At 48.6% G+C, this 57671-nt stretch carries 58 protein-coding genes and 2 pseudogenes (2 of these 60 cut by a window edge); 34 read left to right on the top strand and 26 right to left on the bottom strand.

Translation table 11 applies throughout. The features are described 5' to 3' along the window. From O1Q74_RS13370 to iolB, 5 genes are all read left to right on the top strand, one after another. Positions 1–130: the 3' portion of an ABC transporter permease gene (locus O1Q74_RS13370; RefSeq protein ID WP_180742471.1), read on the top strand. It extends 902 nt beyond the left edge of the window; the window shows 130 of its 1032 coding nt (coding positions 903–1032); its start codon lies off the left edge, out of view; the stop codon is at positions 128–130. Between the two features lie 40 nt (positions 131–170). Then, the gene (locus O1Q74_RS13365) at positions 171–1304 is read left to right on the top strand and encodes a Gfo/Idh/MocA family protein (RefSeq protein WP_271873756.1); all 1134 of its coding nucleotides are present in this window, start codon (positions 171–173) and stop codon (positions 1302–1304) included. A 41-nt stretch (positions 1305–1345) separates the two neighbouring features. Further along, the gene (locus O1Q74_RS13360; RefSeq protein WP_271873755.1) at positions 1346–3250 is read left to right on the top strand and encodes a bifunctional 5-dehydro-2-deoxygluconokinase/5-dehydro-2-deoxyphosphogluconate aldolase; all 1905 of its coding nucleotides are present in this window, start codon (positions 1346–1348) and stop codon (positions 3248–3250) included. 159 nt (positions 3251–3409) lie between these two features. Then, on the top strand, positions 3410–4300 hold the full coding sequence (gene iolE, locus O1Q74_RS13355) for a myo-inosose-2 dehydratase (protein WP_271873753.1): 891 nt from the start codon (positions 3410–3412) through the stop codon (positions 4298–4300). Positions 4301–4398: 98 nt separating this feature from the next. Next, positions 4399–5235, top strand: a complete 837-nt coding sequence (iolB, locus tag O1Q74_RS13350) for a 5-deoxy-glucuronate isomerase (protein WP_271873751.1) — start codon at positions 4399–4401, stop codon at positions 5233–5235. 102 nt (positions 5236–5337) lie between these two features. Here iolB and O1Q74_RS13345 read toward each other — a convergent pair whose 3' ends face one another. The 8 genes from O1Q74_RS13345 to O1Q74_RS13310 form a co-directional block, all read right to left on the bottom strand. Beyond that, positions 5338–5658, bottom strand: a complete 321-nt coding sequence (locus O1Q74_RS13345; RefSeq protein WP_271873749.1) for a type II toxin-antitoxin system RelE/ParE family toxin — start codon at positions 5656–5658, stop codon at positions 5338–5340. Further along, a complete protein-coding gene (locus O1Q74_RS13340) occupies positions 5658–5936 on the bottom strand; it encodes a type II toxin-antitoxin system ParD family antitoxin (RefSeq protein WP_180742476.1) in 279 nt (92 codons plus the stop codon). The genes O1Q74_RS13345 and O1Q74_RS13340 overlap by 1 nt, the downstream gene beginning before the upstream one ends. A gap of 76 nt (positions 5937–6012) precedes the next feature. Next, a complete protein-coding gene (locus tag O1Q74_RS13335) occupies positions 6013–6702 on the bottom strand; it encodes an ABC transporter ATP-binding protein (protein WP_271873748.1) in 690 nt (229 codons plus the stop codon). Next, entirely contained in the window at positions 6695–8422 is a 1728-nt protein-coding gene (locus O1Q74_RS13330) for an ABC transporter permease (RefSeq protein WP_271873746.1), read from the bottom strand. The genes O1Q74_RS13335 and O1Q74_RS13330 overlap by 8 nt, the downstream gene beginning before the upstream one ends. Beyond that, the gene (locus O1Q74_RS13325; protein ID WP_271873745.1) at positions 8406–9452 is read right to left on the bottom strand and encodes a Fe(3+) ABC transporter substrate-binding protein; all 1047 of its coding nucleotides are present in this window, start codon (positions 9450–9452) and stop codon (positions 8406–8408) included. Before O1Q74_RS13325 ends, O1Q74_RS13330 begins: the two co-directional genes overlap by 17 nt. A 217-nt stretch (positions 9453–9669) precedes the next feature. Beyond that, positions 9670–10509, bottom strand: coding sequence for a PRD domain-containing protein (locus tag O1Q74_RS13320; protein WP_271878926.1), 840 nt, complete (start codon positions 10507–10509; stop codon positions 9670–9672). A gap of 80 nt (positions 10510–10589) precedes the next feature. Next, on the bottom strand, positions 10590–12053 hold the full coding sequence (locus tag O1Q74_RS13315) for a glycoside hydrolase family 1 protein (protein WP_271873744.1): 1464 nt from the start codon (positions 12051–12053) through the stop codon (positions 10590–10592). Then, positions 12053–13924 (bottom strand): beta-glucoside-specific PTS transporter subunit IIABC, encoded by a 1872-nt coding sequence (locus O1Q74_RS13310; protein WP_271873742.1) that lies wholly within the window; start codon positions 13922–13924, stop codon positions 12053–12055. The genes O1Q74_RS13315 and O1Q74_RS13310 overlap by 1 nt, the downstream gene beginning before the upstream one ends. 449 nt (positions 13925–14373) lie before the next feature. Between O1Q74_RS13310 and O1Q74_RS13305 the strand changes: the two genes are divergently transcribed. Then, positions 14374–15438, top strand: coding sequence for a sensor domain-containing diguanylate cyclase (locus tag O1Q74_RS13305; protein WP_271873741.1), 1065 nt, complete (start codon positions 14374–14376; stop codon positions 15436–15438). A gap of 29 nt (positions 15439–15467) precedes the next feature. On the opposite strand, the gene O1Q74_RS13300 is transcribed toward O1Q74_RS13305, so the two are convergent. The 3 genes from O1Q74_RS13300 to O1Q74_RS13290 all read right to left on the bottom strand — a co-directional run bounded on the left by O1Q74_RS13300 (position 15468) and on the right by O1Q74_RS13290 (position 17684). Next, positions 15468–16274 (bottom strand): hypothetical protein, encoded by an 807-nt coding sequence (locus O1Q74_RS13300; protein ID WP_271873739.1) that lies wholly within the window; start codon positions 16272–16274, stop codon positions 15468–15470. A gap of 728 nt (positions 16275–17002) precedes the next feature. Beyond that, positions 17003–17341, bottom strand: coding sequence for a DUF1869 domain-containing protein (locus O1Q74_RS13295; protein WP_271873737.1), 339 nt, complete (start codon positions 17339–17341; stop codon positions 17003–17005). Positions 17342–17351: 10 nt separating this feature from the next. Beyond that, a complete protein-coding gene (locus O1Q74_RS13290; protein ID WP_271873735.1) occupies positions 17352–17684 on the bottom strand; it encodes a DUF1971 domain-containing protein in 333 nt (110 codons plus the stop codon). A gap of 379 nt (positions 17685–18063) precedes the next feature. On the opposite strand from O1Q74_RS13290, the pseudogene O1Q74_RS20295 reads away from it, so the two are divergent. Beyond that, positions 18064–18225: pseudogene (locus O1Q74_RS20295) on the top strand (flavin reductase family protein); the annotation flags it as partial. Positions 18226–18373: 148 nt separating this feature from the next. On the opposite strand, the pseudogene O1Q74_RS13285 reads toward O1Q74_RS20295, so the two are convergent. Continuing rightward, positions 18374–18635: pseudogene (locus O1Q74_RS13285) on the bottom strand (IS3 family transposase); the annotation flags it as partial. Between the two features lie 490 nt (positions 18636–19125). Between O1Q74_RS13285 and dsrB the strand changes: the two are divergent. After that, entirely contained in the window at positions 19126–19329 is a 204-nt protein-coding gene (dsrB, locus tag O1Q74_RS13280) for a protein DsrB (protein ID WP_225085100.1), read from the top strand. 67 nt (positions 19330–19396) lie between these two features. Here the strand turns inward: dsrB and O1Q74_RS13275 are convergent, their stop codons facing one another. Further along, on the bottom strand, positions 19397–21118 hold the full coding sequence (locus O1Q74_RS13275; protein WP_271873733.1) for a methyl-accepting chemotaxis protein: 1722 nt from the start codon (positions 21116–21118) through the stop codon (positions 19397–19399). A gap of 311 nt (positions 21119–21429) precedes the next feature. Between O1Q74_RS13275 and O1Q74_RS13270 the strand changes: the two genes are divergently transcribed. From O1Q74_RS13270 to O1Q74_RS13200, 15 genes are all read left to right on the top strand, one after another. Further along, the gene (locus O1Q74_RS13270; protein ID WP_442953089.1) at positions 21430–22362 is read left to right on the top strand and encodes a DMT family transporter; all 933 of its coding nucleotides are present in this window, start codon (positions 21430–21432) and stop codon (positions 22360–22362) included. Between the two features lie 809 nt (positions 22363–23171). Next, positions 23172–23522, top strand: coding sequence for a flagellar transcriptional regulator FlhD (flhD, locus tag O1Q74_RS13265; protein WP_015840816.1), 351 nt, complete (start codon positions 23172–23174; stop codon positions 23520–23522). A gap of 3 nt (positions 23523–23525) precedes the next feature. Further along, positions 23526–24104, top strand: coding sequence for a flagellar transcriptional regulator FlhC (gene flhC, locus O1Q74_RS13260; RefSeq protein WP_271873729.1), 579 nt, complete (start codon positions 23526–23528; stop codon positions 24102–24104). A 132-nt stretch (positions 24105–24236) separates the two neighbouring features. Then, a complete protein-coding gene (motA, locus tag O1Q74_RS13255; RefSeq protein ID WP_271873727.1) occupies positions 24237–25124 on the top strand; it encodes a flagellar motor stator protein MotA in 888 nt (295 codons plus the stop codon). After that, positions 25121–26173 (top strand): flagellar motor protein MotB, encoded by a 1053-nt coding sequence (gene motB, locus O1Q74_RS13250; RefSeq protein WP_271873726.1) that lies wholly within the window; start codon positions 25121–25123, stop codon positions 26171–26173. The genes motA and motB overlap by 4 nt, the downstream gene beginning before the upstream one ends. A 39-nt stretch (positions 26174–26212) precedes the next feature. Next, positions 26213–28216 carry a chemotaxis protein CheA gene (gene cheA / locus O1Q74_RS13245; RefSeq protein ID WP_442953143.1) on the top strand — a complete coding sequence of 668 codons (2004 nt, stop codon included), beginning with the start codon at positions 26213–26215 and terminating at the stop codon, positions 28214–28216. A 31-nt stretch (positions 28217–28247) separates the two neighbouring features. After that, a complete protein-coding gene (gene cheW, locus O1Q74_RS13240; RefSeq protein ID WP_271873725.1) occupies positions 28248–28745 on the top strand; it encodes a chemotaxis protein CheW in 498 nt (165 codons plus the stop codon). Between the two features lie 135 nt (positions 28746–28880). After that, entirely contained in the window at positions 28881–30566 is a 1686-nt protein-coding gene (locus O1Q74_RS13235; RefSeq protein ID WP_271873723.1) for a methyl-accepting chemotaxis protein, read from the top strand. A gap of 607 nt (positions 30567–31173) precedes the next feature. Beyond that, entirely contained in the window at positions 31174–32046 is an 873-nt protein-coding gene (cheR, locus tag O1Q74_RS13230; RefSeq protein WP_014915918.1) for a protein-glutamate O-methyltransferase CheR, read from the top strand. Further along, a complete protein-coding gene (locus tag O1Q74_RS13225; RefSeq protein WP_180742564.1) occupies positions 32046–33098 on the top strand; it encodes a protein-glutamate methylesterase/protein-glutamine glutaminase in 1053 nt (350 codons plus the stop codon). Before cheR ends, O1Q74_RS13225 begins: the two co-directional genes overlap by 1 nt. A gap of 38 nt (positions 33099–33136) precedes the next feature. Further along, positions 33137–33526 carry a chemotaxis response regulator CheY gene (gene cheY, locus O1Q74_RS13220; RefSeq protein ID WP_271873721.1) on the top strand — a complete coding sequence of 130 codons (390 nt, stop codon included), beginning with the start codon at positions 33137–33139 and terminating at the stop codon, positions 33524–33526. A gap of 9 nt (positions 33527–33535) precedes the next feature. Then, a complete protein-coding gene (gene cheZ / locus O1Q74_RS13215) occupies positions 33536–34180 on the top strand; it encodes a protein phosphatase CheZ (RefSeq protein ID WP_225085094.1) in 645 nt (214 codons plus the stop codon). Positions 34181–34421: 241 nt separating this feature from the next. Beyond that, positions 34422–35573: a flagellar biosynthesis protein FlhB gene (gene flhB, locus O1Q74_RS13210; protein ID WP_271873720.1), complete on the top strand. Its 1152-nt coding sequence runs from the start codon at positions 34422–34424 to the stop codon at positions 35571–35573. Next, the gene (flhA, locus tag O1Q74_RS13205; RefSeq protein WP_271873719.1) at positions 35566–37650 is read left to right on the top strand and encodes a flagellar biosynthesis protein FlhA; all 2085 of its coding nucleotides are present in this window, start codon (positions 35566–35568) and stop codon (positions 37648–37650) included. The genes flhB and flhA overlap by 8 nt, the downstream gene beginning before the upstream one ends. 17 nt (positions 37651–37667) lie before the next feature. Continuing rightward, the gene (locus tag O1Q74_RS13200; protein WP_271873718.1) at positions 37668–38066 is read left to right on the top strand and encodes a flagellar protein FlhE; all 399 of its coding nucleotides are present in this window, start codon (positions 37668–37670) and stop codon (positions 38064–38066) included. A gap of 43 nt (positions 38067–38109) precedes the next feature. Here O1Q74_RS13200 and O1Q74_RS13195 read toward each other — a convergent pair whose 3' ends face one another. From O1Q74_RS13195 to flgA, 3 genes are all read right to left on the bottom strand, one after another. Then, on the bottom strand, positions 38110–38544 hold the full coding sequence (locus O1Q74_RS13195) for a flagella synthesis protein FlgN (protein ID WP_271873716.1): 435 nt from the start codon (positions 38542–38544) through the stop codon (positions 38110–38112). A gap of 5 nt (positions 38545–38549) precedes the next feature. Then, on the bottom strand, positions 38550–38846 hold the full coding sequence (flgM, locus tag O1Q74_RS13190; protein ID WP_271873715.1) for a flagellar biosynthesis anti-sigma factor FlgM: 297 nt from the start codon (positions 38844–38846) through the stop codon (positions 38550–38552). Between the two features lie 141 nt (positions 38847–38987). After that, entirely contained in the window at positions 38988–39656 is a 669-nt protein-coding gene (gene flgA / locus O1Q74_RS13185; RefSeq protein ID WP_271873713.1) for a flagellar basal body P-ring formation chaperone FlgA, read from the bottom strand. Between the two features lie 164 nt (positions 39657–39820). Between flgA and flgB the strand changes: the two genes are divergently transcribed. From flgB to flgL, 11 genes are all read left to right on the top strand, one after another. Continuing rightward, the gene (gene flgB / locus O1Q74_RS13180; protein ID WP_015840802.1) at positions 39821–40237 is read left to right on the top strand and encodes a flagellar basal body rod protein FlgB; all 417 of its coding nucleotides are present in this window, start codon (positions 39821–39823) and stop codon (positions 40235–40237) included. Positions 40238–40265: 28 nt separating this feature from the next. Then, a complete protein-coding gene (gene flgC / locus O1Q74_RS13175) occupies positions 40266–40670 on the top strand; it encodes a flagellar basal body rod protein FlgC (protein WP_271873710.1) in 405 nt (134 codons plus the stop codon). Between the two features lie 15 nt (positions 40671–40685). Next, positions 40686–41369, top strand: a complete 684-nt coding sequence (flgD, locus tag O1Q74_RS13170; protein ID WP_271873708.1) for a flagellar hook assembly protein FlgD — start codon at positions 40686–40688, stop codon at positions 41367–41369. 75 nt (positions 41370–41444) lie between these two features. Beyond that, on the top strand, positions 41445–42647 hold the full coding sequence (flgE, locus tag O1Q74_RS13165) for a flagellar hook protein FlgE (protein ID WP_271873706.1): 1203 nt from the start codon (positions 41445–41447) through the stop codon (positions 42645–42647). 21 nt (positions 42648–42668) lie between these two features. Beyond that, positions 42669–43424 carry a flagellar basal body rod protein FlgF gene (locus O1Q74_RS13160; RefSeq protein ID WP_271873704.1) on the top strand — a complete coding sequence of 252 codons (756 nt, stop codon included), beginning with the start codon at positions 42669–42671 and terminating at the stop codon, positions 43422–43424. A 27-nt stretch (positions 43425–43451) separates the two neighbouring features. Next, positions 43452–44234, top strand: a complete 783-nt coding sequence (flgG, locus tag O1Q74_RS13155; protein ID WP_271873703.1) for a flagellar basal-body rod protein FlgG — start codon at positions 43452–43454, stop codon at positions 44232–44234. 178 nt (positions 44235–44412) lie between these two features. Then, positions 44413–45126: a flagellar basal body L-ring protein FlgH gene (locus tag O1Q74_RS13150; protein ID WP_271878922.1), complete on the top strand. Its 714-nt coding sequence runs from the start codon at positions 44413–44415 to the stop codon at positions 45124–45126. Between the two features lie 16 nt (positions 45127–45142). Next, entirely contained in the window at positions 45143–46252 is a 1110-nt protein-coding gene (locus tag O1Q74_RS13145) for a flagellar basal body P-ring protein FlgI (RefSeq protein WP_271873702.1), read from the top strand. After that, a complete protein-coding gene (gene flgJ / locus O1Q74_RS13140; protein ID WP_271873701.1) occupies positions 46252–47214 on the top strand; it encodes a flagellar assembly peptidoglycan hydrolase FlgJ in 963 nt (320 codons plus the stop codon). The genes O1Q74_RS13145 and flgJ overlap by 1 nt, the downstream gene beginning before the upstream one ends. A gap of 126 nt (positions 47215–47340) precedes the next feature. Continuing rightward, on the top strand, positions 47341–49035 hold the full coding sequence (flgK, locus tag O1Q74_RS13135; protein WP_271873700.1) for a flagellar hook-associated protein FlgK: 1695 nt from the start codon (positions 47341–47343) through the stop codon (positions 49033–49035). Positions 49036–49066: 31 nt separating this feature from the next. Continuing rightward, a complete protein-coding gene (flgL, locus tag O1Q74_RS13130) occupies positions 49067–50020 on the top strand; it encodes a flagellar hook-associated protein FlgL (RefSeq protein WP_271873699.1) in 954 nt (317 codons plus the stop codon). A gap of 347 nt (positions 50021–50367) precedes the next feature. Here flgL and fliR read toward each other — a convergent pair whose 3' ends face one another. The 10 genes from fliR to fliI form a co-directional block, all read right to left on the bottom strand. Then, a complete protein-coding gene (gene fliR, locus O1Q74_RS13125) occupies positions 50368–51153 on the bottom strand; it encodes a flagellar biosynthetic protein FliR (RefSeq protein WP_271873697.1) in 786 nt (261 codons plus the stop codon). A 2-nt stretch (positions 51154–51155) separates the two neighbouring features. Then, positions 51156–51425 (bottom strand): flagellar biosynthesis protein FliQ, encoded by a 270-nt coding sequence (gene fliQ, locus O1Q74_RS13120; protein ID WP_011093293.1) that lies wholly within the window; start codon positions 51423–51425, stop codon positions 51156–51158. Between the two features lie 20 nt (positions 51426–51445). Then, complete coding sequence (gene fliP / locus O1Q74_RS13115; protein WP_271878921.1) at positions 51446–52156, bottom strand: flagellar type III secretion system pore protein FliP; 711 nt, start codon at positions 52154–52156, stop codon at positions 51446–51448. Between the two features lie 62 nt (positions 52157–52218). Beyond that, on the bottom strand, positions 52219–52641 hold the full coding sequence (gene fliO, locus O1Q74_RS13110; RefSeq protein ID WP_271873692.1) for a flagellar biosynthetic protein FliO: 423 nt from the start codon (positions 52639–52641) through the stop codon (positions 52219–52221). Next, positions 52641–53054 carry a flagellar motor switch protein FliN gene (gene fliN, locus O1Q74_RS13105; RefSeq protein ID WP_015840788.1) on the bottom strand — a complete coding sequence of 138 codons (414 nt, stop codon included), beginning with the start codon at positions 53052–53054 and terminating at the stop codon, positions 52641–52643. Before fliN ends, fliO begins: the two co-directional genes overlap by 1 nt. Further along, a complete protein-coding gene (gene fliM / locus O1Q74_RS13100) occupies positions 53047–54060 on the bottom strand; it encodes a flagellar motor switch protein FliM (RefSeq protein ID WP_271873689.1) in 1014 nt (337 codons plus the stop codon). The genes fliN and fliM overlap by 8 nt, the downstream gene beginning before the upstream one ends. A 5-nt stretch (positions 54061–54065) precedes the next feature. After that, positions 54066–54545: a flagellar basal body-associated protein FliL gene (fliL, locus tag O1Q74_RS13095; RefSeq protein ID WP_271873688.1), complete on the bottom strand. Its 480-nt coding sequence runs from the start codon at positions 54543–54545 to the stop codon at positions 54066–54068. Between the two features lie 155 nt (positions 54546–54700). Next, positions 54701–55996, bottom strand: a complete 1296-nt coding sequence (locus tag O1Q74_RS13090) for a flagellar hook-length control protein FliK (protein ID WP_271873686.1) — start codon at positions 55994–55996, stop codon at positions 54701–54703. After that, complete coding sequence (fliJ, locus tag O1Q74_RS13085; RefSeq protein WP_225085076.1) at positions 55993–56439, bottom strand: flagellar export protein FliJ; 447 nt, start codon at positions 56437–56439, stop codon at positions 55993–55995. The genes O1Q74_RS13090 and fliJ overlap by 4 nt, the downstream gene beginning before the upstream one ends. Before the next feature lie 8 nt (positions 56440–56447). Next, a protein-coding gene (gene fliI, locus O1Q74_RS13080) for a flagellar protein export ATPase FliI (RefSeq protein ID WP_271878919.1) crosses the window boundary here: on the bottom strand, positions 56448–57671 show its 3' portion. Its footprint extends 147 nt past the window's final position; the window shows 1224 of its 1371 coding nt (coding positions 148–1371); the start codon falls outside the window, past its right edge; it ends in the stop codon at positions 56448–56450.

Below are 57671 nucleotides of genomic sequence, written 5' to 3'. Positions count from 1 at the left end.
GGGCATTCTGATTAACGGACTGGTGTTGATGAACGTATCGGCCTACTACCAGCAGATTATCACCGGGTTAATTATCGTGCTGGCCGTGGCGTTCGATACCTACGCCAAGAGCCGTCGCGGCGCTATCTGAGCCGCACCCGTACCGATTCTTTTTTTGCACCGAGGTGGATATGAAGGATGTACGCATTGGGTTAATCGGCACCGGCTATATCGGCCGTGCGCATGCCATCGCCTACGCGCAGGCACCGACGGTTTTCCCGCTGAAAGGCAATCTGGTGAAGGCGATGCTGGCGGAAGTATCGCCGGAACTGGCGGCCAAACGGGCGCAGGAGTTCGGTTTTCAGCGCTCAACGGGGGACTGGTGTGCGCTGGTGGCGGACCCAGACATTGACGTGGTGGATATTTGCGCGCCGAACTTTCTGCATAAGACGATGGCGATGGCGGCTATCCAGCACGGCAAGCACGTTTACTCGGAAAAGCCGCTGGCGTTGAACGCACGTGATGCCAGAGAAATGGTTGACGCCGCGCAGCAGGCTGGCGTGAAAACGCTGGTTGGCTTCAACTACATGAAGAACCCGACCTCACAGTTGGCCAAAGAGATTATCGCCAGCGGCGAGATTGGTGAGGTGGTGCATTTTTACGGTACGCACAACGAGGATTATCTGTCCGATCCGAACAAACCCGCGGATTGGCACTGTTTCAAAGAAACCGCCGGATTGGGGGCGTTGGGGGATCTGGCGGCGCATATCGTCAACATGGCGCAGTATCTGGTGGGGGACATCGCCAGCGTCTGCGGCGATCTGCAAACCGTGATTGCACAACGCCCGACGGCACCGGGTAGCAGCGAATTAGTACAGGTGGAGAATGAAGATCAGGCGCATGCGATGGTGCGTTTCGCCAGCGGCGCTCGCGGCGTGATTGAAACCTCGCGCATCGCCTGCGGTCGCAAAATGGGGCTGACCTACGTGGTGACCGGTACAAAAGGCACGCTGAGTTACACGCAGGAGCGCATGGCGGAGCTGAAACTCTATCGGCATGACGAACCGGAGAACCGGCAGGGATTCAAAACGCTGCTGACTGGGCCGCAACATCCTGACTATGCGGCCTTCTGCGCCAGCGCCGGACACGGAATTGGATTTAACGATCAGAAAACGGTGGAGGTACGCGATCTGATCGACGGTATTGCGGCTGACGTCCCCATGTGGCCGGACTTTGAAGAAGGCTGGAAAGTCTCGCGAGTTCTGGATGCGATCGTGCTGTCACACGAAACGGCACGCTGGGTGAATGTGGACGACGTGGGCTAATTACGATTTTTTTACGCGACTTTTTTACAGGATTGGCTGCTATGAGTAAGGAAAAGACGTTTGATGTGATTTGCATGGGGCGCGTTGCTGTCGATCTGTACGGGCAGCAAATCGGCGCGCGTCTGGAAGATATGGGTAGCTTTGCCAAGTATCTGGGCGGGTCGTCCGGCAACGTGGCTTACGGCACGGCGCGACAGGGGCTGCGTTCTTCTATGCTGGCGCGGGTGGGCGACGAGCATATGGGGCGCTTCCTGCGTGAAGAGCTGAATCAGGTCGGCTGCGACACCAGCCATTTGATTACCGATAAGGAACGTCTGACGGCGCTGGTGCTGTTGGGCATCAAAGATCGCGATACCTTTCCACTGATTTTCTACCGCGATAACTGTGCCGATATGGCGATTTCGCCGGAGGATTTCACCGAAGACTACATCGCCTCGTCACGCTGTCTGGCGATTACCGGCACACATCTCTCGCACCCTAACACGCGTGAGGCGGTGCTGACGGCGTTGCAATACGCGCGGCGTAACGGGGTGAAGACGGCATTGGACATTGATTATCGTCCGGTGCTGTGGGGGCTGACGTCGCTGGGCGACGGTGAAACCCGCTTTGTTGAAGCGCAGGCGGTTACCGAGCAGTTGCAGCAGGTGCTGTCGCTGTTCGACGTGATTGTCGGCACCGAGGAAGAGTTCCACATTGCGGGCGGCAGCACGGATACCTTGCAGGCGTTGCGCACGGTGCGGCAGCACACGCAGGCGGAGCTGGTGTGCAAACGCGGGGCGCTGGGCTGCTCGGTGTTTAGCCACGCTATCCCCGACCATCTGGATAAAGGCATCACGATCAAAGGCGTACGCGTGGATGTGCTGAATGTACTGGGCGCGGGTGATGCGTTTATGTCTGGCCTGCTGCGGGGCTACCTCAACGGCGAAGGTTGGGAGAAGGCCTGTGCGTACGCCAACGCCTGCGGCGCGCTGGTGGTGTCGCGCCACGGCTGTGCGCCAGCTATGCCGAGCAAGATCGAATTGGATAACTATCTAGCGCGAGCGGCGAACGTGCCTCGTCCCGATTTGGACGAAGAGCTTAACCATCTGCACCGCGTCACGACGCGTCGTAAGCAGTGGCATGAACTGTGCGTGATCGCGTTCGATCACCGTAGCCAACTGGAAGACATGGCGCTGAATTGTGGCACAGAAATCAGCCGCATCCCCGCGTTGAAGAAACTGATTCTGCGTGCCAGCTATGATGCGGCGCAGCAGGCAGGACTGGAGGGCAAAGCGGGGCTGCTGTGCGACGGTACGTTCGGGCAGGATGCGCTGAACGACATTACAGGAAAAGGCTGGTGGATTGGCCGACCGATTGAGCTGCCGGGATCGCGCCCGTTAATGATGGAGCGCGGCAACATTGGTTCACAACTGGTGAGTTGGCCGCTAGAACATGTCGTGAAATGTCTGGTGTTCTTCCATCCGGAAGACGCTCACGCGCTGCGGCGCGAGCAGGAAATGAAGGTGATGGAGGTCTATCAGGCCTGTCGTCAATCCGGCCATGAACTGCTGCTTGAAGTCATTCTGCCGGCGGGGATGCCGCATAGCGATGCGCTTTATCTGCGTGCGATTCAACGCTTCTACAACCTCGGCGTGCGGCCAGACTGGTGGAAATTGCCGCCGCTGTCCTCCGAAGGCTGGGCGCAGCTTACGCCGCTGCTGGCAGAACGCGATCCCTACTGTCGGGGCGTGGTCATTCTGGGGCTGGATGCGCCGCTGGAAACGCTGCAACAGGGCTTCAGCGCCGCCGTCGGTTTCCCGATAGTGAAAGGCTTTGCCGTTGGTCGCACCCTGTTTGCTCAGCCAGCACAAAAGTGGCTGCGTAACGAGATCGACGACGCCGAATTGATTGAGCAAGTTAAGCATAACTACCTGCAACTGATCGCCGTCTGGCGGCAGCGCGGTTAACCCGTTTTTGTGCTCTAAATAATTCGAGTTTCAGGAAGGCGGCAAGAGAAGGAGTCCCGATGAGCTTACTCAGGTAAGTGATTCGGGTGACTGAACGTAGCCAACGCACATGCAACTTAAAGTATGACGAGCATATCTATTTCAATAAAGGGACATAACATGACCGTTCAACTTGGTATTAATCCACTCACCTGGACCAATGACGATCTGCCTTCTCTGGGCGCGGAAACGCCGCTGGAAACCTGCCTGAGTGAAGGGCGGCAGGCCGGCTTCGTCGGTTTTGAATTAGGCAACAAATTCCCGCGTCAGGCCAGCGTGCTGGGGCCTATTCTGCAAGCGCACGATCTGCGCTTAGTCTCCGGCTGGTATTCCGGCGAACTGCTCACCCGTTCAGTGGAAGAAGAGATTGAAGCCGTGCAGGGGCATCTGGCGTTGCTGCGTGACCTCGGCGCGACGGTGCTGGTGTTTGCCGAAGTGACGGGGGCGATTCACGGCGACCAACAGAAACCGGTCCATCTGCGTCCGCGTTTCCCGGAAGAGCGCTGGCCGGAATACGGCAAAAAGCTGACCGAGTTTGCGCGCTACACGCAAAGTCAGGGTGTGCAGATTGCCTATCATCACCATATGGGGACGGTGATTGAAAGTGCGCAGGATGTGGATAATCTGATGGAACATACCGGGCCGGAAGTCGGGCTGTTGCTGGATACCGGACACTTTACGTTCGCGGGTGCCGATCCGGTGGCGGTGGCGAAACGCTGGATTAGCCGCATCAATCACGTTCATTGCAAAGATATTCGTCCCGATGTGCTGAAAGACGTGAAAAACCGCAAGACCAGTTTTCTGGACGCGGTGCTGAGCGGCGTCTTTACCGTGCCGGGCGATGGCTGTGTCGACTATCCGGCAGTGTTCAGCATCCTGAAAGCCCATAATTACAGCGGCTGGCTGGTGGTCGAAGCGGAACAAGATCCGGCTGTCGCGCATCCGCTGACGTATGCGACGCTGGGCTACAATAACTTGCAGCGTTTCGCCCAGCAGGCGGAATTGATCTGATTCGTGGTGATATCCCCCCCCCCCCCCCCCGCGTATTCACGCTGCTGGCCAACCAATAGGCAGGCAGCGTGAAGTTGGGGTAGATATGGAGGCAAAAGATGTCCCGACTGTTATCACGCCATCGCGCCCCTGACGAACATGGCCGTACGCAGCACATCACGCCGGAAACGGCGGGCTGGCGATACGTGGGGTTCGAGGTATATCAACTGGCACCGGAACAGGTGCTATCACTACCTGCCAGCGATAACGAACGCTGTCTGGTGCTGGTGAGCGGCAAAGCGACGGTTGTCACGCCGAGTGAGCGCTTCGAGCAAATTGGCGACAGAATGAGCCCGTTTGAGCGCAGAAAGCCTTATGCGGTTTATGTCACGGCGGGAGAGGCGGTGACGGTCACGGCGCACACGGCGCTGGAGCTGGCCGTTTGTGCCGCACCGGGGTTTGGCACGCATCCAACCCGGCTGATCGCTCCGCAGGATATCGACGCCGAACAGCGTGGTGCCGGCAATAATCAGCGCTATGTGCATAATATTTTGCCGGAGAACAACGCGGCAGACAGCCTGCTGGTGGTCGAAGTGTACACTGATGAAGGCTGTACCAGCTCCTATCCCAGCCACAAGCACGATGTCGATAATCCGCCGCAGGAAACCTATCTGGAAGAAACTTACTATCATCGTTTGAATCCAGGGCAGGGGTTCTGCCTGCAACGTGTCTATACCGATGACCGTTCATTAGATGAATGCATGGCGGTCTACGATAAAGACGTGGTGCAGGTGCCGCGTGGCTACCACCCGGTCGCCACCATCGCAGGCTATGACAGCTATTATCTGAATGTGATGGCAGGCCCGACGCGCCAGTGGCGTTTCACCTGGGAAGCGGATCACCAATGGATCAACAGCCCCGACTATGCGGATAAACACCGACAGGGCAAGGTGTAGCGATACTGGCAAACGAACGTAAGAATGGGCAGTGGCTTATAGATAATCTGTAGGTTACTGCCATAATGTACTTGGGAAAGTTAGCTAGCTAACAAAATATTTTTAATCAGTTTTATCTGACAGCAGGTCGCTTTCATAATCCTGACCGCCATGCCAAATGCCCAGAACCGTTACCGCTTTTTTCTCTTTTTCCACCATAAAAGCAATGAGTGTTCTTTTACGATGATTGGTAACACGAAGCCCTGGTAAGATATCGCTGCGTTGGTTTCCTCTTTCAGGGAATAACTCAAGCGATTCGCAATAACTGACAATGCTTTCGGTATAGCTGAGTGCGGTTTTGGGCGAGGCAACTTTCGCTATGTAGCGGTACAGTGCTGCCAGTTGTTCTTCCGCTTCCGGTGCGAATACGACCCTGTAATCCATTACTCTTCTCCGGTCATCTTCCTGAACTCGGCTTTTAATCTGTTTCTAATGTCGCTACTGCTGAGGCTTTCTGTTTCACCGCGTTGCAGCGCGTTCCAGGCGGGAACGACTTGTTCTTGCAGCCAACTCTCTACTGCATTATCGCGTGCAATCAGCGCTCGAAGTCCTTCCCGAATAACCTCACTTTCTGACGCGTATTCACCGCTGGCAACTCGGGCTTTCACCTGAGCAGCCATTTCATTCGGTAGCGTTATACTCATCTGTTGTGTTGTTCTCATTGCCTACCCCTTGAACTTACCGATAGGATTTAATCATACTCATTATTTCCCATGTTGTCAGGGGCGAGCCACTGAATCAACCGTCTCGGTTCATCGAAATAGTATCGAGCTTACCTTCTTTCAAATAGCCAATATGGCTGGCCATCAATTCGGCTTCCTGTTCACTGTGTGTGACCAGAAGCGCGGTTTGTCCGGCGTCGCGCAGGATGTCGCGCACTTCTTGCCCCAGTCGTTTGCGGCTGTCGGGGTCGAGGCTGGATAGCGGTTCGTCGAGCAGTAGCACGGCAGGCTGCGGGGCCAATGCCCGCGCAAGCGCGATACGCTGCTGTTGCCCGCCGGACATCTCATGCGGGTAGCGCTGCGCCAGCGCGGCCAGATCGACCAGTTCCAGCATGGCGTGGACGCGTGATTGCTGTAGATCTTGCGGCTGTTTTCTCAGGCCAAAGGCAATATTCTGCGCGGCGGTCAGGTGGGGAAACAGCGCATAGTCCTGAAACACCATGCCGACGTTGCGCTGTTCCGGCGGCAGATGCACGTCGGGGCCGGCTACGCAGCGTCCGCCGACGTGAATCGTTCCCTGAGTCAGGTGCTCAAAACCGGCAATTGCGCGTAACGCCGTGGTTTTACCGCATCCTGATGCACCCAGCAGGCAGGCCAGTTCACCGGCGGCAACCTGCATGGAAAAACCGTTCAGCACGTGATGAATATCATGCTTGTGCCCGTAGGCGACGTGGACATTATTCAGAACGAGTGTAGCCTCAGACACCTTGACTCTTCCTCATGATTTTCATTGTTTCTCCACTGGCGTTTTTTAACTGGCTGCGTGCCAGCAGCACGACGGGAAGCGTGCCGGCCATGACAATCAGCAGTGCGGCAATCGCGCCTTCTTCATAGGTGCCTCTGGCGGCTTCGGCATAGAGCACGGTCGCCAGCGTCTCGAAATTGACTGGTCGCAGCAGCAGTGTGGCGGGGAGTTCTTTCATCGCGTCGGCAAACACCAGCAGCGCACTGGTCACCAGCGCCGGGCGCAGTAGGGGAAGGTGTACGCGGAAAAACGTGACAAATTCACTTTCGCCCAGCAGTCTCGACGCCTGCTCCATCACGGGAGGAATGCGTGTCAGCCCGGCATCAAGCGCGCCAATGCCAATCGCCATAAAGCGAATCGCGCAGCAGATAACCAGCAGGATACCCGCGGAAAGCAGCGGCAATCCCTTATAGCCCATCAATCCAGCGAGGAAATTATCCGTTGCCATGCCGGGTGTCATCAGGCCAATCGCCAGCACCGTACCGGGCACAGCATAGCCCAGCGACGCGATTCTCAGTAGGGTGCGGCGACGTTCCGGTGATCGGTCGGTAATGGCCGAATGACGGGCATACCACGCAATAATCAGGCTGACGAACGTCACGACCAGCGTGACGCCAACGGCCAGCAGGAGCGAGTTCTGTAACGACTGTATCAGTCCGGCGGAGATCGTCACGCTATCGCCCAGCCGTTTGGCGCTTTCCCAGGTCAGAAAGAGGGCAGGGGCGATGAAGCCAAGTAGGATCGGTAATACCGTCGCGCAGGTTGCCAGCCAGGCGCGCCCCCCTTTCAACGGCGCGGGCACGATGCCGCGCATCTGTCGGCTGGTGCCATAGCGCTGATTTTTCCGACCGTAATATTCCAGCGTCAGCAGCAGGATGACCACCGTCAGCATGGTGCAGGCAATTTGTGCCGCTGCTGGTAAATCCGAACGGGTGACCCAGGTAGTGTAAACCGTCACGGTTAGTGTATTCACCCCAAGGAACTCGGAGGCACCAATATCATTCAGCGTTTCTAGCAAGGCCAGACTGGTGCCAACGGCCAGCGCAGGGCGCGCCATCGGCAGGGCAACGTGCAAAAAGGTTCCCGTTGCGCTTAAGCCCAGCGTACGAGCGGCTTCCAGCAAGTGTGCCGGCTGGCTGATAAACATCGCGCGCATGGTCAGATAAACGTACGGGTAGAGCACCAAACCGAGCAGCAAAATCGCGCCCGTCATGGAGCGCAGATCCGGCAGGCGGAACTGACGCGGGCTGTCGTAGCCCAGCACACTGCGGATCGCTTCCTGAATCGGCCCAATGGGATGCAGCAGATCGAGCCAGGCAAACGCGACAATGTAGGTGGGCATCGCCAGCGGCAGCAACAGCGCCCAGCTAACGAACTGCCTGCCGGGGAAATCAAATGCGGTCACTAGCCAGGCGCAGCCTGCGCCAATTACCATGACGAGCGCGCCGACGCCGAGCAGGAGAATCAACGTATTGAGCGCGGCATCGGGCAGCACGTAGCGCATCAGATGATCCCAATGGCTGACACCTGCGCCAGCGGCTAGCCAAAGCAGGGAAACCAGCGGGGCCAGTACGCCGAGCGCAATGACAACGGCAGCGATGCGAAGTGGGGAAAAAAAGAGGCGCGGCCGCCTGAGGGCGCCGCGCATCGTTGACGAACTTGTCTTATTGATCGAATCCAACTTTATCTACCAACTGACTGGCCTGTTTGCGGAATTTAACGATGTCAGTCAGCGGAATGCTATCCACATTAACTTCACCAATGGTGCTGCCGATGGTGGAATCCAGCGTGACACCTTTGCGAACCGGGTACTCATAGTTCGCCTGTGCGTAGAGCTGTTGGGCTGGCGCGGAAACCAGATATTCCATCAGTTTCACTGCTTGCTCTTTATGCGGAGCATGGCGTGCAACGGCTGCGCCAGTGATATTGACGTGTGTGCCGCCATTTTCAAAGGTCGGCTGCACAACTTTAATGGCATCGCCCCATTTACGGGCATCGGTGCCTTCTTTGGCGTTCTTCATGTGGCCAACGTAGTAGGAGTTTGCCAGACCCACATCACAGATACCGCCGAGGATATCGCGTGCGACGTCGCGGTCGCCGCCGGTGGCTTTACGCGCCAGGTTGTCTTTCACGCCGCGCAGCCAGGTTTCGGTTTTGGCTTCGCCATGATGTGCAATCATCGCAGCGACCAGCGCAGTGTTGTAGGGATGTTGACCCGCACGGATACACACTTTGCCTTTCCATTTCGGATCGGCCAGATTTTCGTAAGTAATACTGGTCAGCGGCAGTGATTTTTCCGCGTAGAGCACGCGTGAACGCATCGACAGGCCAAACCACTGGTTGTCTTTATCGCGCAGCGCAGCCGGGATGACCTCGGTTAGCGTGCTGGACTGAATCGGCTGGGTGACACCCGCTTCGACCAGATCGATCAGGTTACCCGCATCAACGGTCATCAACAGGTCAGCCGGTGAGTTTTGGCCTTCCGCCTTCACGCGTTCCAGCATGCCATCCTTGATGAACACGGTATTAACTTTAACCGACGTCTCTTTGGTGAACGCATCCAGCAGCGGCTGAATCAGGCCGGGTTCACGCGTGGTGTAGAGAGTCAGAGAATCATCTGCGGCGGCAGGCAGAGCATAAGCCACCATCAGCGATGAAGCCAGCGTCAGCAGGCGCGCTTTTTTGCACAGAACAGACAGCGTTTTTGACATGTTATTATCTTCTCCAGAATGAATGTGGGACATGAATTAATAAAATAAGGAGATATTTTCTGCAGGTGACAAAAACTATATATGATAATCACTCTTATTTTCAATCTCATTAATTTGTGCGATCTGCGATCGTGATGAGGGTCAACATACGGACCCATCGAGACGGTATGCGTGTGGGTAAAACAGGGGCAGGTGATTATCTTGTGTGGGGTAAGCGCTATGGCGTCTGGCTGTCGGCCAGCCTGCTGATATGCATGGTCAGCCAGGTAAGTTCTTCTTTCGGCAAGGCCATCTGGTATTTTTCCTGAATGTAATCTCTGATGGCCCAGGAAATTGCCATCGCTTCAGGGTAGTGTTTCAGCAGTTCCTGATAGAAATCGTCCGTGCGCCTTGGGGCGATTTTGCGGGCAATCACCCGTTCGGAGAAATACCGCAGATGGGTGATAAAACGGAGATAATCGACGGCGTTGACATCAATATTCTTGTTTAATTTGTAGCGGACAATTTCCGCCAGACGGTTCACCAACTGAACCTGCTGGTGGGCATCGGCGATTTCGGCGCTACCGGCGGCATTAATGAGGTGGAACGCGATATTGACGGCCTCGTCATCAGGCAGCGTGACGTTAAAACGTGCCGACACGCGATCTTTCGCCTGCACGCCGATGGCGTACTCTTTTTGGTAATAGCGTTTGACTTCCCAACTGAGCTTGTTGATGAAAGAGTTGCCCGTTTTGCTACGTTCAACCGCGAAATAGAGATGTTCCGCCAGCGTAAAGAACAGCACCGAATTCAGCTTTTCGGCGTACTGGCTTTGCGCCAGCGTGACGATCTCATGAGTGATGTCAAAAAAAGCCGCAGGAATCGTGTCGGTCAATGAAAGAAAATGCCGTGATTTCAGGTTTTCCAGTGGAATGAAAACCTGCTCAACATGCGTCACATCAATCAACGAACCGGGTTTGGCACCAAACCCGATCCCTTTACCCAACAGGATCATCTCCTGCTGTTCATGATCGACTAACAGCATGCTGTTATTTAACGCTTTTTTCACTTTAATCACGTTTTTCTTCCCATCATGCTTCTTCCAATTACCGCAGTTTCCTGCCGTTGTCCACACAGCTTGCAGCAAGTGCCTGCCTGTCAGGAGAGGTCGGTGCCATTCGTCGCAATGACTTTCTGATACCAGTAGAACGAATCCTTTTTCAGGCGCGCCAGAGAGCCGTGGCCTTCGTCATCCTGATCGACATAGATAAAGCCATAGCGTTTGGACATCTGTGAGGTGCCCGCGCTGATGATGTCAATCGCTCCCCAACTGGTGAACCCCATCAGTTCAACGCCTTCACCAATCGCTTCACGCATTTGCTCGAAATGTGAACGGAAGTAGTCAACGCGGTAAGGATCGTGGATTTTCCCGTTCTCGACAACGTCTTTCGCACCCAGCCCATTTTCGACAATAAACAGCGGCTTCTGGTAGCGGTCGTAAAGCTCCAGCAGGGAGATTTTCAGCCCAACTGGGTCGATCTGCCATCCCCAATCCGAGGCCGGCAGATACGGGTTTTTCACACCCAGAACGGTATTCCCCGGTATTCTCTCGGCGTCTGGCTGTGTGGATTCGGTGAGCGACATGTAATAACTGAACGACACAAAATCCACGGTGTGCTGCTTGAGAATAGCCAAATCGTTGGGTTGCATGGTGATGTGGATACCGCGTCGCTCAAGGTCGCGCTTGATGAGCGGCGGATATTCACCGAACACCTGTACATCGGCATAAAAGTAGTTTTCGAGGTTCTTTTTCAGCGCGGCTTCAACGTCTTCCGGGCGGCAGGAGTGCGGGTAGGTCGTCAGTTTGGTCAGCATGCAGCCGACCTGGCTGCCTGGGATTTTTTCGTGGCAGTCGCGGGTGACAATGGCCGAAGCAACAAACTGGTGGTGCAGCCCCTGATAAATATCCTGCTTGGCCTGTCCCGGGGCGCTTTTCTCTTCACGGATCCCTGCCGTGGTAAACGGATGGCGATGGATACTGTCGATCTCGTTAAAGGTCAGCCAGTAGCACACCAGATCCTTATAGCGATCGAAGCAAACATTGCTAAAGCGTACGAAGGCATCCAGCACGTTGCGGTGCACCCAGCCATTGTATTTTTCACTCAGCGCCAGCGGCATTTCGTAGTGTGAAAGCGTCACCAGCGGTTCGATACCGTGCTTGCGCATTTCGCGGAACAGATCGTCGTAAAACTGTAAGCCTGCTTCATTCGGCTCACGGTCTTCTCCGGTTGGAAAGATGCGTGACCAGGCAATGGAGACGCGTAGCACCTTGAAGCCCATTTCGGCAAACAGTGCCAGATCGCTTTTGTAGCGGTGATAGAAATCGATGCCGCGCCGTTTGGGGTAGAAAGCATCGTTTTTGCCGTTCAGCGCATCGGCGATGTTGTCGTCCGTCAGCGCCATATGGGCATGGTAATTCTTCAAATCGAGATTCGGTTTCCAGGTAATGGCGTCCGCGACCGACGGCCCCTTGCCGTCTTCATTCCATGCGCCTTCGGCCTGATTCGCGGCAATCGCGCCGCCCCATAAAAAGTGTTCCGGGAATGTGATGTTTTTATCCATTACACAGACTCCTTTAAGGTCATGATGATGGTGTGGGGATGGATGAGGGCGTCAGTGGCTTCCGGTATCACGCGAAAGCGCTCGCTGTTGGTGATAACCATCATGACGACGGGATCGTAACCCGCGGCGATGAGGCTATCGAGGTCAAATTCAACGAGGACGTCGCCAGCATTAACCTGTTGGCCAGCCATGACTTTTGGCTGAAAGCCTTGACCATTGAGTTTGATGGTATCGATGCCGATATGGAAAATCAGTTCGGCACCGCTGTCGGTGAGCATGCTGACCGCATGACCCGTTTCAAACACGTTTTCAATCGTGCCGTTCGCTGGAGCGTAGAGCACGCCTTTCTCGGGGATGATGGCAATGCCGTCACCCATGATACGTTTGGAGAAGATTTCATCGTTTACACTTTCCAGCGGGATGACTTTTCCTTCAATCGGGCTGGCGAACGGGTATTCAACGATAGCGTGATGGGCTTCTTCTGCCTCTACCGCCGCGACGGGTTTTTCTTCCCGCCAGAGGAACAGGGCGGAGAGAAAAGCGATAGCAAAAGAGAGCGCCGCACCGGCGATGGCATAGACGATGTTCCAGCTATTTTCCGGCGAAACAAACATGGAGATACTGGCCAGGCCGGGGCCAACCAGTGCGAAGGCTTCGATCGCCATCCAGCCGATAAACGCGCCGCCGACCAGACTACCTGCCAGCACGCTGTAGAGCGCTTTTTTATTCAGCAGCGTAATCCCGTACAGCGCGGGTTCGGTGATGCCGAACAGGGCGGAAATACCAGCTGAAAGCGCCGTCGATTTTAACGTTTTGTCTTTGCTCTTGAGCGCGATCGCTATACAGGCACCTGATTCGGCAATGTTATGCGCGAGTGACGCAGGCAGATAGAGCATTTCCTTACCAAACTGGCTCATGGAGGACACGGCATAGGGCAGCATTGGCTTATGCATTCCTGACGCCACCATGAAGGGCAGCGCAGCGGCGAGTAAGCCTGTCGCCACAAAGCCCAGTTTGCTGTACAGCCAGAGGATTACGCTAGCCAGCCCCGCACCGAGTTCATAACCCAATGGGCCCAGAACCAGCAGCGTGACGGGAACGGTGACCAGCAGCGAAAGCATCGGTGACAGGAAAATACGCAGGGCGCTCGGTGAGTAGCGATTGAAGATCTTTTCGGTTTGCGCATAGAAAATGACGCACAGAATCGCCGGAAAAACCTGCGAGGCGTAAGCGACGTTTTTCAGGTCGAGAGAGAGAAATTCAGCGCCTTCCGCCAGTTGTTTAGACATGGCAGGCAGCACCATGACCGAGACGGCGGAAACCGCGACCAGCACATTGACTTTCAGCTTCATCGCGGTGGTGATCCCTACCAGAATCGGTAGGAAATAGAGCGGTGCGGAACCGATGTTATCCAGCACTTTGTAGGTTGAACTGTCTTTGGTGAGCCAGCCGAGCAGGTCCAGCAGTAATAGCAGTGACTTGAGCACACCGCCGCCAGCAATGGCAGGAACCAGCGGCTGAAATACGCTGATGATAAAATCGATGACAAAAGCCGTGCGGTTGGTTTTTGCTGGCACGGCGCGGCCCGTTTCTTTGCGGCCTGCGGCGAGGTTCTGCACTGCGTCGTACACCTGCATCACTTCGCTGCCGATGATCACCTGACACTGCACGTTGACCCGAACGCCCAACACGCCCGGCACGTTTTCCAGCTCGCGCTGGTTCACCTGACTATTGTCATAAAGGCTAAACCGTAGCCGCGTAGAACAGTGCTCAATGTGCTCAATGTTGTCAATTCCACCGACTAATGTGATGATTTTTTCCGCGGTGGTGGCATAGGCTGTCGCGTTATTATCTGCTGCGGTATGGCTCATACGACGGTTCCCCTGATCCAGAAACGAAAAAAGACCTGAAGCTCCTCCCATGATGTTGAGTGGGATAGCTTCAGGTCTTGCCTAGAAAACTAGTTACACGCCTGTGCTGCTGTTGTAAGTCCTGGTACGCGGGAAAGTCAAACAGATCGTACTGCCTTGACGGGTAAGTGTGATGGTAATAGCAGAATGGAAGGCTTTGCCTGACGATGCTGATGCATTTCAGGCATGTTGAATAAAATATGGCGTTTTTTAACCGATGATAAACAACAGAGCGAGGTAAACTCGCAGAGTGCAAACGGACAGACGAAAGGCGTGTATGCTTTCTGTCGTATGGCGAGATCCTCTGTTTGCGCCGATTATAGGGTGATGTACGCTATATAGCAGTTCATTTATTTATTCGTTAATTTATTGTTTTTATTTGAAAATATTCACCGTTGGGATCGATTGTTATGACTGATAATCTGCTTTCTCACCTCTCGAACGCATTACGTTCAGAGGATTCCTTCGAGGGGCTCGTTCGCCAGTTATTGGTCATGCTGGAGCTGGTCACCGATCTGGAATCAACTTACCTGACGCAGGTTGACACCGAAGCGGGCTTTCAAAATATCCTGTTTGCTCACAACACGAAAACGCTCAATATTCCTGAAGGTGTCTCGGTTCCGTGGCATGACACGCTGTGCAAACGTGCGTTGGACGAAGGGCAAAGTTACACGCCGAATGTGGCTGAATGCTGGGGGGATTCGCAGGCGGCGAAAGCGCTGGGCATTATGACTTATGCCAGTACGCCCGTACGGATGGAGGACGGGCAGTTGTATGGCACCCTTTGTGCCGCAAGCTCCGACCATAAACCGCTGACGACCAAGGGTGAACAAATCCTGAGTTTATTCGCGCAACTCATTGCTCAGCAGGTGCAGAAAGAGTGGCTGGTGCGGCAGTTAACGGCCGCAAACGCCGCGTTACATGAGTATTCTTATACCGATTCACTGACCGGATTGCTTAACCGCCGAGGCGTATTTTACTCTCTGGAAGCGCTGTTTTCTCAGGCCAAGAACGACCATCAGCAGGCGCTCATTGTGTTCATTGACCTTGATGGCTTTAAGAAAATTAACGATCAGTTCGGCCACGAAGCCGGTGATATCTTCTTGCAAGACGTTGGTCGCCGTTTGCTCATGTGGGGCAACCCAGGTGATGTTGTCGGGCGTCTCGGTGGTGATGAATTTGTTTTTGCCCGCATGGTAGACGTTGCACCGGGAGAGGATGAGCGTGTGATTGCTTCCTTCAGGAATGACATGACACCCTTGTTGCAGGGGCACTATTCTCTCGGTGAGGTCAGTTCGCTCGGCACGGTCAGTATTGACTATTTGGGGGCAAGCATCGGGATCGTCACGGCAGATCCTTCCGTCGAGGAGCCTGATGGCGTGATGCGCCGGGCTGATGCTGCAATGTACGCCAATAAAATCACGCGAAAAAAAGATCAAACCCGCGCTTTTGAGGTCATCACAGCACAATCGTAAATGCCTATGCAGAAGTTATCATCTGCTTATCAGGCATCTTTGGTTGCATCCAGAGTGAGCTTGCCATCTTCTAAGTGAAGTTTGGTGGGGGAAAGGAGTTCAAACAGGCGCTTGAACGGATCGGCGTCTTTGCCTGATTCCCCAGTCATAAAGTTGAAGTCCATTTCTATCAGGTACTTCAGACGTGGTACATAGCCTTCCGGTGCCTGCGCTTGTTCAATTAATGGCAGGCTCTCATGGTGATCTAACACCATTTTGAAAAATTCGGTTTGTTTAAACTCACCGCGACTCCACTCCAGTTTGCTTTGTGCCACGGCCATCGTACGCCAGACTTGCTCTTGGTCATAAGCCTCGCTCCAGGCCGCACGCCGCTCATTCACCGTAAAGGTTCCACTATCGTCATAGGTAATCAGTGCCAGCTGTTCACGAGACAGGCCTTTGAAAGGATTACTTCCTTGACCGTTGTTATAGGCTGTCGCTTGTGTTGCTCTGGCTAATCGCTCGGGGTCATCACTATCGGGGACTTCCGCATCATGAGTTTTTCTGTTGTTAGCGTAATTCACACCGAGAATTTCATCATGTGTACTTTTGGCTTTGGCAGCCAATGCATTGCGATCGCTTGTTGCATCTCTGGCTTCGGCCCTGACGGCGGCGTCGCTGAGCTGTTTTGCCAGCGTTGTAATGCCGCTATTCTTTTTATTTGAATAACCATCAGACGTTGTAGACGCAGACTGTGTGTTTTCGGATACGTTTTCCTGCTTTTTTATCGAGCGACTGTCATTGGTGGGCTGCGCACCTGCCACCGTACTTTTTGAAAGGCCATTGAAGTTAATCATTCGTTCTTCTCACTCGTTGTGATTCAGGGATAAGTAACGACTCATGCTGCTTATCCCTATTCATAAAAAATGCCTGAGTGGTTGCTCAGCGATTTTTCAGTACGGGTGTTATCTCATGGTAATTTCTACATCTGAGTCGTGAGTATTGACGTTGGCATAACTGATGCAAAAAGGGCTGTCATGAACAGTGAGGACAACAGAATATTGCTTGATTTCATTTGAAAAAACTCCATGTATTTTCATCTGCGACCACAGTCTTTTTATTCTTTCTAACTCACTATGCGGAATACGACGCTGTGTGCTGTAGCCATAAACGCAGGCAGACCGCGTGATTTAATTAATAAATCGGCATGATATAAAAAATATTTAGTTATTTATGGTCGCTTTAATAAATTATCATGGATTTTGAAAATCTATTCTCTTTCCCTTCTTAGTTTTCTTGTGCTAATAATAATCATGATAATTATTAATTTGCATGTTCTATTGCTCCAGAATGGGATGATTGTGTTAGACGAACCGCTATAGACAAGCTTCATGTACTGAATGAGAACATCCGTTAATGCCAGTGTGGCTATTTGGAATAATCGAAGGGGAGGGGCGCTTGTTAAGTCAAAAGACATTCAGCGCCTTTTTTAATAAATCAGGGTAATAAAATTCACGCTTAAATTATTCTGGTTGCGGAAAAATCGATACGCGAGCAGCATAAATAGTGATGAAACTATATTGCTTTACCAGCCGCAGACGTTAGTCTCTTCATCCGCATCGTAACCACGTACGATATTAACCAGCTCTTTTACCGCTTCAGCCGAAACTGTCTTGTCTTTTACTTCTTCGACCGTAGAGAGATCCTTGTCGACGGACACGCCGTTATTATTGTTCGTAACCGTCAGCAGAAAACCTTTTTTATTTTCGCTGGTTGACGACAGTTCGTTGAATAATTCCATAACTGCGCTTGCGGCGAAATCAGGCACATAAAAAGCCATCGGCTTGAGATAAATTTTCTCTGCCTTTTCCTTATTGTCGCGGTTCAATAGTGTTAATGAATACCCTTTGTTTTCACTTGTCATTATGTTTACCTCAACCTTCTATCAGAATTTTTGGATCGACATAAAAATCTACGTTAAATAGCGTGTCATCAGATAACGCTTCGATTCTGTGCCATTTTTCTGGCGGGAATACGCCAAATTGCCCGGCCTCAATAGTTAGCGTCTCTACGGGCTCAGGGCTGGTCTCATCGGTGTAGCCATAATAACGAATCGTCCCTTGCATCACGCACAAGCGCGGGTAGACGCCTTGCCGCGTCCCTGCATCCAAATGGCGCTTCCAGATAGACGCTGGGGCAGTTTCTTTTGTCCAGAAAGGCGTGGTACGGGTATGAACATAATTCGCTGGTATAACAATTCGTTCCATGTTTAAACCTCATGCTTTACCCGGCTACATTGCAGGGCAGGAAGGAAAAACCATATAATGCATATCATATACCTCTTTTAATTTTTGTGAATTATTTTCTGCTAATTAATTTTTACAATGCCGCAACGCTTTGCGGAAAGGCCGTATTTTCAGGAATCAACGTTTCTCTCGTTGGTTATTTATCTCACCTGATTGGCGGAGATAAAAACTAACATCAAGGAATAGTTACATTAAGTTATTTCTTGATGCTCCCCTTATTAGGCACGTTGGGCCTAAAAAATACCCTTATTGGTACTCAATTAGGGTTATTGTTAAAAATAAATCAAAAGAGTAAAAATGAAAAAATATAACGCCACTCAGTGATGAGGTTTTAACTCAAATGAAAAAGAACGTAAAACTCAGTTCATTCTATTATGGTTTCCCTGTTTTCCTTGTTACGACAACAGATAATAGCAACGGAGAAGTCAATGTCGCTTCTATATCGTCGTCAATTTCCCTCGGCGATAAAATTATTATCGGTGTCACTAAAGGAAGTAAGACCTGCAGATAATTTATTATCTGGATGGCGTTTTTGAATAAAACGAACTTTTAACGGCAAACTGACTCAGATCGTTTCCTACCCTGATAGTGCATGGTGAAGCGTGGCAAAACAGAAGTTTAATCCTAACCCACGTAATGTGGACACAGCCCTAAGCGAGGTTGTGGTTTTCATATTGTTCCGGGCTGAGACCGCCGCATGCACTGTGGCGACACCAGCGATTGTCATCGCACTCGATATAATTTAAACACCGCCGTTCGCATTATTTCCCGCCTGGCAAAGGACTCACCGTGGATACATTCCACTTTCAGTGAGTGGAAAAAACTCTCCGCGCAGGCATTGTCGTAACAGCATCTTTTTGCGCTCATACTCCCTCGCAGATTATGGCTTTTCAGCATGGACTGATAGTCTGTTTGTCGGAAAAACGCTTCTTCATGGGTATGCCTTCACGTTGCTGATGAAGAACACTGAGCATAAGTGTGGCAGGGCCTGTACTCAGGGAGGGACGTCCATCACATCACTACACACTAATACATCAGAGTCGGACGCCTTCTGATCGGAGAGGGGTTGAAGTAGATTAAAAGATTTCTGTGAGGTTGTTGCTATCAATTGCATCCATTCTGATGTTATGACTTGATTGTAGTCCAACTCACCGTTATCTCTCTGTTCATTAACGTTCAATAGTTCGTTCAACTTTTAATCTCTTTTGCGAATATGTCGGATGTACTAGGATAGAAACAATCAATTTTTTGCCTGAATAATCGATAGTTAATGACAGAGAGGGTCAATATGGCGTTGTTAAAAACAAATAAAATTAATCATTTCATACAGGTACTATTACTACCGTAGTTGTAAATGATAATGCTGTTTTTTTGATGTTAGAAGCTATTTTGAGATAAATTTATGAAAGTTAATGATCTGGTTACAGTTAAAACCGATGGGAAAACGCGCCGGGAAGGGACGATTCTGGCTGTGGAAACGTTCCAGGAAGGGATAATGTACTTAGTTGCATTAAAAGATTACCCAGCCGGTATCTGGTTTTTCAATGAGGCTGACAGTAAAGATGGTACGTTTGTTGAGCCAAAGACGTTGCCGCAAAAAGAGTAAAGGGAACATATCGATAGACGAGCATTGTCCGTATGAACAATGCTCGTAGCGGATTGGCTATCCAGTATTAGAACGTTTCCCAGTTACCGTTTTTCGTATTGGTTTGACGGGGGAGGGCTAGTGAGGAACGGTCCTTCGAGGCCAGAGTGTTCGACCTGTCAGGAATGGAAGCTGCACTTGATAAATGGCCGGATAGCTTAAATGTCGCAACAGCACGGGTCAGCAGTGCGGCTTGCTCTTCCAGCGATGCGGCTGCTGCACTGGCTTCTTGAACAAGCGCAGCATTCTGCTGTGTCACGCTGTCCATTTCCGATATTGCCTGACCAACCTGAGTAATTCCTCGGCTTTGTTCGTCAGATGCTGAGGCAATTTCACCCATGATGTCAGTGACGTTAGTGACGGCATCGACGATCTCTTTCATGGTTTGACCCGCGTTATCAACCAGCACAGAACCACTGTTGACCAGGTTGACGGATTCGGAAATCAGCGTTTCTATCTCCTTTGCGGCTTGCGCACTACGCTGCGCGAGGCTACGGACCTCACTGGCGACGACGGCAAAACCTCGCCCCTGTTCTCCTGCTCTGGCCGCCTCAACCGCCGCATTTAGCGCGAGAATATTTGTCTGGAATGCGATACTGTTAATGACATTGGTAATTTCGGAGATTTTCTTTGAACTCCCCGAAATACTGTTCATTGTGTTGACGACGTTTGCAACAATATCGCCACCCTGTTTGGCTTTTCCTGAAGCATTCGCCGCGAGCTGGCTTGCGTGATGCGCGTTTTCTGAGTTTTGCTTCACGGTTGCAGTCAATTGCTCCATGCTTGCCGCAGTCTGTTCAAGCGCTGCGGCTTGCTGCTCGGTTCGTGAGGAGAGGTCTGTGTTACCGGAGGAAATTTCCGTTGAACCTTGGTAAATAGAATCTGCACTTTCCCGAACGGTTGTGACCGTTGTGACCAGAGAAGACTGCATTTGCTGAACGTTGCTGGCTAGCGTACCGATTTCATTCCTGCCATAACGCTCCGATATTTGAGTCAGATCGCCTTGCGCAATACGTTGAATCCTCGTCACCAACTGATTCATTGGTTTGATGAGAATGCCTCTGAGAAGGAAGAACGTCAGAAGTGTTAAAATGGTCGCCAGAGCAAAGCTGCCCCCCATCAACGAATACCCGAGTAGCGCATTTTTATGCGCAGTTTCGTTTAATTCTTTCGCTCTTTGCGTGCGGTAAGCGACAGCCTCTAACAAATATTTGTTATAGGCCAAATCCAAAACCCGGGTTTCTTCAGATTCGAGAGTGATGACCTCTTCAAACAGCCCTTGTTTTGCTGCAGTGAGCATCAACATAAGGCCTTGATTGACATAAGCATCATAGGATTTGCGTAGATCGCCATCCAACGCCATATCCTGCGGTGTTTTAACTGGACGCTCTTCATAGACAAGGAATGCTTTTTTTGACTGTTCCAGCCGCTGTTCAGCTTGCTTCAGGTTGTCATTGAAGACCTGAGAATCACCAATACGCGCAGCCGCAGCGGCTTGAATGAGCAACAGACGCGCGGTACGAAGGTGGTTGGAACTGTTTGAGATCCCCATTCGGGTATCAATTTCTTGTGTAACGTCGCCTAATGATTGATTGCTGCTTTGTAGAAAGTAGCTGGATGTGCCAATAGATGCTGCAAATAACAGCATGATTCCACCCAGAATAATAACGAATAAAGGAACTAGCCGTAAATTGCTCAGCATACCTGCCGCGACGTGCTGCTCAGACCTTGAAGTTATTTTCATATCCATTCGCTCATTCTCAGGAATTTATGATTTACCATGCCGCTCGTGGCGGTATTGGCGTTTAGGTTTGAGTGTCTACATTAGTGACAATCCATTAGCTAAACAACCAATTGTAAAAGATAATCGGCATATATTGAGAAACCTTAATCAAATTCGGTGCGATCCCGATCACGTTTTTAACGCTTTAAAAATAAAAGATAAATACGTGATGCGAAATTATACAGATTGATAATAAAAAATAAAGAGTATGGTTTCCTAACTTTATTTGTCTGGGGTTCAACGTTATTATGTTGAATCTATCTTCGGAGGGATTTTTCTTGGAAAAGCGTACGCATTTTTTTTCTGATAAAAAAGTGGTTTTTTTTATCGCCACATTATGCTGTTTGCTCTGGGGAAGTGCTTATCCCGCAATTAAAAATGGTTATGAGCTATTTCACATTGCAGATAATGATATTCCTGGAAAACTCGTTTTTGCAGGCTACCGGTTCGCGTTTGCTGGGTTGCTGCTGCTGGGGCTTGCTGTGTTAAGTGGGCGGTCTATCGGGCGTTTTCAGCGTGGGCAGTTAGTCCAGCTAAGCATCCTGGGAATATTCCAAACATCACTGCAGTACGTTTTTTTCTATATCGGTCTGGCGTATACCACGGGTGTTAAAGGTTCGATCATGAATGCAACCAGTACTTTTTTCAGCGTGCTGCTTGCTCATTATTTATACCAAAATGATAAGTTAAATATCAACAAGCTAATTGGCTGTATATTAGGCTTTGCTGGTGTGATGGTCGTTAATATCAACAGTAACGGAATGAGCATCGGTTTTACATTGTTGGGCGATGGATTCGTTGTTATTGCAGCATTTATTTTGTCAGCATCTACTATATATGGTAAGTGGATATCGCAAACGATGGATCCAACGGTAATGACCGGTTATCAACTGGCTATTGGCGGGATCATTTTAACGATATCGGGATACTGTACAGGTGGGACACTCATCATACCAGATTGGAAAGCGATACTGATGCTAGGCTATCTTATTTTGCTCTCGTCAGTCGCTTTTTCATTATGGAGCCAACTGCTGAAATATAATCGAGTCGGTATGGTTGCACCATTTAATTTTCTCATCCCGGTATCTGGCACATTGCTTTCAGCGCTGTTCCTTAATGAAAGCATTCTGGAATGGAAATATTTCTTTGCACTCGTCCTGGTCTGTTCAGGTATTTGGTTGGTTAACCGGGTTGTGAAAAGTGATCGGTAAATGTCTCAGCCAACCAACCCATATAGCGCCTTGAAGATATGATCTGTAGCGTGAAGTTTGAGAGTAGAACGACTTCATGCTACAGCATTTCCAATTAGCCCCAATCGCTCACTAATTTCTTTAATATCAATGTAATATATTCTTTCTTACATTTTCCTGTCATATCTATATGTTTTGTTGTCATTGCAGAAGTGCTTTGGCAGAAGAGAGATAAATTTTGCTTCAGAACATGCGGTTAAGAGTTTTTTGGGTAAAAAGTGTAAGTTTTTCGTGAAAGGTATAAAATTACATAACGGCATACGGTTTAGATGAAATTGATTTCTTTATATCTATCATTTACATAGCAAACAAATTGTTTCTTTTTTATCCTTTCCAAAGCTCTTTTTTGTAACGTTTAGTGCGCTTTTTTGGGGTAAGAGTAGGCACAAAAGTGATCTGACCAGAGGGTGTCTGGCTCATAATTCTTTTGTTTTTGTGATTTGCATCACATAATGGTCAAAATTATTATTCAGTTACGTTGTATGTGCTACGGATTAGGCGGTACAGTTGTGCTGTTTTAGGATTAATCCTATGCTTTGGTTAGGGTGGGTCTTCAGGATGGGACTAAAAAGCAACGGATGAACGGATTCGCAGCGTGATGCGTAAAGTTGGCAAGTAACGATTGCCCGAATAAGAAATGATGAAGCAGTAACTCGCAGTATCTGGCACCGATAGTTTTTTATGCCATCAATGGAGAGTGATTTTCGAACTGGGCGATATGGTCTATCACCTAACTTATGTTTTAAACATAGCCTGTCGGGATGGGAAATATGGGTACCTCTGAATTACTCAAACACATTTATGACATTAATCTGTCTTATTTGTTACTGGCGCAACGCTTAATTAATGATGAAAAAGCTTCTGCAATGTTTCGTCTTGGAATCAATGACGAGATGGCAGATACCTTGATGCAACTGACTTTACCGCAGATGGTGAAGCTGGCAGAAACTAACCAACTGATATGCCATTTCCGTTTTAACGATCACAATACAATCAAAGTGTTGACTCAGGAATCACGTGTGGATGACTTACAGCAAATTCATACGGGGATTCTCTTATCGAGTCACTTATTACAACAGTTAACTTCGAAAGAAGAAAACCTGCCTAAGAAAAGGGCATAAGTAATGGCGGAGAAAAGTATTGTTCAGGAAGCGAGAGATATCCAATTAGCAATGGAACTCATTTCGCTTGGCGCTCGTTTACAGATGTTAGAAAGTGAAACTCAGTTAAGTCGCGGGCGTTTGATTAAACTGTACAAAGAGCTGAGAGGAAGCCCGCCGCCAAAGGGAATGCTGCCTTTTTCAACGGATTGGTTTATGACCTGGGAACAAAATATTCATTCATCAATGTTCTACAACGCATACAGCTTTTTAATCAAGAATGGGCAGTGCAGTGGTGTTGAAGCGGTGATTAAATCTTACCGGCTTTATCTCGAACAGTGTGCACCACAGAGCGATTCTCCACTGTTGGCATTGACGCGTGCCTGGACATTAGTCCGGTTTGTTGACAGCGGTATGCTGCAACTGTCGTCATGCAATTGCTGCAAAGGGATGTTCATTACTCATGCTCATCAACCTAAAAACAGTTTTGTTTGTAGTTTATGCCAACCCCCTTCCAGAGCGGTAAAAAAGCGTAAACTTTCGCAAAATCTTGCCGATATAATACCTCAACTGCTGGATGAACAGGTAAAACACGCAGTCTGAGCCTGTAGCGATTTGTAAATCTATCATTGTTAGTCGTGACGGCAGTGATAGATTTCTTCCTAAAAAATTTTCTGGCTACGGCTCCGCAGTTTTATCTCGCCTTCCGTCCACTTTTTTACTTAAGGATTCCTTGTGCTGGTTATATTGGGTTATATCGTTGTCATTGGCTCGATACTTGGCGGTTATCTCATGGTTGGTGGGCACCTGGGGGCGCTTTACCAACCTGCGGAACTGATTATTATCGGCGGTGCGGCAGTAGGTGCTTTCATCGTGGGTAACACAGGAAAAGCGATAAAAGCCACGCTACGAGCCTTCCCCCTTTTGGTCAAAAGTTCCAAGTACAATAAAGCATTATATATGGATCTCATGGCCTTACTCTTTCGTGTGATGGCCAAATCTCGTCAGCAAGGTATGCTTTCCCTGGAGTTTGATATTGATAACCCTCGTGAGAGTGAAATCTTTTCGAGCTATCCGAATATTCTTGCTGACAATACCATTGTTGAGTTTATCACCGATTATTTGCGTTTGATGGTCAGCGGCAACATGAATGCGTTTGAGATTGAAACGCTGATGGACGAAGAGATTGAAACGATTGAACATGAAAGCGAAGTGCCTGCGACGAGCTTGACGCTAATGGGGGACGGTCTTCCGGCATTTGGTATCGTAGCTGCTGTTATGGGAGTCGTTCACTCACTGGCTTTCGTTGATCGTCCTGCCGCTGAACTGGGGATGATGATTGCCAATGCGATGGTAGGAACCTTTTTGGGTATCCTACTTGCTTACGGCTTTGTCTCACCTTTGGCAGCGTTACTGCGTCATAAAAATGCAGAAAAAATCAAAGTATTGCAGTGTATTAAAGTCACTTTGCTATCGAGCCTTAATGGTTATGCCCCACAAATTGCCGTTGAATTTGGTCGTAAAACGCTGTACTCCACGGAGCGCCCTTCCTTTACCGAATTGGAAGAGCATATTCGTCGTGTAAAATCGCCGACTCAGCAAGCGTCGGACAGTAACGCATGAAACATCAACATCCCATTATTCGCAAAAAGCGTAAGTCTGGTCATGGAGGCCACCATGGTGGCTCCTGGAAGATTGCCTACGCTGACTTCATGACAGCAATGATGGCATTGTTTCTTGTAATGTGGCTTATAGCAATTTCTACACCAATGCAGCTCGCCCAAATTGCAGAGTATTTCCGCACTCCACTCAAGGTCGCGCTAACTTCGGGCTCTAAATCAAGTGACAGTTCCAGCCCGATTCCTGGCGGAGGAAACGATCCAACCCAGCAAGATGGTGAAGTGAAAAAGGCCATCAAGACAGATAACGTGGAAAAGAAACTGGATGAGGTTCGACTCAATAGATTGCGTGAACGTCTGGATCAGTTAATTGAGGCCGATCCTCGGCTGCGTGCACTTCGACCACATCTGTTAATTGAAATGATCGATGAAGGCTTACGTATCCAAATCATCGATAGTCAAAACCGCCCAATGTTTAAAACCGGGAGCGCACAGGTTGAACCTTATATGCGAGATATCCTGCGTGCAATAGCGCCAATCCTGAACGATTTTCCTAATAAATTGAGTATTTCAGGCCATACTGATGATGTTCAGTATACGACAGGGGAACGTGGTTATAGTAACTGGGAATTGTCTGCAGATCGTGCCAATGCATCACGCCGAGAGCTTATTTTTGGTGGTTTGTCTGATGGAAAAGTTTTGCGCGTAGTGGGTATGGCTGCAACAATGAACCTCAAACAGGCGACAAGTGGAAATGATGCGATTAACCGACGCATCAGTTTGCTGGTATTGAGCAGACAGGCTCAAAAGGATATTGAAGAAGAAAACGCAGAAAGCTCTGCTGTAAATATAGACAAGGTGGAAAATTTACAAAATATGGAGTTGGATAAGCCTAAACCTACCATTCCGGCTGCCGAAAATAGTGATAAGAATACGAGTGGAAGTGGTGGGGCATCGCCACTTCCAGCTAATGGAGTTCCTGCTCCAGAGCGCCAACAGCCAACCACCACGTTGCCTGCTGCGCCCGATAGTCAGGCGACGCCTTCTCAATAAGCCGCGATTCACAGCAGAGGTGACCACGTGAGCATGGACATGAGTGCTTTCTATCAAACGTTCTTTGATGAAGCAGATGAATTACTGGCAGACATGGAACAACATTTATTATTGTTGGATCCGTCAGAGCCTGATACTGAGCAGTTGAATGCGATTTTCCGAGCCGCTCACTCAATCAAAGGAGGTGCAGGCACGTTCGGTTTTAAAGTATTGCAGGAAACTACACACATTTTAGAAAACCTACTCGATGGGGCAAGACGCGGAGAAATGCGTCTTAGCACCGATATCATCAACCTGTTTCTGGAAACAAAAGACATTATGCAGGATCAGTTGGACGCTTATAAAACCGCGCAGGAACCCAATGCTGAAAGCTTTGAGTATATCTGTCAGGCTCTGCGCCAGCTCGCTTTGGAGTCTAAAGCTGATGATGATGTTGCCTTGGCTGAGGCTCCGGTTGCAACACCGCACACTGCCAGCCCTACATCAAACGCTGCAGGTAAAGGTGAAATGCGTATTGCACTAACCGGCCTGAAATCTCAGGAAATACCTCAGATGCTGGAAGAGCTTGGCAATCTGGGAACCGTTAAAGACCCTCACCAGACAGACACTAGCGTAGAAGTGACATTGGTCACGTCTGAAAGTGAAGACGATATTAGTGCTGTTCTGTGTTTTGTTCTTGAACCTGAGCAAATCAGCTTTAAATCTGCCGTTGTCAGCCAACCTGCTGTCGCTGAAGTAGTGGAGACGTTGGCTGTTGTCGAAGCACCAGCACCGGTAGCATCAGTCGTAGCGTCTGCGCCAGGTGCTGCAAAACCACAAGCTGCACCGGAAAATGGAAAAAATAAAGCAAAAACCGGTGATACCAGTATCCGTGTAGCGGTTGAGAAGGTTGACCAGCTTATCAACCTCGTTGGTGAGTTAGTTATTACACAATCTATGCTCGCACAACGCTCAAGCGAACTCGATCCTGTCGCGCATGGTGACTTGCTCAATAGTATGGGGCAGTTAGAACGTAACGCTCGCGATCTGCAAGAATCTGTCATGTCCATTCGTATGATGCCAATGGAATATGTATTTAGCCGTTTCCCTCGTTTGGTTCGTGACCTGGCAGCTAAATTGGATAAGCAGGTTGAGCTAACGTTGATGGGGAGTTCGACTGAATTGGATAAGAGTTTGATCGAACGTATTATCGATCCTCTGACACACTTGGTGCGTAATAGTCTCGATCACGGCATCGAATCTCCAGATAAACGCGTTGCGGCAGGTAAATCTGCAGTGGGTAACCTGACGCTTTCTGCAGAACATCAGGGTGGTAACATCTGTATTGAAGTTATCGATGATGGTGCAGGGCTCAACCGCGAAAGAATTCTGGCTAAAGCTCTGTCTCAAGGGTTGGCCGTGAGCGACACGATGTCTGATGAAGAAGTGGGCATGTTGATTTTTGCTCCTGGCTTCTCTACTGCAGAGAAGGTCACAGATGTTTCTGGCCGCGGTGTTGGCATGGACGTGGTTAAGCGGAATATCCAGGAAATGGGGGGGCATGTTGAAATCCACTTCCAGGCTGGAAAAGGTACGACTATCAGAATCTTGTTACCATTAACGTTAGCCATCCTCGATGGTATGTCCGTTAAAGTTAACAACGAAGTCTTTATTCTCCCGCTTAATGCTGTAATGGAATCCCTGCAGCCTCAATCGGAAGACCTGTACCCATTAGCCGGTGGCGAGCGTGTACTGCAAGTTCGTGGTGAATATTTACCTCTCGTTGAGCTATTTCATATTTTTGATGTGGATGGTGCTAAAACGGATGCTACTCAGGGTATAGTCGTGATCCTGCAGAGTGCTGGCCGACGTTATGCCTTGTTGGTCGATCAGTTGATTGGGCAACATCAGGTCGTCGTTAAAAATCTGGAAAGTAATTATCGCAAGGTACCAGGCGTTTCAGCCGCTACCATTCTTGGTGATGGCAGCGTTGCGCTGATTGTGGATGTTTCGGCGTTACAAGCGCTTAATCGTGAAAAGCGTGTGGTTGAAACTGCTGCTTAATAAAATAGATCGTTAATAAAGGGTGGAAAACATGACTGGACTTGCAAGCGTCACGAAATTAACTGGCGAAACAGTAGGACAGGAATTCCTGATTTTTACGCTGGGTGACGAAGAGTACGGCGTTGATATTTTAAAAGTACAAGAAATTCGTGGTTATGACCAGGTAACGCGCATTGCCAACACACCTTCCTTCATCAAAGGTGTTACCAACCTGCGCGGTGTCATTGTACCGATCGTTGACTTGCGTATTAAATTCGCCAAGCAAGATGTTGAATACGATGACAACACCGTTGTGATTGTTCTGAATCTTGGTCAGCGTGTTGTTGGTATTGTCGTTGATGGCGTGTCTGATGTGTTGTCATTGACCGCAGACCAAATTCGCTCCGCACCAGAGTTTGCCGTAACCCTTTCAACGGAATACCTGACTGGTTTGGGTTCTCTGGGCGAGAGAATGCTGATTTTGGTTGATATCGAAAAACTGTTGAGCAGCGAAGAAATGGCGCTGGTTGATAGCGTATTGAAAGCCTAATCTATCGGCCTTCAGGGGCTACGAAAGTGGCCCCGAAAACCTTCCTTAGCCATATCCTTGTCTATTCAGAAATTCGTAAAGATATCCAAAATAATGCCGATATCATCGGTGGTTGGTCTACTCAAAAGGCGTTATATGTTTAACCGTATAAAAGTTGTCACAGGTTTGATGCTTGTACTGGTGTTGTTTGGAGCTCTTCAGCTTATTTCTGGTGGTTTATTCTTCGGTGCATTAAAAAATGATAAGGATATCTTCAGCTCAACGCAGGTGATTAATCAGAAGCGTTCCGAGCTCGATTCTGCATGGTCATATTTATTACAGACCCGTAATACACTTAACCGCGCGGGTACGCGTTTTGCGCTCGATGCAAGCGGTACGGGAGCGGGTGTGGGTGGGAAAGAGCTTTTGGCTTCGGCTCAAAAGCAATTGTCCGTAGCAAACGATTTTTTCTCCCGTTATGAAAAAGTGCCACAAGATGCTCGTCAGGATGAAAGTATCGCTCGGGGAGTAAAAGAGAATTATGTGGCTCTGAATGGTGCGTTAACCGAATTAATTCAGTTTTTGAATGCAGGGGAATTTAAAAAATTTATTGAGCAACCGACACAGCGTTTTCAGGATGATTTTGAAAAGGCGTATTATGCCTATAAAGCTGAAAGCGATAAGCTTTATCAGGCTGGTATAGCGAAAAACGATGAAGCTTACGACGCAGCGCTGTGGATCCTTGGTTTCATTATCGTGTTGGTTTTTGCGTTAGCTCTGATTTCCTGGATTGGTATTCAACAACTATTAATCAGGCCGCTAAATAATATTGTTGAACACATTCGTCAAATTGCGAAAGGTGATTTGACAAAAACAACTAACTTTCACAGCAGCAATGAAATGGGGATCCTGGCTGACAGTATTCGCCATATGCAAAGTGAGTTTGTTGCAACGGTTAGTGCAGTTCGACAGGGGGCTGATGCGATTTATACCGGTGCAACAGAAATTAGCGCCGGAAATAACGATCTTTCTTCGCGTACCGAGCAGCAGGCTGCCTCGCTGGAAGAAACCGCAGCAAGTATGGAACAGTTGACCGCAACCGTTAAGCAGAATGCGGAAAATGCGCGTCAGGCCAGTCAGTTGGCGCTGAGTGCGTCAGAGACGGCGCAAAAGGGCGGTAAGGTCGTCGATAATGTTGTCAAAACCATGCACAATATCGCTGGAAGTTCGCAAAAAATTGCCGATATTACTAGTGTGATTGATGGTATTGCTTTCCAAACCAACATTCTTGCGCTCAATGCGGCGGTTGAAGCTGCCAGAGCAGGTGAGCAAGGCCGTGGGTTTGCGGTTGTTGCAGGCGAAGTGCGTAATTTGGCACAGCGTAGTGCTCAGGCTGCGAAAGAAATTAAAAGTCTGATTGAAGATTCTGTCAGCCGGGTCGATGAAGGTTCTGTACTGGTTGAAAGTGCAGGCGAGACGATGGGAGAAATCGTCAGCGCGGTCACTCGTGTAACAGATATCATGGGCGAAATTGCCTCAGCTTCAGATGAGCAAAGTAAAGGTATCGATCAGGTTGGTCAGGCGGTGACTGAAATGGATCGCGTAACGCAACAAAACGCCTCCTTGGTCGAAGAGTCGGCGGCCGCAGCGGTTGCTCTGGAAGAACAGGTGAAAGTGCTGAATCAGGCTGTTGCTGTATTCCGTCTGTCTGAAGATGCAGGTTCTTTTAGAAGAACGACACCCGCAACGACGGGCCAAAAGCCTGTATTACTGGCGCCATCAGCAAATGGCGGTAAAAAAGCGAAAGGAAGTTCATCCAATGATAATTGGGAAACGTTCTGATAAAAACCGTATATACCCTAAATAATTAGAGTTGTATGACGGTGGCGACACAGCGAATTCCCAAGAGCATGCTCAAGTATGTGATTGGGGTGAGTAAGGAACTCTAACGTACAAGCAGCTTGAAGTATGATAGGGATATAAATACTAAGCTGTAGGGTGCTGTTACTAAGCTAATCCCCAGCCGCTTATGTGTAGGTAGCTGGGCGATTACTTACTCCTATAATTTATCGCTGTGTGCTTGGGATTTATAAGTGATATAGCACTTGGTACTTTGAAGTAGAGTAATTCATGGTATTGTTCAATCTGTAACTTATGTTATGGATATGGTGAGCTGAGTCAGACTTTGGTTTAAGGCCAAAGAATAAAGCAGGTAGCGCAGCTGTGATGAAAGGGAGAATGCCACCCGACAGCATGTGGCTTTGGTAGAACGAACACGTTGGCCGGTTCTATTTGTAGAACTTGTAGTGTGTATTACCAATACAGTGTCAGTTTTAATCGTAATATGATGAGCAATTGACGAATGACAATAAAAAACCTGCGTTAGCTGTAAAGGAAAGTTCAGATTGAAAAAAACCATAGCAAAAAAACACTATTCGAGCGGTTTGATATGAAAAGTACACCATCGCAAAATCGCCCCGAATCGGCCTCTATTCTGACGCAGATGGTTGATCGGTTGCCGTTGTCGGACACTCATTTCCGGCGAATCAGCCAATTAATATATCAGCGCGCCGGCATTGTTCTAGCCGATCACAAACGCGAAATGGTTTATAACCGTTTGGTTAGGCGTCTACGTTTGCTTGGAATCAATGATTTCGGTCAGTATCTAGCGCTATTAGAATCAGATCCTAACAGTGCTGAATGGCAAGCTTTTGTTAATGCGTTAACCACTAACCTAACGGCATTTTTCCGTGAAGCTCACCATTTTCCTATATTGGCTGAGCATGCCAGAAAACGCCCAAATGGCTACACTATCTGGAGTACTGCGGCTTCTACAGGGGAAGAGCCTTATTCGTTAGCGATGACACTTGCTGAGGTCTTAGGTAATAAAGCGAGTGGTTGTCAGGTATGGGCTAGTGATATTGATACTCAGGTATTAGAAAAGGCAACGGCAGGTATTTATCGTCAGGAAGAGTTGCGCTCTCTTTCACCACAGCAGTTACAGCGATTCTTCTTACGCGGTACTGGGCCACATAGTGGTTTGGTGCGCGTTCGTCCTGAGCTTGCATCAATGGTACATTTCCAACAATTAAATCTGCTCGCGCCTGATTGGTCCGTTCCTGCGCCATTCGATGCTATTTTTTGTCGTAATGTGATGATTTATTTCGATAAAGAAACTCAAGAGCGTATTCTCCGTCGATTCGTCCCGATGCTTAAGCCGGGTGGATTGTTATTTGCCGGGCATTCAGAGAATTTCAGCCAGATCAGTCGCGAATTCTATTTGCGTGGGCAAACTGTATATGGGCTGGCTAAGGAAAGATAATGAGCAAGATAAGAGTATTATGCGTTGATGATTCTGCCCTTATGCGTCAGATCATGACTGAAATAATTAATAGCCATTCCGATATGGAAGTTGTCGCGACTGCGCCAGATCCATTAGTTGCTCGTGATTTGATTAAAAAATTCAATCCTCAGGTATTAACGCTAGATGTTGAAATGCCGCGTATGGATGGATTGGATTTTCTTGAGAAGCTCATGCGCTTGCGCCCAATGCCGGTTGTGATGGTGTCATCGTTAACGGGGAAAGGATCGGAAATTACGCTGCGCGCTTTGGAACTTGGTGCGATTGACTTTGTCACCAAACCTCAATTAGGTATTCGTGAGGGGATGCTAGCGTACAGCGAACTGATTGCGGAAAAAATTCGCATGGCTGCGAAGGCACGCCTTCCGCAGCGTAGTACAGCGGCAGAGCCAACAAAAATTATTCAGCATATGCCATTGCTCAGTAGTGAGAAATTGATCGCGATAGGCGCATCGACAGGAGGTACGGAAGCGATACGGCATGTATTGCAGCCACTGCCGCCGACAAGCCCTGCATTACTGATTACACAGCATATGCCGCCAGGCTTTACAAAATCTTTTGCCGAGCGGTTGAACAAGCTGTGCCAGATTACGGTGAAAGAGGCAGAAGATGGAGAACGTGTTCTTCCTGGCCATGCCTATATTGCCCCAGGAGCTCGCCATCTTGAACTGGCGCGTAGCGGAGCAAACTATCAGGTACGTTTAAATGATGGACCTCCCGTTAATCGGCATCGTCCGTCAGTCGATGTGTTATTCCGTTCGGTTGCACAATACGCCGGGCGAAATGCCGTAGGGGTAATCCTTACTGGAATGGGGAATGATGGGGCTGCTGGCATGTTGGAACTCCATCAGGCTGGTGCTTATACTCTGGCCCAAAATGAAGCAAGTTGTGTGGTTTTCGGGATGCCACGTGAAGCGATTGCTATGGGTGGCGTTGATGAAGTGGTGGATTTGCACCAGGTGAGCCAGCGCATGTTGGCACAAATCTCTGCCGGACAGGCATTACGTATATAAGCAGCTCTTGGTGAGCAATAAATATTTTAGGAGTAGGTATGGCCGATAAAGAACTCAGATTTCTGGTAGTGGATGATTTTTCGACGATGCGCCGAATTGTCCGTAACCTGCTGAAGGAACTGGGCTTTAATAACGTAGAAGAGGCAGAAGATGGCGCTGATGCTCTGAACAAGCTTCGCGCTAGTGCTTTTGATTTCGTCATTTCTGACTGGAATATGCCCAATATGGACGGACTGGAACTGTTGCAGACTATCCGTGCCGATGGTGCACTTTCCAGCCTTCCTGTGCTGATGGTAACGGCAGAAGCGAAGAAAGAGAATATTATCGCTGCAGCACAAGCGGGTGCTAGCGGCTATGTAGTTAAACCATTTACTGCAGCTACCCTTGAAGAAAAACTGAGTAAGATTTTCGAAAAATTGGGTATGTAAGGGGATCTTATGACGCCACATATGCCGTCCGTGAACGACACTGCTTCAGCAACCGAGATCATTTCGCGTATCGGTCAATTGACCCGTATGCTACGCGACAGTTTGAAAGAGTTGGGTCTGGATAATGCGATAGCAGAAGCTGCAGAGGCTATTCCTGATGCCCGCGATCGTCTTGACTATGTTGTCCAAATGACTGCGCAAGCGGCGGAGCGTGCTCTGAGCTGTGTAGAAGCTGCACAACCACGTCAGAACCAACTGGAAGCTGATGCTAAATCTCTGAAAGTTCGTTGGGATGAATGGTTTGAAAACCCAATCGAACTGGCTGATGCGCGTGAATTAGTGACGGATACGCGTAGCTATCTTGAAGACGTACCACAGCATACCTCATTTACCAATGCTCAATTGTTGGAAATTATGATGGCGCAGGATTTCCAGGACCTTACCGGTCAGGTCATCAAGCGTATGATGGATGTTGTTCAGGAAATTGAAAAACAACTACTGATGGTATTGTTGGAAAATATTCCAGAAAAACCAGATGCACCTAAGCGTGCAAATGATGGTCTGTTGAACGGGCCTCAATTGGATAAAGGTGCAGCAGGTATCGTTGCTAATCAGGATCAGGTCGATGACCTTCTGGATAGCCTCGGATTCTAATGAACCTTGCATCAAAAAAAAGAGCCATCTTTTTTTGAAAAAGGTTGCGAGCACTTTTGCTCTGCTATTTATGGCCAGTGCTATGGCCATAAATAGCTAAACTTGTTTTTCCCACCCTTTTATACTTACTATTCGTTAAAGAAGAGTTGGTTTTTCTCGTTGTTCCAGCCATAAAACTTTCCCGCATTTGTCATGCTAGGCAGCGAATTCGTATCCCAAAAGTCGTAACAGGAATGCCACAGTGGCTGAAGATAGCGATCTGGAAAAAACAGAAGCCCCCACACCCCAAAAGGAGGAAAAGGCGCGTGAAGAAGGCCAGATCCCACGATCGCGAGAGCTGACCTCTGTTCTTATGATGATCGCCGGATTGGCTATTTTGTGGGTGGGAGGTGATGCGATGGCTGGTCGATTGGCCAGAATTGTTTCACAATCGTTAAATTTCGATTACGCAACGATTGGTGATGATACTCAGATGCTACGGCATGTTGGCTCATTACTGCGTCAGGCCGTATCGGCGTTGATGCCTATTATGCTAGGGGCTGTGTTGGTTGCACTGTCTGCGCCTTTGCTGCTTGGTGGGATATTATTTAGTACCAAGGCATTAAAGGTTGATTTCAAAAAGTTAAATCCTATTTCTGGGCTGAAACGATTGTTTTCCGCCCAATCACTGGCTGAGCTTTTCAAGGCAATATTGAAATCCGTCATGGTCGGGATCATTAGTACCTTGTTCTTGATTCATAACTGGCCGAAAATATTGCATCTGGTATCCGAAGCGCCGATTGCAGCATTAGGCGATGCTCTTGAATTGGCCGTAATGTGTGGCTTTCTCATTATCATGGGCCTTATTCCGATGGTTGCTTTTGATGTGTTTTGGCAAGTCTGGAGCCACATCAAAAAATTGCGGATGAGCAAGCAGGAAATTCGTGATGAACATAAACAGAACGAAGGCGACCCTCACGTTAAAGGTCGTATTCGTCAGCAGCAGAGAGCCATTGCTCAGCGTAGAATGATGGCGGATGTGCCTAAGGCTGATGTGATTGTCACTAACCCAACACATTATGCAGTAGCATTACGTTATGATGAGAAAAAAATGAATGCGCCGAAAGTAGTGGCGAAAGGGGGCGGCGAGATCGCGTTGCGTATTCGTGAATTGGGAGCTGAACATCGCGTTCCTATTTTAGAGGCACCACCGTTGGCACGAGCGCTATTTCGTCATTCCGAAATCGGAGAGCACATTCCGGCCGCGTTGTATGCTGCTGTTGCAGAAGTCTTAGCTTGGGTTTATCAACTGAAACGCTGGAAGCGGGAAGGCGGATTAATTCCTAGAAAACCGAAACATCTACCAGTGCCGGATGCACTGGATTTTGCTAAAGAGAATACTACTGATGGCTAATTTGGCTTCTTTGCTTCGTTTACCGAGTAATATGAAAGGTGCTCAATGGCAAATATTAGCCGGACCTATACTGATCCTGCTTATACTTTCTATGATGGTATTGCCGCTGCCGCCATTTATTCTGGATCTGTTATTTACTTTCAACATAGCACTATCCATCATGGTATTGCTGGTCGCGATGTTTACTCAACGGACGCTGGAATTTGCTGCATTCCCTACGATCCTGTTGTTTTCTACGTTACTGCGGTTGTCACTCAACGTTGCATCTACCCGTATTATTTTACTGGAAGGTCATACCGGTACTGCTGCAGCTGGGAAGGTTGTTGAAGCGTTTGGCCACTTTTTGGTTGGTGGGAATTTCGCCATAGGTATTGTGGTCTTTATCATTCTTGTCTTAATCAACTTCATGGTTATCACTAAAGGTGCTGGACGTATCGCTGAAGTTGGTGCCCGTTTTGTTTTGGATGGTATGCCAGGCAAGCAGATGGCTATCGATGCCGATCTTAATGCTGGGATAATCGGTGAAGAAGAGGCGAAAAAACGCCGTGCTGAGGTAACGCAGGAGTCAGACTTTTACGGTTCAATGGATGGTGCCAGTAAATTCGTGCGCGGCGATGCAATCGCTGGACTGATTATCATGGTCATCAACATTGTTGGTGGATTGATCGTTGGCGTCGCACAGCACAACATGCCAGTAGGGCAGGCAGCAGAAAGCTACACGCTGTTGACTATTGGCGATGGTCTGGTTGCTCAGATCCCTGCTCTGATTATTTCTACTGCAGCGGGCGTTATTGTTACTCGCGTGAGCACCGATCAGGACGTTGGCCAACAGATGGTCACTCAGCTATTCAACAATCCACGTGTTATGGTGTTGAGTGCGGCTGTCATTGGGCTTATTGGGCTGGTTCCCGGAATGCCTAATTTTGTCTTTCTGCTATTTACTGCATCTTTGTTAGGGCTTGCCTGGTGGATGCGTGGTGAACAGCAAAAAGAACCCGAGATGCAACCTATACCAGCAGCGATGGAAAAGCATCAGATTATTGAAGCCAACTGGTCTGATGTACAACTTGAAGATCCGCTGGGTATGGAAGTGGGATATCGCTTGATCCCAATGGTTGATGCGCAGCAAGATGGCGAATTATTGGGCAGAATTCGTAGTATCAGGAAGAAGTTTGCTCAGGAAATGGGGTATTTACCACCAGTTGTCCATATCCGGGATAATTTGGAGCTGCAACCTGCCAGCTATCGCATATTGATGAAGGGCGTTGAGATAGGGAGCGGTGAGGCTCACCCTGGTCGTTGGATGGCGATCAATCCGGGTAATGCGGTTGGCTCTTTATCTGGAGATATCACGCAGGATCCTGCATTTGGGTTGCCAGCGGTCTGGATTGATAATGCTCTAAAAGATCAGGCTCAAGCTCAGGGGTTCACGGTCGTAGAGGCAAGTACCGTGGTGGCGACACACTTGAACCACTTAATTGCATTACACGCCAGTGAACTATTTGGAAGACAAGAAGCTCAGCAATTGATGGATCGTGTTGCGCAGGAAATGCCAAAATTGACAGAGGATTTTATTCCTGGTGTAGTGACGTTAACGACCTTGCACAAGGTTTTACAAAATCTGCTCAGCGAGAGAGTTTCTATTAGGGACATGCGCACTATTATGGAGACATTAGCTGAGCATGCGCCAGTACAGCCAGATCCTTATGAGCTTACCACGGTGGTTCGAGTTGCTTTGGGTCGTGCTATCACTCAGCAGTGGTTCCCAGGAAACAGTGAGCTTCAGGTTATCGGTCTGGAAGGATCGTTGGAGCGCCTTCTGTTGCAGGCGCTTCAGGGGGGAGGCGGCCTTGAACCAGGGCTTGCCGATCGTCTGCTTGAGCAGGCGAAACAAGCGCTACAGCGGCAGGAAATGTTGGGGGCTCCGCCAGTTCTGCTTGTGAACCACGCTTTACGTGCTTTACTTGCTCGGTTCCTGCATCGTAGCTTGCCGAACATGGCTGTACTTTCTAATTTGGAAATCAGCGACCATCGCCAGATCCGTATGACATCGATTATAGGAGAAGCTCAGAAATGAGGAGGGGGACACGCTTTATGACAGTAGCTGTGCTGACGCTTCCATTTTGTGCCATTGCGACACCAGGTAGTTGGAACGGAAGCCAGCCTGGAATAAAGCTTGATTACCGCGGCGAAATGGTTACGACATCACCTTTTTATCCTAACATTATTGTTAAGCCAGATGAAACTATTACGACAATATATTGGCGGCATCTCATTGATTCCACTATACCTTCTGGGCTTGTCGTTAAACTCTGTTCACAGTCGCCACAGCGCTGTGTTGATTTAGGCGGAAGTGGTGACGGACAAACTCAGGCATTTGAGGGATTGTCGGCTAACAATGAGTTTCGTTTTGTCTATTACATTGCAGGGAATGGACGCATTAATCATACATTCAGCGTTCGAACGATCGATATTGCGGTAAATTATAAGTAGCTGATTTAAATGATGAGAAGTCTCTGCTGAAATACAGAGACTTTTAGAGTGTGATTTTCCTGCCGCCTACTGTTACCCCCTTAGACTGACCATCAGGACCATACAGTCCCTGGTGACGGGGCTTCAGTATATTTATGGCTTCATTGGTATACGCAATATGCCGACCAAGCAGAAGACCATTGTGCTTATTTTGATCATTCAAGCGTCTGGTTACCTCTTGAACCTGCTGCCAGTAAGCAGACAGCTTTTCAATACCGTCATAAGGTGCTTGCAGCTTAAGTGCTGATTCGATTGCGTGACGTCGTGTTTCCAAATGCTGCATTGTTGCCAGCAAGGATGTTTTCTTCTCTGTCACTTGTTGCAGAGCAATACTGTTAATATTGCCTGCGCAAAGTAATGTTTGCTCTTCAGACATAACCCCATCAAGCTCATGCAGGTTATCCAGCAGTTGCTCCAGAATAGATTGCAGATTTTCCATAAGTGTTAATTACCTGCTAAAAAATCCTGCGTTTCTTTAAGCAACGCATCTGCAATTTTTCCGGCATCAATGTTAAGTGAGCCATCACGAATGGCCTGTTTCAAGGTTTCAACGCGGTTCATGTCAATGTCTTGCGTACCTGGCTGCATCAATTTTGCCTGCGCGTCGCTCAGTTTTACCTGCGTTGCGCTGACTTCAGATTGAGCTTCAGCCTGTTTGCGTTTGGTTTTCGCGATATCGCTAGATTCACGTTGCTGAACTTGACTGACCGGCTTCAGTGACTGTGTGCGATCAATACTCATAATACATCTCTCTGATTTGAGGATAAACAGTTAATCATCAATGTGTTACAGAATGCTCGCCACATTGGTGTTCAGTTTTAAAACATCGGCAGTAATGACTATGTAAGTATCATCGGCAAACATGAGCAAATCTTTAATTAATTACTGAGAGATCAGAATAATCCCATCTTCGCTCGTGATTCCGCTGACTATTTGTCCATTTGCCGTTCTGACTCTGACGGCTTGTCCGGTTGCGGCGTTATTCATGGCTTTTCCTTCACCATTAATCGTGAAACCTTCCCCTTGAGCGATAATCTGCACCGACTGACCTGCCTTTACAACCCAGGCGCGTCTGATCATGGAAGCGGTAATAACCTGTCCAGGGGTAAGATCGCGTAAAAGCACCGCCCCTTGGGCACCTTGTAACGTCAGTATAGGGCGCAGCGGTAATAAATCGAGCCTGCCTTTTGTTAAACGAATATCTTTTTCCGTCAGCGTTGTTCCACGGTTTATCGGTCGTGAACTAGTGACATAATTCCCTGTTACCTGAACTTCGGTTTGGATGAAGCGGCGCTGCTGTCCACAGCGTACAGATAGGCTCACATTACCCCACATTTTCGTATTCCCGGGCAATGTAATCTGGGGAGCTTCACACTGTGGCCACTGCGATTCTGGTGATTTTATCACAACGTTAACGGTATTCGTGCTTCCTTGAAAGCGTGAGGCAAAAAATTGATTAATCTGTGCCGGAAGGTCGTTTGCATTGACAGATGTACACAGGATGAAAAAACAGGACGTCGCCAGGCAGAGATAATAATAGATTGTTTTCATTCCAGTTCAGCTCTCCTGATTCCGATTATGTCGGGCATAAGTGTAACCATGTCAGCGTAAGGTTAAGGCAATAAATAGCGCTGCATTTGGTGTCTATTCGTTCGATGGCATAGCCATAATGAGAATTATCCTACCTACTCCAAATTCTAACTTGCGGAGGGAGCATGCTTGATAAATTAGACGCCTCGTTGCGGTTTCAGCAGGAAGCGTTGAACTTGCGTGCCCAGCGGCAGGAAATTCTGGCCGCGAATATTGCTAATGCGGATACGCCAGGCTATCAGGCCAGGGATATCGATTTTGCCAGCCAGCTCAGTAAAACCATGGAGCAAGGGCGGGTGAACGGTACGGGTATCGCGCTGAAAACAACGTCTGTACGGCATATACCAGCACAGAATTTTCAGCCGCCGGAACTTGATTTGCTCTATCGCGTACCCGATCAGCCTGCATTAGACGGTAATACGGTCGATATGGACCGGGAACGCACTAATTTTGCCGATAATAGCCTGAAATATCAAACCAGCCTGACCGTTCTGGGCGGACAGATTAAAGGCATGATGTCAGTCTTGCAGTCAGGTTCATGATCGTAGCGCGATGGGAAGGTAAAGATTCATGTCGTTATTAAACATATTCGAAATTTCAGGCTCAGCGCTTTCAGCGCAATCTCAGCGCCTGAATGTGAGTGCCAGTAACCTTGCTAATGCAGACAGCGTAACGGGCCCTGATGGCGAACCCTATCGTGCCAAGCAAGTTGTATTCGAAGTGAATGCCTCTCCTGGACAGTCAACGGGCGGCGTGCGCGTTGCGAATGTTATTGACGATCCATCGCCTGCCCGTCTGGTTTATGAACCGGGTAATCCGCTGGCGGATGGACAGGGGTACGTTCGCATGCCGAATGTTGACCCAGTAGCTGAGATGGTAAACACCATTTCTGCATCACGTAGTTATCAGGCAAACGTCGAAGTCTTGAATACGACAAAATCGATGATGCTGAAGACGTTAACGATCGGGCAATAATCGGGAGACGAAATAATGTCTGTAACCATTAATGATACTTCCTCGGCAACGAAAACACAGAGTACATCGAGTGCTTCGTCGACATCGACGATAGAGAAGAACAGCAGTGCCGACCTACAGAATCAGTTTTTGACACTTCTGGTTGCGCAGTTGAAGAATCAGGATCCGACGAACCCGATGAGCAACGATCAGTTGGTAAGCCAACTTGCTCAGCTCAATACGGTGAGCGGCATTGAAAAATTGAATACCACACTGGGTTCTATCTCTGGCCAGATCAATAACAACCAATCTATGCAGGCAACAACGCTGATTGGGCATAGTGTCATGATTCCAGGAAAAGACATTCTTGTAGGTAAAGAAACCAGCACGCCATTTGGTGTGGAACTGGAGAAAGCCGCAGAAGTGGTTACCGTCACCATTAATGATGCGACGGGTAAAGCCGTCCGTACTATCGAACTAGGTACGCTTTCTGCCGGTGTTCACTCATTCAACTGGGATAGTAAGCTTTCTGATGGTTCGGTTGCACCTGATGGGGCTTATACCTTCACTGTCGCTGCCAGTACGGGTGGCGCACAGCAGGTTGTTCAACCATTGAGTTATGCGGTGGTCAATAGTGTCGTTCGCGGCGAGAGCGGTGCCTTGCTGGATTTAGGACTGCGTGGCAGAGCCACCATGGACGATGTCAGGCAGATTCTGTAACGCTATAAATTTCACATTATTCCAGTGAAACGCACGACCTGGAATATGACTTAATCAATTCATCTGGAGAACGACATGGGTTTTTCTCAGGCGGTCAGTGGCTTAAACGCGGCATCTAATAACCTGGATGTTATCGGTAATAACATCGCTAACTCAGCAACAGTGGGTTTTAAATCCGGTACTGTCACATTTGCCGATATGTTTGCAGGTTCTAAAGTGGGTATGGGTGTGAAGGTTGCATCGGTATTGCAAGATTTCGGCAATGGTACCGTAACTTCCTCTTCACGAGATCTGGATATCGCGATCAGCGGCGGCGGTTTTTATCGTCTGCAAGATACCAATGGTTCCATCTATTACAGCCGTAATGGTCAGTTTATGCTGAACGGTCGTAATATCGTTAACGCTCAGGGGATGCAATTAACCGGGTATCCGACTGCGGGAACGCCGCCAGTTGTTCAAACGGGTGCCGACCCAGTACCGCTGACTGTTCCGGATGGAGACATGTTGGCGAGCCAAACAACAACGGCGTCAATTATCGCTAACCTGAAATCTTCAGATTCGGTTCCAACGAGCTCCTGGGCTACAACGCCTGGTGCTGAAGGTACGTATAACAGTAAGACTGCGCTGACAACCTATGATAGTCAGGGGAATGTGCACAACTTCACGCTGTACTTTGTTAAAACAGCAGATAATACTTGGCAAACTTATGCCAAGGATGACTCTGTTAGCCCAGCAGTTTATCAAAATGCAGGAACACTGAACTTTGCTTCTAATGGTGCGTTAACGGGGCATACACCTTTCAATATCGACCTCACCGGGACTAACGGTGCGGCGAATGGGAAGTTTACGCTTAATTTGACTGGCAGCGTGCAGCAAAATACAGAATATAGCTATAAGAGCCCAACCCAGAACGGTTTTGCTCCAGGATCGCTGACCGGTTTTGCTATCAATGATGATGGCACGATCGAAGGTAGCTATAGTAACGGTCAGAAACAGGCGCTGGGTCAGATCCTGCTGGCTAGCTTTGCCAACCCAGAAGGTTTGTCACCTGAAGGTGATAACGCTTGGTCTGAAACAGCAAGTTCTGGTCAGGCGGTAGTTGGTCTGGCAGGTTCTGGGAGCCTGGGTAAGCTGATCGGCAAATCCACCGAAAGTTCGAACGTTGATCTGAGTAAAGAGCTGGTCAACATGATTGTTGCGCAGCGTAACTACCAGTCGAATGCGCAAACCATCAAAACGCAGGATTCCATTCTGCAAACGCTGGTTAGCCTGCGTTAATTATCCTAACGGGGACATTGCATGGATCACGCGATTTATACGGCAATGGGTGGCGCGAGCCAGTCATTGGAAAAGCAGGCGATTACTGCGAACAACTTGGCGAACGCCTCAACGCCGGGGTTCCGGGCACAGCTCTCAGCACTGCGTGCTGTACCGGTCAATGGGCTGACATTGCCTACCCGTACGCTGGTTGTTGCCTCTACGCCTGGTGCTGATATGACCGAAGGCGTGATGAATTATACGGGTCGTGCAATGGATGTCGCTTTACCGAAAGAGAGTTGGTTAGCCGTGCAGACGGCTGATGGCGGTGAAGCGTACACCCGTAATGGTAATATGGAGATCAATGCTGATGGGCAACTGACCATCCAAGGGCGTATTGTGATGGGCGACGGTGGGCCGATTGACGTGCCGCCGCAGGCTCAGATCAGCATTTCTCCTGATGGCACGATTTCCGCTCTTAATGCAGGGGATCCGCCAAATACAATTGCTCAATTGGGGCGTTTGAAGCTCGTCAAGGCTACCGGGCAAGAAGTCGAACGGTCTGATGACGGATTATTTCGCTTGACACAACAGGCTCAGCAGCAACGTGGTAATGTTCTGCAAAACGACCCCTCTGTGCGTATCATGCCGGGGGTGATTGAGGGCAGTAATGTGAACACGGTCGATACTATGGTCGATATGATTGCTAATGCTCGTCGTTTTGAAATGCAGATGAAAGTCATTAGCAGCGTCGACGATAATGCACAACGCGCTAATCAGATATTAGCAATGAGTTAAGCGCCGGGTGCGCACAGGAGTGAATAAATGATCCGTTCTTTGTGGATTGCAAAAACCGGCTTAAATGCTCAGCAAACCAATATGGACGTTATTTCCAATAACTTGGCAAACGTCAGCACCAACGGTTTCAAGCGTCAGCGCGCGGTATTTGAAGACTTGATGTATCAAACCGTTCGTCAGCCCGGAGCTCAGTCTTCAGAGCAAACCATGCTGCCGTCCGGCTTGCAGTTAGGTACTGGTGTTCGCCCGGTATCAACAGAGCGTATTCATACTCAAGGGACGTTTTCCGAGACGGGTAACTCTAAGGACGTTGCGATTAAAGGTCAGGGGTTCTTTCAGGTGCAGTTGCCTGATGGTACAACGGCTTACACGCGTGACGGTGCATTCCAGCTTGACGGCAACGGCCAGTTAGTGACGTCTAGTGGCTATCAGGTTCAGCCAGCCATTACCGTTCCCGCAAATGCGACGGAATTGAATATCGGTCGTGACGGTATTGTCAGCGTTAAGGTTCAGGGGCAGACGGCAACAAACCAGATTGGCCAACTTACACTGACAACCTTTATTAATGATAGTGGTCTTGAGAGCATGGGTGAAAACCTGTATCTGGAAACCGCGAGCTCAGGTGCGCCGAATGAAACAAACCCAGGTTTGAATGGCGCAGGTCTGCTGTATCAAAAATATGTCGAAACTTCCAACGTCAACGTGGCTGAGGAATTGGTATCGATGATTCAGACTCAGAGAGCCTATGAGATCAACAGTAAAGCAATTTCTTCTTCTGACCAAATGTTGCAGAAATTGACCCAGTTGTAATGGGTAATCCGCTAATGCCAGGCGCGATAGCGGGTTCTGGTAGCCTGATGTTGGGCAGTATAGACAGTGTTTAACGGGATGATGATGGCTATAAGCACCAGACAGATGGGCATTTTGGCTTTGATTTATCCCGTGAATATGTGAAATAGATTAATTTAAGGCGATATCCGCAGTGATAATGAATGCAAAGTCGGTTATCAAACCACACCGCCGACCCCGTCTGTTGGCATTGATCACAATGTTAGCACTTAACGGTTGCGCCTATATTCCGCATGATAAAGTTGTCACTGGGCCTACGACAGCCCAGCCTGCATCGCCAGTATTAGCGGGTCCCAATGGTTCTATTTTCCAAACCGTGCAGCCGATGAATTATGGCTACCAGCCGATGTTTGAGGATCGCCGCCCACGTAACATTGGTGACACACTGACTATTGTGCTGCAGGAAAACGTCAGCGCCAGTAAAAGTTCATCTGCTAATGCTGCTCGTAATGGCGCCTCAACGTTTGGTGTGGCGACGACGCCACGCTATCTCGATGGGCCGTTAGGCAATAACCGCGCGGCATTGAATGCGACTGGTACGAATGATTTCACCGGGAAAGGTGGCGCTAACGCCAATAATACATTCAGTGGCACCATCACGGTCACGGTGGGGCAAGTGCTGGCCAATGGCAACCTACAGGTCGTTGGCGAAAAACAAATTGCCATTAATCAGGGAACTGAGTTTATCCGTTTCTCTGGGGTCGTTAATCCGAGGACGATTAGCGGTAACAACTCAGTGCCATCAACTCAGGTTGCGGATGCGCGCATTGAATATGTCGGTAATGGCTATATTAATGAAGCGCAAAACATGGGCTGGTTACAGCGGTTCTTCCTCAATGTTTCTCCGTTCTAAGCTTAAGAGGCCTGCCATGCGGATTGCATCATTTTTCACTGTACTGCTGATGTTACTGACGCTGAATATTGCTCCCGCGTCGGCAGAGAGAATTCGCGATCTGGTTAATATCCAAGGCGTACGTGGTAATGCGTTGATTGGTTACGGTTTAGTCGTTGGATTGGATGGTTCTGGTGACCAGACCATGCAGACACCGTTTACCACGCAAAGCTTAACTAACATGCTTTCCCAGTTAGGGATCACCGTTCCTGCCGGAACTAACATGCAACTGAAGAATGTGGCGGCCGTGATGGTAACTGCGGAACTTCCACCTTTCGGCAGAACAGGCCAAAATATTGATATCGTGGTGTCTTCACTCGGTAACGCGAAGAGCTTACGTGGCGGGACGCTGCTGATGACTCCACTAAAAGGGGTAGATAACCAGGTGTATGCCCTGGCTCAGGGGAACGTTTTGGTTGGCGGTGCCGGCGCTTCTGCTGGTGGAAGCAGTGTTCAGGTTAACCAACTTGCAGGCGGTCGAATCAGCAATGGTGCCGTGATTGAGCGAGAATTGCCAAGCACGTTTGGCACATCAAATACGATAATGTTGCAACTGAAGAACGATGATTTCTCGATGGCGCAGAAGGTGAGTGATGCGATCAACCGTTCTGGATACGGTGGTACAGCAAGCCCATTGGATTCACGGACTATCCAGGTGCTTGCCCCGCATGGTAACAGTTCCCAGGTTCGTTTTTTAGCCGATATCCAGAATATTGAAGTTAACGTTGGTATTCAGGACGCCAAGGTTATTATCAACTCTCGTACCGGTTCTGTCGTGATGAACCGTGATGTTACCTTGGATAGCTGTGCTATCGCTCAGGGTAACCTTTCTGTGACGATCAATCAGCAAGCCAATGTGAGCCAACCTAATACCCCATTTGGTGGAGGCCAGACGGTGGTAACGCCGCAAACAGAGATATCGGTTCAGCAAGCTGGCGGCGCTTTACAGCGAGTTAATTCTAGTGCCAACCTCAACAATGTTGTGCGTGCACTGAACTCTCTGGGCGCTACCCCGATGGAGCTGATGTCTATTTTGCAGGCGATGCAAAGCGCTGGCTGCTTGCGTGCCAAATTGGAAATTATCTAATGAGTGATATACAGACGCTGAATAATGCGGCCTATGATGTGCAGTCTCTGAATACCTTAAAACGTGACGTTTCAGGTAACCCTCAAAGTAAAGAGGGCATTAAGGCTGTCGCGCAACAAATGGAAGGCGTCTTTGTGCAATTGATGATGAAAAGTATGCGTTCTGCGATTCCGCAGGACGGGCTCTTCAACAGCGATCAGACGCGTCTGTATACTTCAATGTATGACCAGCAAATTGCTCAAGAGATCTCAACCAAGGGCAAGGGACTCGGGCTTGCAGATGTTATGGTTGAGCAATTGACTCGGCAATCACCTGATGTCGCGACTGCTAAAGCAACGGCACCTTCTGTTCCATTAACGTTCGATAGCGCAGTGCTCAAAACCATGCCAATCGCGGCAGTTGAGCAGATGGTGCGTAAAGCGCTGCCTAAACTGCCCAATACAGGTTCAGCTTTGCCGTTATCCAATAGTAATTTTGTGTCTCAGCTTTCATTGCCTGCACAGATTGCCAGCCAGCACAGCGGCATACCTCACCATCTTATTATTGCCCAAGCGGCTCTTGAGTCTGGTTGGGGGCAGCGTGAAATTCCTACTGAAGATGGGAAACCGAGCTACAACCTGTTCGGTATTAAGGCTGGCAGTAGTTGGAATGGGCCGACAACAGAGATCACCACGACAGAGTATGAGCAGGGCGTTGCTAAAAAAGTAAAAGCTAGCTTCAGAGTATACGATTCCTATATTGAAGCTATTGGTGACTATGTGAAATTACTCACTAATAACCCTCGCTACTCCGCAGTGGTGAATGCCGGAACGGCAGAGCAAGCCGCGCATGCGTTACAAAAAGCGGGCTATGCAACGGATCCACAATATGCCCAAAAACTGGTTAACATGATCCAGCAAATGAAGAATTCTGGCGAGAAAGTGGCGAAAGTATACACTCACGATTTGAGTCGCCTCTTTTGATTTTTTTATTCAAGATTTTCGCTTCCTAACCGATAAAGTAATTAACTTATGTAGCGTATTTGCTGCTTTCAACATTTGGTTAATCGCACGGGGCGACAAAAACCTGTGTAAAAGGAACAACACCCAATGTCCAATTTAATTAATACCGCGATGAGTGGCTTGAAAAGTGCACAGATTGCGCTGAGCACGGTGAGTAACAACATTAGTAATCAGGCTGTTACTGGGTATAGCCGCCAAAATACGATACTCGAACAAGCGATTAGCAGCAGCACAGCGGCTGGATATATTGGTAATGGTGTCAATGTTGTTAGCATCAATCGTCAATACAATGAGTTTATCACCAATCAATTACGTGCTGCGCAAACAACAAGTAGTTCTGTTTCTACCTATTACGAACAGATTTCCAAGATTGATAATCTGCTGGCCAGCAGTACAACCAGCCTTTCATCGACGATACAGGATTTCTTTTCGAACTTGCAGAATCTCACCAGTAATTCCGGCGATTCGTCAACTCGCCAGACGGTTCTCGGTAAAGCTGAAGGTTTGGTCAACCAGTTTAAAGTTACGGATAAATATTTGCGTGACATGGACAGCGGTCTGAATACTCAGATTCAAAGCACTGTTGGCCAGATTAATACATATACTGAACAAATTGCGTCTTTGAACAATGAAATTACGAAGCTAATGGGCGCAAATAGCGGCGCGATGCCTAACGATTTGCTCGATCAACGCGATCTCCTGGTCGACCAGCTCAATAAATTAGTCGGTGTTGATGTTACTATTCAGGATAACGTTATTTACAACGTTTCATTAAAGAATGGTGCTAATCTGGTTCAGGCTGGCACGAGCAACCAATTGGTGGCCACCGGTTCGAGCAGCGATCCGACTCGTCTAACTATCGGGTATAAAGACCAAACGGGCGATGTTGTTGCACTGAATGAGAGCACTTTAACGGGCGGTTCATTAGGCGGGTTGCTTTCTTTCCGTAAAGAAACGTTGGATGAGGCTCGTGGTCAGTTAGGACAACTAGCTCTGGCATTCGCTGATGCATTTAATGCTCAACACCAGCAAGGTTATGACCGTGATGGCGTTAAAGGCGGCGATTTCTTCTCTTTTGGTAAAGCTGTTGCTCTGAATGACAGCAAAAATGGCGGCAATGCAACGTTAACGCCATCCTACACCAGTACGAAAGACGTACAGGCAACCAACTATGCGATTAAATATGATGGCGCTAGTTGGCAAGTGACACGTTTGTCTGACAACTCAAAATTCACGGCTGCAGTGGATACTACTGATAATAGCTTGAACTTTGATGGCATCAAGATGACTATCACGGGAACGCCTGCAACGAACGACAGTTTCCTGCTCAAGCCGGTTAATGACGTAATTATTGATATGTCTGTGGCTATTTCTGATCCCAGCAAAATTGCGGCGGCGTCCGTTAAGCTTGACGATTCTGGCAATCCTGTTGTGGATGCAAGTGGTAACCCTGTGTTTGGTGGGGTTAGCGATAATACCAATGCTAAAGCATTACTTGCGCTGCAAAATGAAAAGATTGTTGGCGGTAAGGCTAGCATTTCCGGAGCCTACGCAAGTTTGGTCGGAGAAATTGGTAACCAGACCAGCACCCTGAAAATAAACAATACATCGCAGCAAAATGTTGTTAAGCAATTGACAGCAGAGCAGCAGTCTGTATCAGGGGTGAACCTTGACGAAGAGTACGGCGATCTGATGCGCTATCAACAGTACTATATGGCAAATGCTCAGGTCATCAAAACAGCACAATCCATATTTGATGCCCTTTTAGCCGCTCGTAGCTAGTCTGACCATTTAAGAAAGAGGAGTTAACACCATGCGCTTAAGCACCAGCATGATATATCAGCAAAATATGCAAGGCATTCTGAATGGTCAGGCTACGTGGCAAAAAACAGGTGAGCAACTTTCAACCGGTAAGCGAGTTGTTAACCCATCTGACGATCCGATTGCTGCGGCGAGCATTATTATGCTTGGCCAGGCTCAGTCTGAGAACAGCCAATACACGTTGGCACGTACATTTGCCAAACAAAGTATGTCTCTGGAAGAGTCTATTTTGGAGAAGAGCACGACAACAATTAGCAGCGCATTGACCGAAGTCGTCAAAGGCGGTGGTGTTCTGAGTGATGATGATCGTAAATCGGTTGCAACTTCTCTACGTGGTATGAAAGCTGAGTTATTGAACCTGGCGAACAGCACTGATGGCAATGGTAATTATATTTTTTCTGGTTATGAAACCGATACACCTCCTTTTGTTGATAGTGCCACCGGTGTTCAGTACGTCGGAGGAAATCAGGGTATTTCACAGCGTGTTGATGCAGCTCGAAATATGACGGTTAGCCATGTTGGTTCTGCGGTGTTCAATGGAATAACTGCCGATGCTCAGAAAGAGCCTGATGGTAGTATTCAATCAGATCTATTTAAAACACTCGATATTGCAATCAACGCGCTTGAGACACCTCTTTCCGGTGCTGATGATGCAACAAAGGCAGGATTGGCCGCTGCCTTAGAAACTGCAAGTCGTGGCTTAAAAAATACATTTAATAATATTTCAGCTGTCCGGTCCGAATTAGGTATCCAGCTCAATGAAATTGATAATCTTGACGCTGTCGGCAAAGATCGTGATGTTACGAATAAAGCGACACTATCGCAGTTGCAGGACGCTGATTGGTATGAGGCTATCTCGTCTTACATCATGCAGCAGTCTTCTCTGCAGGCCTCCTATACGACTTTCCAGAACATGCAGGGTATGTCATTATTCCAGATAAAATAGTAGTCATAGAAAATATTTATCTATTCTACTTACGGTTTGAATACGCTTAAACCGGGCGTATTTTTTAGGCATGTCATTCTTTTGATTATATTGAATGACATGCCATTTTTTATTCCTTCCGATCTCAACTTCCTACATTTTCCCTGCTATTTCTTTTATGTAATATTTATTGGATGGGTTTAGCTGCCGTCGGTGTGATTGTAAGCGTACACCGTGTAGATTTATGTGTGATTATTTTAAGTGTGGCCGTTCGAAATCGCAATCTACGTATTGATATAGCGATATGGTTCAGTACTGGCCTGACTTTAGGTTAATACATCACTTAATGTTTGCCTATGACAGGATAATTAGGAGCTTGATAATTGACTAAGAATATCTGCGAGTAAATCAAAAACCTCGCTGAATAAATGTTCTGCGAAGGGCGGAATTAACGGAAGTAATAAACCTAGCGTCATGATTCCTACTGTAAGGGTAATCGGGAAGCCAACGACAAATATCGAGAGTTGGGGGGCGACGCGATTAAGCATGCCTAATGCCAGGTTGATGGTTAGTAATAGCGTTATGATTGGTAGTGCCAGCATCAATCCGTTAATAAAAATCAGTCCACCAGCACGTGCAAGGGCAAGAAAGGCATGGCTGTTAATAGGATTGGCACTGATAGGCAGAGTATAGAAACTATCTGCTAATAAAGAAATCATCCAGAGATGTCCATCAAACGTTAGAAACAGCAAGATGGCGAGAATATTCAGGAAACGCGCTATGACCGGCATATTGGGGCCGCCCGTTGGGTCAAAAAAGGTGGCAAATGCAAGCCCCATCTGTAACCCAATAAGTTCGCCAGCATGGCGAATAGCGGCAAACGCTAACTGCATCGACAGACCGAGAGTAACACCGATGAGAATTTGCTGTATTAATAGCCATATGCCGGCTACAGAAAAAATAGGGGTGGTGTTTAATGGTAAATAGGGGGCAACGAGTAGGGTGATCAGTGCGCCCAGACCAATTTTCACCCGGTTACCAACCGCTCTTTCATTAAACACTGGTGCAGTAGTAATCAAAGCAAGAATTCTCACAAAGGGCCAGAAAAACTGACTGACCCAATTCACCATGTCCCAACTGTTAAATGTCAGCATGCTTACCCAATAATATTAGGTAACTGGCCGAATAGCGTACGCATGTAGTCCAGCATGAGGTTTAACATCCAGGGGCCAGCGATCACTAAGGTGAAGAATACGGTGAGGATTTTAGGGATAAACGACAGTGTCATTTCGTTCACCTGAGTTGCAGCTTGTAAGAGGCTGATAGTCAGCCCGCTGAGCAGTGCCGCTATCAGCGGAGGTGCAGCGAGTGCCAATGCGACCTTCATTGCTTCATAGCCAAGCGCCATCACCGATTCTGGTGTCACAGTCGCATTCCTCTATTCGTCTAACTATAGAAACTTTGGGCTAATGAACCGAGTAGCAGTTGCCAGCCATCGACTAATACAAAGAGCATGAGTTTAAAAGGCAAAGAAATGGTTGCCGGAGGAACCATCATCATCCCCAGAGCCATCAATACACTGGCAACGACGAGATCGATGATCAGGAAAGGGATAAATATAGTAAAGCCGATCTGGAAAGCGGTTTTTAGTTCACTTGTCACAAATGCAGGGAGAAGTACACGCATAGGCACTGCTTCAGGTCCCTGAATCTCTGGAATTTCAGCCAGCCTGGTAAACAACGCCAGATCGGTTTCCCTGGTTTGCCGAAGCATGAACTCACGTACAGGTTCTGCACCGCGTTCGATGGCGACTTCCATGCTGATTTGATCCTGGCTTAAGGGAAGATAGGCTTCTTCATAAACACGGTTTAATACTGGCGACATAACGAAAAATGTCAGAAAAAGCGTCAACCCTAATAATACCTGATTCGGTGGCGCGGTTGGTGTACCCAGAGCATTACGCAACAAACTCAGGACAATAATAATCCGTGTAAAGCTGGTCATCATTAACAATGCAGCAGGAATAAACGTTAATGATGTGAGGAAAACCAGCGTTTGTACTGATAGCGTCCAGTTCTGCCCACCGTTAGGGAGCGGCTGAGTCACAATACCTGGAAGCTGTGCCCACACCGATGGTGCCAGAAGCAATAAACTCATGGCTAAACTATAGCGTAGCCTGCGAAGCAGGACAGTGATACGAAAATAATTAGGTAAGACACTCATTCCGACTTTTCCGGACGCTTTAAAACTTTCTTTAACAGTTGGTTGAAATCTACTGGTTTGGCATCTCCAGCAGATGAACTGTCGTTGGTTGGTTGTGCCGGGAGAGTATGCAGTGGCGTAATTTGCTGAGCCGTAACACCTAACACCAGCCAGGTATTATCAACTTCTACAATAACGACGCGCTCGCGTTGCCCAACGGGGCAACTAGATACTACTTTTAGCAACTTGTTTTGCTTGGCTTGAGGCGCAAATCCTAGTTTGCGAACTAGCCAAGCAATTAGCAGGATAAATAATAAAATGCCAGCAAGCACACTACCAACCTGTGTCAGTAACATGCTACCGGTCAGTGGTGGCTCAGTAACAAGCGTTGACTGCTGACTTGCCACTGGCGTCGGTGATGATAGCGAGGCTATTGCCATTAACGACTCAGACGGCGCATACGTTCGGATGGTGTGATGATATCAGTAATACGCACACCATACTTGTCAGATACGACGACAACTTCACCCTGAGCGATCAGATAGCCATTGATCAAAATATCCAGCGGTTCGCCTGCTAAGCCATCAAGTGCGACAACAGAGCCCTGGGTGAGGCGCAGAAGTTCTTTTATCGTCATTTTAGTCCGGCCAAGCTCAACGGTGAGTTTGACAGGAATATCCAGGATGAGATCGATATCCTGTAAGGCGCCTAGCGGATCATGACCTTCCAGCGACTTGAAAATGCCTTCGGTTGTCGCGGCCGGTTTTTCTGCAGCCTGTTGCTCGTTAAATGCATCAGCCCACAGATCGTCCACTGATTCCTTGTCGTCGGACGGTTTCTTGGTGTCACTCATGGGGCTGTTCCTCGTTATCCAGAGAATTCAATATAGGGTTAATCAAATGTTCAACACGTAGAGCATATTGCCCGTTCAACGTGCCATATTGGCTGGTCAGCACCGGCACGCCGTCAACATGGGCAACGATTTTGTCAGGTTTGTCGATCGGTAACACATCGCCGGGTTGGAGCTTCAGAATCTTGGACAATCGCAGTGGGATATCAACAAAGCTTGCGACCAGTTCCAGTTCGGAATGCTGTACCTGCTTGGCTAAGGTGTCTCGCCAGCTCTGATCTTCCTGACGTGAGTTTTCCAATGGTGGGTTCGCCAGCAGTTCGCGCAGCGGCTCGATCATTGAAAAAGGAATACAGATATTAAATTCGCCAGTCAATGAGCCGATTTCAACATGAAACGGTGTAGTCACGACGATATCGTTAGGCGACGTTGTGATATTAGTAAACTTGACCTGCATTTCTGAGCGTACGTATTCGATGTCAAGTTTGTAAATCGCATTCCAGGCTTCACCATAGGCTTCGAGAGCCAAGCGTAACATACGCTTAACCACACGCTGTTCTGTATGAGTAAATTCACGACCTTCAACTTTCGTCGGAAAGCGCCCATCGCCACCGAAAAGGTTATCTACGGCGATAAATACCAGACTTGGTGAAAATACAAATAGCGCAGTACCGCGTAGCGGTTTTAAATGAATCAGATTCAGGTTTGTCGGTACGGGAAGGTTCCTGGCAAACTCATGGTATGGCTGGATCTTGATTCCACCTACGGTGATATCTGGGCTACGACGTAACAGGTTGAACAATCCCATACGGAATTGGCGCGCAAATCGCTCATTAATGATTTCTAATGCCTGTAAACGTTCACGAATAACTCGTCGTTGCGTATTCGGATCGTAGGGTTTAACGCCACCATCCGCTTTTGACGACGCATTCGCGTCAGCGTCGTTATCGCCGCTGTCACCGTTTAATAGTGCATCAATTTCTGCTTGTGAAAGAATGCTATCGCCCATAATGGTTACCGCAGTATAAAGGCCGTGAACAGAACATCAGTAACGACCTGGTTAGGTTGACCAGGAACTAATGGTGGGCTTAGCACTTGCTTAATTTGCTCTATCAGATTCTGTTTGCCTTGCTCATTAGCGAGCGCAATCGCATCCTGACGAGAAAGTAACAATAACAGTCTGCTGCGAACCTCTGGCAGATAATTAGTAAACCGTGTACGTGTTGCTTCATCGGGTAAGCGCAAAGTGAACCCCACATACAGCACGCGATCAGGGTCATTATCTGCATTGACGAGATTAACGGTAAAGGTATCCAGCGGCATGAAAACAGGCTCTGGCGGAGGAGGGGCTTCCTGCTCGGCCGTTGCTGCGTTTTTCTGATTTAATAGCCACCAGGCGGCGCCCGCAGCACTAGTCGCAGCGAGAGCAACGATAATCAGTAATATTAGCCAAATAGACCGTTTACGTCCTGGTCGAACTTGCATATCAGACATAGCCAAAGATAGTTCCCGTTACTTATCGATATTTATTGCTGGATGAAACAGACAATAAATAAATGCGTAATATCGATGATTATCCTGCCTATTGTCATGTTCAATACAGAGAATAGACAGGGAAAACCGTGCCAACTTATTCGTTTACTTCAGTTTCAGGCAAAGATATCAAGGCCGTTGACCGATGATGCCATTGAGCTTAATTGTTCTGGTACGTTTAATAATTCACTCGTGCCTTCTGTTGAATGACCAAACTGCTGCTGATAAGACGAACCACGGTTATTGCCGTCGTTATTATTACTTGCCATTTGCTGTTGCCAGGCAGAGGAATCACTGCCTACACTGCTCTGGCCAAGGCTAATTCCACTTTCTGCCATCGCATTACGCAGGTGGGGAAGCGCGGCTTCCAACGCTGAACGAACCTGACTGTTAGCTGAAACCAGATGAATTTGTGCCTGATTATCATCAATTTTTAGGCTGATATGCAGGGCGCCCAGTTCCTGCGGATTTAAGCGTAGCTCCGCGGTTTGCTGCCCATTACGGCTGAACATAACTATCTGCTGGCCCAATGCGTCTTGCCATTGCGGTGAACCAAAGGGAGCATTCAACTGCGTGCTTGCTGCCTGAGGGGCTGGTGTAGTTGTCCCCACCGATGCTGGCTGAACATGCATAGCCTGTGCAACAGACGGCGTGGTCTGAGACACGTTATTATTTAAGGCTGAAACCGACTCAGATGCATTGCGATCGCCCGCAAGGGACGCTGGCGTCGTTAGCGCAAACTTTGTAGCCTCATCCGCAGACTCGGTTGCTGCCGATGCGGTTTGCTTGCCCGCATGACGCAGATCGCGTGATAGGCCTGCGTCTTTATCCGCCATTACTGATGTGTCGAGCAACTTTGCCAACGTATTTTTGGCGTTCTCATTCGTATTGTTTAGAATTGATGCTGGAGTTTCAGTCTGGCGTTTGGCGTCAATGAACCCCGGAATCGTTAACCCCGTATTTACGGCAGTCGCGGCGATACTATCTGCGGCAGGCTGCACAGGAAGCTGCGTTGTTTGTAACATGGCAAGCAGTGCCTGCATAGCACTAGCGTCGTCTGTTATGCTGTCGCTATCTTTTTTATCCAGCCCTTTTAGCTTAGCCTGTTCTGCGATTTCTGGATTTTGCTTGCCCGCTGTAATGGCTGCCCCACTCAGAGAGTTAAATGAAGAAAGCAGCGTATTTAAATCATCAGGGCTGAGGGAAGCACTATCTTTCCCTAAAGCGCTTAGCAGAGCCTCTTCGTCGACTTTATCGAGCGTTTTTTTATCTGATGTATCGGCTATTTGCGATATGCGTTTGCTCAACAGATCAACAAAATCTTTTGGTAGCTCGCCCTGTGTCAGCAGAGAAGCAGAAGAACTGCTCGTATCGCTGGCAGTAGTAACTATGGGTAACGCGGACAGATTCATGATTCTGCTTTCCTCTGTGAGGCCCGTTGGGCAAATTCATCCATTTGTTTTTGTTCTATTTTATTTTCTTTGGCAAGTTGTCTTGTCAGTTCGCGATCTTGCAGTTTCTCAAAGGCATTCAATCGCTGCTGTTTTTCTTGCCAGGCCTTCATTGCTAAATCTAAACGTGATGTCCACTGCGAGAGCTGTTGTCGGTGTTGCTCAATTGCACTGTCCAGCGTTCGGATGAACTGCTGATAATTTTGCCAGCTATTATTCGCCATACCAGCAGACATCGTCGAGTTCAATTTTTGACGATAGTCATCCTGATAGTTTAACAGCATATTGAGCTGCTGCTCTGCCTGTTGATGCGCCTGACGCACCTGTCCCAACTGGCCTGCTGCTTTCTCAACGTCCTTCTGCGCCAGTTCGCGTAGTGTAACCAGCGGTGACTGGGTTTTCATCTGCTCTCCTACTCGTTACGAGGGAAAATAGTGTGCAACGCCTGGCAAGATTCTTCATAGTTACTTTGTTCAAACATACCCTGCTGCAAGAAGGCTTCCAGATGTGGATAGAGCCGAATTGCTTTGTCGAGCATAGGGTCACTGCCTGCGGCGTAGGCACCAACACTGACTAAATCACGGTTACGTTGGTAACTGGATAATAACTGTTTAAACTGCCTTACAGAAGCATAGTGGGCTTCATCTATCAGCGCGGTCATTGCACGGCTAATCGAGGCTTCAATATCAATTGCCGGATAATGGCCAGACTCAGCCAATTGGCGGGACAACACAATGTGTCCGTCCAGGATAGCACGAGCGGAGTCAGCGATTGGATCCTGCTGATCGTCACCTTCTGTTAGAACAGTATAGAAGGCGGTGACTGAACCACCTCCATGAATACCATTACCTGCGCGTTCTACCAGCGCGGGTAATTTGGCGAAGACAGAAGGGGGATAACCCTTGGTTGCCGGCGGTTCGCCAATGGCTAAAGCAATTTCACGCTGTGCCATGGCATAACGCGTGAGCGAATCCATAATGAGCAGAACGTGGTATCCACGATCGCGAAAATCTTCCGCAATACGTGTGGCATACGCCGCCCCCTGCATCCTTAATAAGGGAGAAACATCCGCTGGTGCAGCAATAACGACGGAACGTGCACGTCCTTCTGTACCTAAAATATTCTCGATAAAATCTTTTACTTCTCGACCACGTTCACCGATAAGACCAACAACGATGACGTCAGCTTGAGTATAGCGTGCCATCATCCCCAACAGCACACTTTTACCTACCCCTGAACCAGCAAACAGACCCATTCTCTGCCCCCGGCCTACAGTGAGGAGGGCGTTGATAGCGCGCACACCCACGTCCAGAACACTTTCGATGGGGGTTCTCTGTAATGGATTGAACGGCGGAGTAATCAATGGTGCACGATAGCCTGTATCCGGTGCGGGTAAACCATCCAGCGGTTTTGCGCTACCATCCAGCACCCGACCAAGCAGTTCAGGGCCTAATGGTAATTGTTTTCCCTGGCTGCTGCTATCCTGACCAACGCGGGCATAAACGCGTGCGCCAGGGGTAATGCCTTCAACTTCTTCCAGTGGCATGAGAAAGAGTTTTTGCCCGTTGAAACCGACAACTTCACTCTCGATTTCTTCAACCTGAGAACCATTCTGCCGTTCGATAAGACAGGTGGC

It is taken from the genome of Pectobacterium sp. A5351 (genome assembly GCF_028335745.1).
Classification (GTDB): Bacteria; Pseudomonadota; Gammaproteobacteria; order Enterobacterales; family Enterobacteriaceae; genus Pectobacterium.
Note: the sequence above shows the minus strand (reverse complement) of the source record. Positions and strands in the feature narration are given on the sequence as shown.

Excerpts from the sequence above, each read along its gene's own strand:
- flgG (WP_271873703.1), top strand. The coding sequence starts at position 43,452 with ATGATCCGTTCTTTGTGGATTGCAAAAACCGGCTTAAATGCTCAGCAA.
- O1Q74_RS13295 (WP_271873737.1), bottom strand. The coding sequence starts at position 17,341 with ATGACAAGTGAAAACAAAGGGTATTCATTAACACTATTGAACCGCGAC.
- iolE (WP_271873753.1), top strand. The coding sequence starts at position 3,410 with ATGACCGTTCAACTTGGTATTAATCCACTCACCTGGACCAATGACGAT.
- flgK (WP_271873700.1), top strand. The coding sequence starts at position 47,341 with ATGTCCAATTTAATTAATACCGCGATGAGTGGCTTGAAAAGTGCACAG.
- O1Q74_RS13365 (WP_271873756.1), top strand. The coding sequence starts at position 171 with ATGAAGGATGTACGCATTGGGTTAATCGGCACCGGCTATATCGGCCGT.
- flgA (WP_271873713.1), bottom strand. The coding sequence starts at position 39,656 with ATGAAAACAATCTATTATTATCTCTGCCTGGCGACGTCCTGTTTTTTC.
- O1Q74_RS13195 (WP_271873716.1), bottom strand. The coding sequence starts at position 38,544 with ATGGAAAATCTGCAATCTATTCTGGAGCAACTGCTGGATAACCTGCAT.
- flgC (WP_271873710.1), top strand. The coding sequence starts at position 40,266 with ATGTCGTTATTAAACATATTCGAAATTTCAGGCTCAGCGCTTTCAGCG.
- motB (WP_271873726.1), top strand. The coding sequence starts at position 25,121 with ATGAAACATCAACATCCCATTATTCGCAAAAAGCGTAAGTCTGGTCAT.
- flgD (WP_271873708.1), top strand. The coding sequence starts at position 40,686 with ATGTCTGTAACCATTAATGATACTTCCTCGGCAACGAAAACACAGAGT.
- flgL (WP_271873699.1), top strand. The coding sequence starts at position 49,067 with ATGCGCTTAAGCACCAGCATGATATATCAGCAAAATATGCAAGGCATT.
- flgJ (WP_271873701.1), top strand. The coding sequence starts at position 46,252 with ATGAGTGATATACAGACGCTGAATAATGCGGCCTATGATGTGCAGTCT.
- O1Q74_RS13290 (WP_271873735.1), bottom strand. The coding sequence starts at position 17,684 with ATGGAACGAATTGTTATACCAGCGAATTATGTTCATACCCGTACCACG.
- flgM (WP_271873715.1), bottom strand. The coding sequence starts at position 38,846 with ATGAGTATTGATCGCACACAGTCACTGAAGCCGGTCAGTCAAGTTCAG.
- O1Q74_RS13340 (WP_180742476.1), bottom strand. The coding sequence starts at position 5,936 with ATGAGAACAACACAACAGATGAGTATAACGCTACCGAATGAAATGGCT.
- cheR (WP_014915918.1), top strand. The coding sequence starts at position 31,174 with ATGAAAAGTACACCATCGCAAAATCGCCCCGAATCGGCCTCTATTCTG.
- O1Q74_RS13360 (WP_271873755.1), top strand. The coding sequence starts at position 1,346 with ATGAGTAAGGAAAAGACGTTTGATGTGATTTGCATGGGGCGCGTTGCT.
- O1Q74_RS13145 (WP_271873702.1), top strand. The coding sequence starts at position 45,143 with ATGCGGATTGCATCATTTTTCACTGTACTGCTGATGTTACTGACGCTG.
- flgB (WP_015840802.1), top strand. The coding sequence starts at position 39,821 with ATGCTTGATAAATTAGACGCCTCGTTGCGGTTTCAGCAGGAAGCGTTG.
- flhA (WP_271873719.1), top strand. The coding sequence starts at position 35,566 with ATGGCTAATTTGGCTTCTTTGCTTCGTTTACCGAGTAATATGAAAGGT.
- fliJ (WP_225085076.1), bottom strand. The coding sequence starts at position 56,439 with ATGAAAACCCAGTCACCGCTGGTTACACTACGCGAACTGGCGCAGAAG.
- fliN (WP_015840788.1), bottom strand. The coding sequence starts at position 53,054 with ATGAGTGACACCAAGAAACCGTCCGACGACAAGGAATCAGTGGACGAT.
- flhD (WP_015840816.1), top strand. The coding sequence starts at position 23,172 with ATGGGTACCTCTGAATTACTCAAACACATTTATGACATTAATCTGTCT.
- dsrB (WP_225085100.1), top strand. The coding sequence starts at position 19,126 with ATGAAAGTTAATGATCTGGTTACAGTTAAAACCGATGGGAAAACGCGC.
- O1Q74_RS13315 (WP_271873744.1), bottom strand. The coding sequence starts at position 12,053 with ATGGATAAAAACATCACATTCCCGGAACACTTTTTATGGGGCGGCGCG.
- O1Q74_RS13160 (WP_271873704.1), top strand. The coding sequence starts at position 42,669 with ATGGATCACGCGATTTATACGGCAATGGGTGGCGCGAGCCAGTCATTG.
- fliO (WP_271873692.1), bottom strand. The coding sequence starts at position 52,641 with ATGGCAATAGCCTCGCTATCATCACCGACGCCAGTGGCAAGTCAGCAG.
- O1Q74_RS13200 (WP_271873718.1), top strand. The coding sequence starts at position 37,668 with ATGACAGTAGCTGTGCTGACGCTTCCATTTTGTGCCATTGCGACACCA.
- O1Q74_RS13300 (WP_271873739.1), bottom strand. The coding sequence starts at position 16,274 with ATGATTAACTTCAATGGCCTTTCAAAAAGTACGGTGGCAGGTGCGCAG.
- fliM (WP_271873689.1), bottom strand. The coding sequence starts at position 54,060 with ATGGGCGATAGCATTCTTTCACAAGCAGAAATTGATGCACTATTAAAC.
- fliL (WP_271873688.1), bottom strand. The coding sequence starts at position 54,545 with ATGTCTGATATGCAAGTTCGACCAGGACGTAAACGGTCTATTTGGCTA.
- iolB (WP_271873751.1), top strand. The coding sequence starts at position 4,399 with ATGTCCCGACTGTTATCACGCCATCGCGCCCCTGACGAACATGGCCGT.
- fliP (WP_271878921.1), bottom strand. The coding sequence starts at position 52,156 with ATGAGTTTATTGCTTCTGGCACCATCGGTGTGGGCACAGCTTCCAGGT.
- O1Q74_RS13235 (WP_271873723.1), top strand. The coding sequence starts at position 28,881 with ATGTTTAACCGTATAAAAGTTGTCACAGGTTTGATGCTTGTACTGGTG.
- O1Q74_RS13310 (WP_271873742.1), bottom strand. The coding sequence starts at position 13,924 with ATGAGCCATACCGCAGCAGATAATAACGCGACAGCCTATGCCACCACC.
- flhC (WP_271873729.1), top strand. The coding sequence starts at position 23,526 with ATGGCGGAGAAAAGTATTGTTCAGGAAGCGAGAGATATCCAATTAGCA.
- O1Q74_RS13305 (WP_271873741.1), top strand. The coding sequence starts at position 14,374 with ATGACTGATAATCTGCTTTCTCACCTCTCGAACGCATTACGTTCAGAG.
- cheA (WP_442953143.1), top strand. The coding sequence starts at position 26,213 with ATGAGTGCTTTCTATCAAACGTTCTTTGATGAAGCAGATGAATTACTG.
- fliR (WP_271873697.1), bottom strand. The coding sequence starts at position 51,153 with ATGCTGACATTTAACAGTTGGGACATGGTGAATTGGGTCAGTCAGTTT.
- O1Q74_RS13325 (WP_271873745.1), bottom strand. The coding sequence starts at position 9,452 with ATGTCAAAAACGCTGTCTGTTCTGTGCAAAAAAGCGCGCCTGCTGACG.
- cheZ (WP_225085094.1), top strand. The coding sequence starts at position 33,536 with ATGACGCCACATATGCCGTCCGTGAACGACACTGCTTCAGCAACCGAG.
- cheY (WP_271873721.1), top strand. The coding sequence starts at position 33,137 with ATGGCCGATAAAGAACTCAGATTTCTGGTAGTGGATGATTTTTCGACG.
- O1Q74_RS13275 (WP_271873733.1), bottom strand. The coding sequence starts at position 21,118 with ATGGATATGAAAATAACTTCAAGGTCTGAGCAGCACGTCGCGGCAGGT.
- O1Q74_RS13345 (WP_271873749.1), bottom strand. The coding sequence starts at position 5,658 with ATGGATTACAGGGTCGTATTCGCACCGGAAGCGGAAGAACAACTGGCA.
- O1Q74_RS13225 (WP_180742564.1), top strand. The coding sequence starts at position 32,046 with ATGAGCAAGATAAGAGTATTATGCGTTGATGATTCTGCCCTTATGCGT.
- O1Q74_RS13090 (WP_271873686.1), bottom strand. The coding sequence starts at position 55,996 with ATGAATCTGTCCGCGTTACCCATAGTTACTACTGCCAGCGATACGAGC.
- O1Q74_RS13150 (WP_271878922.1), top strand. The coding sequence starts at position 44,413 with ATGAATGCAAAGTCGGTTATCAAACCACACCGCCGACCCCGTCTGTTG.
- flgE (WP_271873706.1), top strand. The coding sequence starts at position 41,445 with ATGGGTTTTTCTCAGGCGGTCAGTGGCTTAAACGCGGCATCTAATAAC.
- cheW (WP_271873725.1), top strand. The coding sequence starts at position 28,248 with ATGACTGGACTTGCAAGCGTCACGAAATTAACTGGCGAAACAGTAGGA.